Annotated in this window: 33 protein-coding genes; 13 read left to right on the top strand and 20 right to left on the bottom strand. The window is 74.3% G+C overall.

What is annotated here, in order from left to right; all coding sequences use genetic code 11:
* A partial coding sequence (locus D450_RS30035) for a response regulator transcription factor (protein WP_039820403.1) occupies positions 1-646 on the bottom strand: 646 nt, incomplete at its 3' end.
* Positions 647-678: 32 nt separating this feature from the next.
* The gene (locus tag D450_RS0112005; RefSeq protein ID WP_017538911.1) at positions 679-1,941 is read right to left on the bottom strand and encodes a sensor histidine kinase; all 1,263 of its coding nucleotides are present in this window, start codon (positions 1,939-1,941) and stop codon (positions 679-681) included.
* A gap of 159 nt (positions 1,942-2,100) precedes the next feature.
* On the opposite strand from D450_RS0112005, the gene D450_RS0112000 reads away from it, so the two are divergent.
* Both D450_RS0112000 and D450_RS0111995 read left to right on the top strand, forming a co-directional pair.
* Complete coding sequence (locus tag D450_RS0112000; protein WP_017538910.1) at positions 2,101-3,204, top strand: hypothetical protein; 1,104 nt, start codon at positions 2,101-2,103, stop codon at positions 3,202-3,204.
* A 350-nt stretch (positions 3,205-3,554) separates the two neighbouring features.
* The gene (locus D450_RS0111995; protein WP_017538909.1) at positions 3,555-5,513 is read left to right on the top strand and encodes a hypothetical protein; all 1,959 of its coding nucleotides are present in this window, start codon (positions 3,555-3,557) and stop codon (positions 5,511-5,513) included.
* Between the two features lie 91 nt (positions 5,514-5,604).
* Here the strand turns inward: D450_RS0111995 and D450_RS0111990 are convergent, their stop codons facing one another.
* Entirely contained in the window at positions 5,605-7,728 is a 2,124-nt protein-coding gene (locus tag D450_RS0111990; protein WP_017538908.1) for an ATP-binding protein, read from the bottom strand.
* 289 nt (positions 7,729-8,017) lie between these two features.
* Here D450_RS0111990 and D450_RS0111985 point away from each other — a divergent pair, with 289 nt between their 5' ends.
* The gene (locus tag D450_RS0111985) at positions 8,018-9,169 is read left to right on the top strand and encodes a hypothetical protein (RefSeq protein ID WP_017538907.1); all 1,152 of its coding nucleotides are present in this window, start codon (positions 8,018-8,020) and stop codon (positions 9,167-9,169) included.
* On the opposite strand, the gene D450_RS0111980 is transcribed toward D450_RS0111985, so the two are convergent.
* A complete protein-coding gene (locus D450_RS0111980) occupies positions 9,125-9,667 on the bottom strand; it encodes a hypothetical protein (RefSeq protein ID WP_241483130.1) in 543 nt (180 codons plus the stop codon). The genes D450_RS0111985 and D450_RS0111980 overlap by 45 nt on opposite strands.
* A 596-nt stretch (positions 9,668-10,263) precedes the next feature.
* Here D450_RS0111980 and D450_RS0111970 point away from each other — a divergent pair.
* Positions 10,264-11,136 (top strand): carbon-nitrogen hydrolase family protein, encoded by an 873-nt coding sequence (locus D450_RS0111970; RefSeq protein ID WP_017538905.1) that lies wholly within the window; start codon positions 10,264-10,266, stop codon positions 11,134-11,136.
* Between the two features lie 384 nt (positions 11,137-11,520).
* Here D450_RS0111970 and D450_RS0111965 read toward each other — a convergent pair whose 3' ends face one another.
* Positions 11,521-13,143 (bottom strand): carbamoyltransferase family protein, encoded by a 1,623-nt coding sequence (locus D450_RS0111965; protein ID WP_017538904.1) that lies wholly within the window; start codon positions 13,141-13,143, stop codon positions 11,521-11,523.
* A gap of 47 nt (positions 13,144-13,190) precedes the next feature.
* Positions 13,191-13,661, bottom strand: coding sequence for a hypothetical protein (locus D450_RS0111960; RefSeq protein WP_017538903.1), 471 nt, complete (start codon positions 13,659-13,661; stop codon positions 13,191-13,193).
* Between the two features lie 302 nt (positions 13,662-13,963).
* On the opposite strand from D450_RS0111960, the gene D450_RS0111955 reads away from it, so the two are divergent.
* The gene (locus tag D450_RS0111955; RefSeq protein WP_017538902.1) at positions 13,964-16,153 is read left to right on the top strand and encodes an ADP-ribosylglycohydrolase family protein; all 2,190 of its coding nucleotides are present in this window, start codon (positions 13,964-13,966) and stop codon (positions 16,151-16,153) included.
* Positions 16,154-16,248: 95 nt separating this feature from the next.
* Entirely contained in the window at positions 16,249-16,920 is a 672-nt protein-coding gene (locus D450_RS0111950; protein ID WP_017538901.1) for a hypothetical protein, read from the top strand.
* On the opposite strand, the gene D450_RS0111945 is transcribed toward D450_RS0111950, so the two are convergent.
* From D450_RS0111945 to D450_RS0111940, 3 genes are all read right to left on the bottom strand, one after another.
* Entirely contained in the window at positions 16,886-17,191 is a 306-nt protein-coding gene (locus D450_RS0111945; protein WP_017538900.1) for a nucleotide pyrophosphohydrolase, read from the bottom strand. The genes D450_RS0111950 and D450_RS0111945 overlap by 35 nt on opposite strands.
* Positions 17,192-17,320: 129 nt before the next feature.
* Complete coding sequence (locus D450_RS32440; protein WP_394296822.1) at positions 17,321-17,509, bottom strand: DUF397 domain-containing protein; 189 nt, start codon at positions 17,507-17,509, stop codon at positions 17,321-17,323.
* Positions 17,506-18,360 carry a helix-turn-helix domain-containing protein gene (locus D450_RS0111940; protein ID WP_026128505.1) on the bottom strand — a complete coding sequence of 285 codons (855 nt, stop codon included), beginning with the start codon at positions 18,358-18,360 and terminating at the stop codon, positions 17,506-17,508. Before D450_RS0111940 ends, D450_RS32440 begins: the two co-directional genes overlap by 4 nt.
* A gap of 142 nt (positions 18,361-18,502) precedes the next feature.
* Between D450_RS0111940 and D450_RS0111935 the strand changes: the two genes are divergently transcribed.
* The 4 genes from D450_RS0111935 (at position 18,503) to D450_RS0111920 (ending at position 21,551) form a co-directional block, all read left to right on the top strand.
* Positions 18,503-18,817, top strand: coding sequence for a hypothetical protein (locus D450_RS0111935; protein ID WP_017538898.1), 315 nt, complete (start codon positions 18,503-18,505; stop codon positions 18,815-18,817).
* On the top strand, positions 18,814-19,281 hold the full coding sequence (locus tag D450_RS0111930) for an ATP-binding protein (protein WP_017538897.1): 468 nt from the start codon (positions 18,814-18,816) through the stop codon (positions 19,279-19,281). The genes D450_RS0111935 and D450_RS0111930 overlap by 4 nt, the downstream gene beginning before the upstream one ends.
* A 93-nt stretch (positions 19,282-19,374) precedes the next feature.
* Entirely contained in the window at positions 19,375-20,094 is a 720-nt protein-coding gene (locus tag D450_RS0111925) for an SWIM zinc finger family protein (RefSeq protein WP_017538896.1), read from the top strand.
* A gap of 245 nt (positions 20,095-20,339) precedes the next feature.
* Positions 20,340-21,551, top strand: a complete 1,212-nt coding sequence (locus D450_RS0111920; protein WP_017538895.1) for a damage-control phosphatase ARMT1 family protein — start codon at positions 20,340-20,342, stop codon at positions 21,549-21,551.
* Positions 21,552-21,960: 409 nt separating this feature from the next.
* On the opposite strand, the gene D450_RS0111915 is transcribed toward D450_RS0111920, so the two are convergent.
* A complete protein-coding gene (locus tag D450_RS0111915) occupies positions 21,961-22,911 on the bottom strand; it encodes a transcriptional regulator (RefSeq protein WP_026128504.1) in 951 nt (316 codons plus the stop codon).
* A gap of 648 nt (positions 22,912-23,559) precedes the next feature.
* Here D450_RS0111915 and D450_RS0111910 point away from each other — a divergent pair.
* Both D450_RS0111910 and D450_RS0111905 read left to right on the top strand, forming a co-directional pair.
* Entirely contained in the window at positions 23,560-24,309 is a 750-nt protein-coding gene (locus tag D450_RS0111910; protein WP_017538893.1) for a hypothetical protein, read from the top strand.
* Between the two features lie 240 nt (positions 24,310-24,549).
* The gene (locus D450_RS0111905; RefSeq protein ID WP_017538892.1) at positions 24,550-25,071 is read left to right on the top strand and encodes a hypothetical protein; all 522 of its coding nucleotides are present in this window, start codon (positions 24,550-24,552) and stop codon (positions 25,069-25,071) included.
* 244 nt (positions 25,072-25,315) lie between these two features.
* On the opposite strand, the gene D450_RS0111900 is transcribed toward D450_RS0111905, so the two are convergent.
* The 8 genes from D450_RS0111900 to D450_RS0111865 form a co-directional block, all read right to left on the bottom strand.
* Positions 25,316-25,642 (bottom strand): hypothetical protein, encoded by a 327-nt coding sequence (locus D450_RS0111900; RefSeq protein WP_017538891.1) that lies wholly within the window; start codon positions 25,640-25,642, stop codon positions 25,316-25,318.
* A gap of 580 nt (positions 25,643-26,222) precedes the next feature.
* Positions 26,223-27,227 (bottom strand): hypothetical protein, encoded by a 1,005-nt coding sequence (locus D450_RS0111895; RefSeq protein ID WP_241483129.1) that lies wholly within the window; start codon positions 27,225-27,227, stop codon positions 26,223-26,225.
* A 113-nt stretch (positions 27,228-27,340) separates the two neighbouring features.
* Positions 27,341-28,351, bottom strand: coding sequence for an ABC transporter ATP-binding protein (locus D450_RS0111890; RefSeq protein WP_017538889.1), 1,011 nt, complete (start codon positions 28,349-28,351; stop codon positions 27,341-27,343).
* Positions 28,348-29,418, bottom strand: coding sequence for an ABC transporter ATP-binding protein (locus D450_RS0111885; RefSeq protein ID WP_169541690.1), 1,071 nt, complete (start codon positions 29,416-29,418; stop codon positions 28,348-28,350). The genes D450_RS0111890 and D450_RS0111885 overlap by 4 nt, the downstream gene beginning before the upstream one ends.
* 1 nt (position 29,419) lies before the next feature.
* Positions 29,420-30,376, bottom strand: coding sequence for an ABC transporter permease (locus D450_RS0111880; RefSeq protein ID WP_017538887.1), 957 nt, complete (start codon positions 30,374-30,376; stop codon positions 29,420-29,422).
* Positions 30,376-31,380: an ABC transporter permease gene (locus tag D450_RS0111875; protein ID WP_017538886.1), complete on the bottom strand. Its 1,005-nt coding sequence runs from the start codon at positions 31,378-31,380 to the stop codon at positions 30,376-30,378. The genes D450_RS0111880 and D450_RS0111875 overlap by 1 nt, the downstream gene beginning before the upstream one ends.
* A gap of 119 nt (positions 31,381-31,499) precedes the next feature.
* Positions 31,500-33,170: an ABC transporter substrate-binding protein gene (locus D450_RS0111870; RefSeq protein ID WP_017538885.1), complete on the bottom strand. Its 1,671-nt coding sequence runs from the start codon at positions 33,168-33,170 to the stop codon at positions 31,500-31,502.
* Between the two features lie 287 nt (positions 33,171-33,457).
* Positions 33,458-34,477: a hydroxyacid dehydrogenase gene (locus D450_RS0111865; protein WP_017538884.1), complete on the bottom strand. Its 1,020-nt coding sequence runs from the start codon at positions 34,475-34,477 to the stop codon at positions 33,458-33,460.
* A 264-nt stretch (positions 34,478-34,741) separates the two neighbouring features.
* Here D450_RS0111865 and D450_RS0111860 point away from each other — a divergent pair, with 264 nt between their 5' ends.
* Positions 34,742-35,371, top strand: a complete 630-nt coding sequence (locus D450_RS0111860) for a phospholipase (RefSeq protein WP_017538883.1) — start codon at positions 34,742-34,744, stop codon at positions 35,369-35,371.
* Positions 35,372-35,374: 3 nt separating this feature from the next.
* Here D450_RS0111860 and D450_RS0111855 read toward each other — a convergent pair whose 3' ends face one another.
* Complete coding sequence (locus tag D450_RS0111855) at positions 35,375-36,256, bottom strand: Fpg/Nei family DNA glycosylase (protein ID WP_017538882.1); 882 nt, start codon at positions 36,254-36,256, stop codon at positions 35,375-35,377.
* A 684-nt stretch (positions 36,257-36,940) separates the two neighbouring features.
* Positions 36,941-40,207, bottom strand: coding sequence for a DEAD/DEAH box helicase (locus tag D450_RS0111850; RefSeq protein ID WP_017538881.1), 3,267 nt, complete (start codon positions 40,205-40,207; stop codon positions 36,941-36,943).
* Between the last annotated feature and the right edge of the window lie 521 nt (positions 40,208-40,728).

Genomic DNA, 40,728 nt, shown 5'->3' with positions numbered 1-40,728 from the left:
GTCGGCCTGCGCGGACCAGTCCGGAGTCGTAGGCGGCGATCACCGCCTGCGTCCTGTCTCGCACACCCAGCTTGGCCAGGATGTTGGACACGTGCGTCTTGACCGTCTCCACCCCCACGAACGCCTCGGCGGCGATCTCGGCGTTCGACAGGCCCCGGGCCATCCGCTTCAGGGTGTCGGCCTCGCGGGTGGTCAGGCCCGCCACCGCTCGGGCGGCCGGCCCCTCTTCGCCGGCGTGCGCGGCCGCCAGTGACCGGATCGCCTCGGGGAACAGCAGCGAGTCGCCGGAGTGCACCACCCGCACGGCCGCCAGGATGTCCTCCGGCCGGCTGCGCTTGAGCAGGAACCCCGCCGCTCCCGCGCGCAGGGCGCCGTAGACGTAGTCGTCGTTCTCGAAGGTGGTCACCACCAGGACCTTGGGCGGCCGGTCGAGGCGCACCAGCGCCGCGGTGGCCTGGATCCCGTCCAGGCGGGGCATGCGCACGTCCATCAGCACCACGTCGGGCGCGGTCCGCCGGACCAGGTCCAGGGCCGCGTCTCCGTCGTCGGCCTCGCCCGCCACCTCCATGCCGGGCTCGGCGCCGATGAGCGCGCCCAGCCCCGCCCGTACCAGCGCCTCGTCGTCGACCAGCGCCACCGAGACCACCGCCGCCTCCTCCGCCGACCCTCCGCCGTTCCTCACCGGCCCCCCTTCCACGGGATCTCCGCCGCCAGGCGCCATACCCCGTCCTCAGCCCCTGCGCGCAGTTCGCCGCCCAGGAGGCGGACCCGCTCGCGGGCGCCCGCCAGCCCCCGGCCCCCGCGCGCCTCACCGCGCCGGGCGCTGCGCCCGGTGCACGGGTTGGAGACTTCGGCCCGCACCGCGGTCTCGGAGGCGTCGACCCGCACCCGGACGGGCCCGCCCGACCCGTGCCGCAGCGCGTTGGTCACCCCCTCCTGGCAGATCCGGTACAGCTCCCGCGCGAGCACCGCGGGCAGCTCCCCCACCGGCCCGCGGGCCTCGTAGTCGGCCTCGGTGCCCGCGGCCCGGGCCGCTTCGACCAGGTGCGGGACGTCGGCCAGCGTGCGCTGCGGGGCCCGCTCGCCGGGGCGTTCGCGCAGCAGGCCGAGCACGTGGTCCAGTTCGGCGGTGGCGGTGCGCGCCTGTTCGGCGATGGCCTCCAGGGCGCCGCGGGCGAACGCGGGGTCGCGGTCGATCACCCGGGAGGCCGCCCCCGCCTGCAGCGCCACGACCGAGAGCGCGTGGCCGATGGAGTCGTGCAGCTCGGCGGCGAGCCGGTTGCGCTCGCCGAGGTCGTCGGCGCGCGCCCGCACCGCGGCGAGGCGGTCGGCGGCCGAGGCGCCGAGGAAGGGGCGGGCCAGCCGGGCGGCGCCCGCGCCCAGCAGCGCCATCGTGGAGATCAGGGCCGCCAGCATCATGGCGCCGACCAGGGGGGACAGCCAGCGGCGGCTCCCCTGGGGCGCCCAGTCCACCAGGATGACGCGCTGGCCCATGTCCGGTGCCTGCCCCAGGAGGGCCACCAGGGCCAGCGAGGCCGCGTCGGTGAGCACCACCATCGTGAGCACGCACACCGCCAGGCCCACCGCGAACAGCAGCGCCAGCCAGCAGCAGCCCCGCGCCCGGGTGCGCCAGTCGGCCCCGGCGAGCGGCGGCTCATCGGCCAGGGGGCCGCCCAGCAGGCTGCGGGCGATCTGCGCCTGGAGCGCGTGCACGCCGGGCAGGAACCCCGTCAGCCCGCCCAGGGCCGCCGCCACGAGCGTCCCGGCCAGGCCCGGAACGCCGAACCCCTCCTCCGGGGTCCACGGCGACAGCAGGCTGATCAGGACCAGGACGCCGATGAAGAAGGGCATGAACAGCGCCCCGCCGAGGACGAGGTACACCCATCGGGTGTAGGTCCGGGCGGAGACGAGCGGCGCGACGGCGGCGCGGAGGATCCCCACGCCATGATCGTGGCACGCGGGGCCGCGCATGCGCCTCCCCCTCCCGGGGGACGCGGTTCACCGCCGGGCGGGAGGCACCCGGGCCGTGTTCCCGGAAGTGTCGGGGGTGTCCGGCGGAAGGCCCGCCGGACGGTGACCCGAGGATTCGGGGAGGCGGCCATGGCGGTAGCGGCGAAGGCGCGCACGGACATGGGGAGGTGGGCGTTCCCAGGGGCGCTGGCCTGGTCGGCGGGGGCGGCGCTGCTGTCCCTGGCCTGGTCGGCGGGGGTACTGCCGCACCCGTTCTCGCGGGAGGACGGGGTGGGCATCGGCGCGGTGCTCAACGCGTTCGACCCGGCGGTGGGCTCGGCGTTCATGCTGGCCCTCGGGGCGCTCGGGGCCGTGTGCGCGACGGTGCTGGTGCGGGCCCCCTCGGGGGTGGCGGCCCGGGCCGCGTCGGTGACCGCGCTGCTGCTGGCGGGGGTGATCGTGCTGGTTCCGCTGCACGGAGCGCTGCTGACGCTGCTGGGGTACACCCCGGTCGTCATCGCCGCGGGCTGGGCGGTCCCGGGACTGCCGGCGAGCTACCTGGAGTACGTGACCTCGGCGGAGAGCCTCTTCCTGCTCTACTCGGCGCTGGGGGCGGTGCTGTGGGGCGTGGGCGGCCTGGCCGGCCTGCGCGCCCAGCGCGGCGCCTGCGGCGTGTGCGGCAGGACCGGGGACTGGAGCGCCGAGCGTGAGGAGCCCGTGCGGGCGGCGGCGCTGCGCACGGGCAGGATCGCGGTGGCCGTGGCGGTCGCGGCCTCGCTGGTCTACCCGGCGATCCGGGTCCCGTGGATCTTCGGCGTCTACCCCGGGCTCGACGGGGGCCAGGGGTTCACCCCCGATCCAGGGACGCTGACCATCGGGCTGGGGCTGGCCTCGGGGGCGGTCGGCGGTGCCGTGCTCATGCTGGGCCTGGTGCAGCGCTGGGGCGTGCGGTTCCCCGGCTGGATGGTCGGCCTGGCGGGCCGCAGGGTGCCCGTCCCGGTGGCGGTGGTGCCCGCGTCGCTGGTGGCGCTGGCGCTGGTCTCCCTGGGCAAGGTGGTTCCGGCGGCCTGGCTCACCGGTTCGTTCCTCACCGCCCAGGCCCCGGGCGGGGCGAACCTGGTGCACGAGGCGGCGTTCGCGGCGATGCTGCTGTGGGGCGCGGCCCTGGCGGTGGCGACCGCGGCCTACGCGATCCGCCGCCGCGCGGAGTGCTCCACCTGCGGAGAGGGCGACCCCGAGGCCGTCGGCTCCTGAGTTCCTCTGAGGCCGGGAAGTCTGAGTCCGGGAAGGAAGCGCGAGGGGCCGCGGCCCGGCGGAGGCGCGGGGGCGCACGAAGGACGGCGGCCGCTGGCTGATCGCGGTCCCGGCCGGCCGAAGGGCGTGCGCCGAGCACCACGGCTCCGCACGGACCAGGACGGGCCCGACCTTCGGGGGCCGGGCCCGTCCGCATGCGTGCAGGCCGCCCCGTCAGCGGTGAGGGGCGGGCACAGACCCGTCGGGGCGCCTCCGACGGGGTCCGGTCGCTACACTCGCCCCGATGTGCAACCCTTCCGCGGATTCGCCCTTTTCCGGGACAGGGGCGCGCGGCCCGACTAGCATCAGAGATGAGCCCAGGCCCCAGGCCCCAGGCCCCAGGCCCCAGGCCCTCGGCCCCCGCGTCTCCGCCCTCCGACCGGACGACCGGGCCGCCAGGCGGCCTCTCGCTCTGGGCCCGTGCCCCTGAGGAGATCCGGCGCTGGACCACGTGGCGCGGCGCGATCGTCCTCGCGGTCGCCCGCACCCTGACCTCGACGATCCGGCTGATCGACGCGCTGGCCCTGTTCCGCGGCGACCCGCGGGTGCAGACCGTTTTCACCTGCGACGACGGTTCGGCCTTCAGCGGCCGCACCGGCCGCCTGCTGGCCGAGTCGGGGGCCGTCCTCGTCGACGGGGACGAGGCCCGGCGGGTCCCGGCCTCGCTCGTCCTGACGGCCAGTGAGAACGTCGACCTGACCGGCCTGGACGCGCCCGTGGTCGTCCTCCCGCACGGCATCGGCTTCCAGAAGTACGTTCCGGACTCCGAAAGCGGCCGGCGCCGCCTCTCGGGCGTCGTCCGCGACGAGTTCGCCGACCGCCCGAACGTCATCACGGTGCTGACCCATCCGGCACAGCGCGACCAGCTGCGCAAGGCGTGCGGGCAGGACTCCGTCCTGGCCGACCGCGCCGAGGTTGTGGGCGACCACGTGCACGACCGCGTGGTGGCCGGACTGCGGCGGCGCCCGCTGCACCGGGAGCGCCTGCACGCCGGCCCCGGCGACCGCCTCATCGTGCTGAGTTCGACCTGGGGCGGGCAGGGGCTCCTCGGCTCCTCGCCGCTGCTCCCCCATCGCCTGCTCACCGAGCTGCCCCTGGACCGGTACCGGGTCGCCGCCGCCCTCCACCCCAACATCTGGACCGCGCACGGCCCCTGGGGCGTACGGCAGGTCCTCGAACCCGCCATTGACGCCGGCCTCCGGCTCCTTCCTCCGGAACGGGGGTGGGAGGCCGCGATCACGGCGGCCGACTGCGTGATCGGGGACCACGGGTCGGTGACCCTGTACGCGGCGGGGGCGGGGACCCCCGTGCTCCTCGGGGCGTTCGGCGAGGAGTCCGTTCCCGGAACCGCCATCGGCGCGCTCGCCGAGAGCGCGCCACGGCTCGACCATGCACTCCCGTTGCGGGGCCAGATCGACGCCGCGATCGACGGGCACGCACCGGACAGGCATGACGGAGCGACGGAACAGGCCTTCGCGTACCAGGGCGCCGCGACGCACCGGCTGCGCGCGCTCCTGTACCGGGAACTGGGCCTGACGCCGCCCGAGCCCCCGGCCGCAGGGAGGACGCCCCGCACCCGACCGCCCTTCGGAGCCCCCGACGGCTCGGACTCGGGAAACCCGGGAGCGGGCGGCGAGCCGCCCCCAGAGAGGGAACGGCGCACGCCCATGCAGGGGCCCGCCGAACCGGAGCCGGAGTGGCGGGAGGTCACCGCCTTCGAGGTGCTGACGCGCGTGCAGGACGTGGAGCACGTGGAGGGCACGGCGGCCGGGGACACACGGTTCATCACGGTGGAACGCTTCCCTGCCGCGGTCGCCGGACCGGCCGATCCGGGTGACGGTCGGCTGCGTCATCTCGCCGTCTCTGAGGCCGAACCCGATGAGGCGCTGGCACGCTCAGCGTCCGTCATCCTCCGCTCATCGCGCTCCGAACACGGAGAGCGCCCCGAGTTCTTCGAGGACGCCTGGCTGGCCGGGGCCGGGACCGGTGAGGAATGGGCGGCCGACACCCTTATGCGCCATCCGGGGGCGCTCATGGCCGTTTCGGCCGCCCCTCCCCTCACCGGGGCGGAGGCCGGGGTGCCGACAGATCGCCACAGGTACACGGCCCACCTGCGGGACGGGTCCTCCGTGTCGGTCCGCACGTCGGCCGCCGTCCCCCTGGGGATCGCGGCGGCCGTCGCCTATACGGTCGTCAGGGGCGCAGGCGTCGGCGAAGCGCGTGTCAGCGACGGGCGGAGGACGTGGCGGGCCCACACGTCGCGGGGGTGAACGGGCCGGCCCAACCCCGCGTTGATCTCGGGGAAGTCGGCCTTAAGAGGACGTTTTTAAGGCCGACTTCCCCGAGATCAACGACAGGGGCTCAGTCCTCGTCGGACAGCCGGCGCTCCACCTCCCGGGCCCGCGGCGAGCCGCCTTCGCGGTAGATCTCCAGCGCCCGCCGCAGCTGGCCTTCGGCCTCGGACCGCAGGTTCATCCGCTCCATCGCCCGGGCCAGGTCCTCGCGGGCCTCGGCCTCGTAGTAGGTGGCGTCCAGCTTCTTCAGGGACTCGGCGGCTTCCGTGAGGACGCCGACCGCCTCGGGAACCCTCCCCGCCCCCAAGTGCAGGCGCCCCAGGCTCGCCTGCGCGCGCCCCGCCATGCGGACATCGGGCTGGGGCAGGCCCAGGAAGCGCGCGAGGGCGTCCTCCATGTCCGCACGGGCACGCTCCTCGCTGCCCGCCGCCGCATGGGCACAGCCGCGGAAGTACACGGCGAGCGCGCCGCCCCGGCGCCCGTTGTGGTCGTCGCCGAGGGTGGTGCACAGCGCCTCCGCCCGGTCGTAGGCGGACACGGCGGCACCGGGGTCGCTCCCTTCGAGGAGGCGACCGTGGAATTCGTTCGCCGAGGACTCCAGCATCACGTCGCCGACGTCGGGGGCGAGCGCGAGCGCGCGCTCCAGTTGCCGCCGCGCCTCCTCCCTGTCGCCCAGGTCGGTGAGCGGGCGCGACACGACGGTCCGCAGCCGCATCTCCGCCGCGGGGACGCCCGCCCTCGCGGCGGCGTCGGCTCCGGCCCGGCCGGTCTCCGCCCAGTCCTGCACGAAGCGGACGTTCATGTACAGCGCGGTCGCCATCTCCGCCGTCCGCCACACGATTCCGTCGAACCCGTCGGGCCCCTTGAGCCCGTCGCGTCCCGCCTCGGCTCCGCGCCGGACGAGCCCGGTCAGTGTGCGCCGCTCGTGTTTGAGCCACGCGAGCGCGCGCGCCTTGGCCTTGCCGTCGTCTCCGAAGGGGTCGTCCCTCCCTGCGGTGAGGGCGTCGACGTCGGTCGCCCGGGTGCGCGTGCCCATGACGGCCAGGTCGGCGAAGGCCAGGCGCGCCAGGAACCGCTCCGCCATCGCCTCCAGCGCCGCATGCCGGCTCCGCGTGCCGTCCGACTCCGCTCCCCGGTCCCGCGCGTCGGCGGCGATGAGCGGGTGCCGGAAGCGGTACCTCCCGACGTGCTCGGAGACCAGCAGGTTGGCGTCCGCCAGTTCCGCGAGCAGGGGCCGGGCATCGCCGCCCTGGGCGACCGCTTCGGCGGTCGGCACCTCGAAGTCCTCCCCCGGCCATTCGCCCAGGGCCCGGTACAGCGCGGCGGCCCGATCCGACAGGCGCTCGTAGGAGATCCCGAAAGCCGCGGACAATGTGTGCGCCCCCAGACCGATCGCGGCCAGCCTGCGCTTCTCGTCGCCGAGCTCCGCCAGGAGCCCGGCGGTGTCGCCCGACCTCCGGAGCCGCGCGCCGACCATGACCAGGGCGAGCGGGAGGCCGTCGCAGGCCTCGGCGAGCCGGTCGACGTCGGGGTCGGCGGGGATGAGGGGCCGGACCTGTGCCGGCTCCTGCGCCCCTTCGACGACGACGAGGACCGGGGCCTCGGCGGTGAGGGCGCGGAACTCGGCCACCCGCGCCTCGAAGGTGTCCGGGAGGAACCGGTCCCGGACGCCGAGGTCGCGCAGGCACTCCGTCACAGCCTGGTCGGGGTCGGACCGGGCACCGGTCCCCGCGGGCGGGTACTCGTAGTACACCCGTCCTCCCGGGAACATGTGCTCAAGGCGGTGCGCCGCCTGCCTGAGGAGCGAGGACTTGCCCACCCCGGGCGGCCCCTCGTAGACGAGCACCCCCGATCCCGCCGAGCCCCCGAACATGCGGGTCATGCCGTCCAGCTCGCTCGTCCTGTCGACGAACACACCGGGAGCGGGCGGAACATTGGCGGGACGGCGCTTGCGGCCTCCGGGCCCGCCACCGTCCCCGCCCTCGGACCTGCCTCCGAAAGCGCCCGCACCGACGTGGACGTCTCCGTACACCGCGCCGACCTGGACCACGTTCTCGGCGCGGCCCGACTGCTCGTTGCACACAGCGGGCGTACCCGTGCGCTCGTCCGAGCGCTCTCCCTGCGCCTCGCGCACCTCGTGCGCCGTGGGGTCGTCGAGGCCCTCCGGCCCGTCCTCGCCACCCTGCCGCATAGCGCTCCTTCGGGGGGTCCTCCGCTGGGGCATGGCGCCGATTCCGCCTCAATGGCCGAATCGGCCGGGAATCCAGGGCGACCTTACCTCGGAGGCACACCTTGGTCGCGGGTCGTGACCGCATCGCGCCAGCGGCCGGGCTTCCGCGCGCGCTCGGGCATCACCTCATCGACCGACTTTCCTGTGCCGTCCCTTCACGCGACCTCCGAACCTCCTCCACGTGCCGTCTCCGTGTGCCGTCCCCCGCTCCGTGTGCCCTCCCTCCGCCCGCACCCGCGAGGAGGCCTTGATGCCCCTTCTCCCGCACGGCGCCCACGCCCCCGGCTCCGTCCCGCGCGCGCTGGACGGGCACCTCATGCTCCAGGTCAAGAGAGTCGACCCCGCCCCGTTCGACGACGTCTCCCCCGTCGACGGGGGCCTGGTCTTCTGCGGGCTCAAGGCCGCCGAGAACAAGGCCGCGGTCCTGCGCGACCGGCCCTTCACCGGCCCCGTCCTGATCGATCCGTCCGCGTACGAGAAGCACGTCGCCACCCCCGACCGCCCCTTCGACACCGGAGAGGCCTCCCTGATGGCCGCGGACGGCCTGGAGGAGCAGCTGGAACGCCAGCGCATGCAGGGGGCGACCATGGCCGTCACCCCCACGGCCCTCCTCTCGACGGGCGACCTCGCATCGCTCGAAGCCGTGGCCGAACGGGCACTGGAGATCAGCGGCGACGACGTGCTGCTCTCCTTGCCCGTCGACGCGCGCTGGCTGCGTGCCCCGCACCACCACGACCTGATCTCGATGCTCCGCCAGGTCCCCCTCCCCAAGGCGCTCGTCCTGTGCGCGACCCACGACCCGCTCTCGACCGCCGAGGCCGCGGCCAACCTCAGGGAGGTCGTCTCGTCCGTCCCAGGGATCGGCCTGCTCCGCTCGGACCTGGCCGCCCTGGACGCCATGGTCCACGGCGCCGGTTTCGCCTCCATCGGCGACTCCGCCTCCGCCCGGCACGGCCCCACCCCCGGCCGCCGGGGCCCCGGCCCCCGCAGGCGCGACCCGGCCGTCCTGCTCCCCCGCGCGCTGAGCTACCACTACGGCGAGACCATCGCCACCGCGTTCGACGGCGCCGAGGCCCCCCTGTGCCCCTGTGGGGCGTGCCTGGAGTGGGGCGCCGCCAACGGGTCGGCCGACGGCCGGCGCCCGCTCACCACGTTCACCGACGCGGTCGACACCCACGGCGCCCACCGGCACAACCACGCGGTCTGGTCGGCGCTGTGGGAGTGGATCATGCGCGCCGCCGACGAGGCCGATGCCAAGGAGCGGTGGCAGAAGTACTGCCGGCGGGCCCTGACCGAGATCGCAGGGCTCAATGAGGCCGCGGGACGCCCCGGGCGCACGTTCGGGCCCTCGGCCGCGCTACGCGTCTGGGCGGGACGCGAGCCGCGCCGCGGACGCCTCTGAGGCCAGGAGGCCCCGGCGCTCCGACGCCCCCAGCACCGTTTCGGCGAGCTTCCAGGCCACCGGGGTCCAGCGGCGCCGCGCGGGGGCCGGCGGGACGAGGAGGTGCACCCCCGTGCATCCGGTGCGGCCGCAGGCGTGCGCACCGCCCCCGTCCGTGCCGCTGCCCTCCGCACCGCACCCGCGTGTCCCGAGGCCGATTCCGTAGTAGTCGGCCTCGGCGGCCGCGACGGCCTCGTCCTTAGGGCGGCGACCGGCGATCGCGGCGCGCGCGCAGGTCGGGGGGAAGCGTCCCGCACGGCGGAGCGCGGTGTGCCAGTGGGGCGACTCGACCACGGCGAGCTCTACGCGCAGGGGCGTCGCGGCGCGGCGGACGACGTACCCGCCCTGCCTGCTCACCGCCGTCGCCGGGGCGGCCCGCAAGAGACAGCGCTCCCGCTCGCTCAGGGCGCTCTCCGGAACCGGCTCCCCCAGGGGAAGGCCCATCAGCGCTTCGAGCACGCCCAGTCTCAGGATCGGCGGCTGCCCTGTTCTCGCCCGCCTGTCGAGCTCACCGGCATCCGCCCGGAAGAAGACCGTCGCGGGCACTCCGAGGACACGGAGCCGGGCATGACGCAACGCGACCGCGCCCGTTCCCGGCTGCTCTGCTGAGGCGCCCAGCAGGGCGCGACCGAAGGCGAGGGCGGATTCGGCCTCGGTATCGGCTTCACCATCTGTCCGCACCGGCCCAAGTGTGCCGGATTGCTCCCGCACCCGCGGGGGATTCCGGCAAGCCTGCACCGGGGCCCACGCCACGCCCGGTCGGGCGCCCCCGGCGGTGCGCAGGTGGCCCACGGTGCGGGACGGCTCTAGCATTACCGAACGTACGGCCGGTTCCGGCCGCGGACCGACCGCTCGGCGGCCCGGAACGGCCTGGTGCGGCTCGGCACGGCCCTGCTCGGTGTCCGTTTCGCACATGCCGTCCCGACCGCATCCCCGCATCGTCCCGCACCCGTCCCACCGCGCCGTCGGCCCTTCCGCGCCCCCATGGGCGCGGGCACCGGCGACCGCGGTCCCGTGCCGCGCACCGGCACCGCGACCCCGAGGCCCCGACAACCGTGACGCCCGACCCCGAGCCCCCTCCCGCAGCCGGCCGTTCCGCCGGGCCTGCCGATGTTCCGGGCAGCGATCCCGCAGGCGGTCCCGCCGCCGCGATCAGGATCGGCTTCTTCCAGTTCGCCCCCGGGGCGCGCAGCGCGCGGGAGAACATCGCCGCCGTCCGCACGGCCCTCGACACCTACGGCGATGGCGGGGCGGAGGCGGCCGACGGGCTCGACGGCGCCGTCGTCGTCCTCCCCGAGTTCTTCCTCGGCCCCTACCGGAGTCCGGACGAGCGCTTCCCCGCCGACGGGCTGGCCGACCTGCTCCGCCCGCTCACCGAGGCCGCCGCCGACCGGCGCCTGCGCCTGGTCGGCAGCCTGCCCGTGCGGTGCTCCCGGGGGTGGGTCAACCGGGCGGTCGCCATCGGTCCGCACGGGCCGTCCGCCGTCCACGACAAGGTGCGGCTGTTCGGCCCCGAGCGGGCCGCCTTCACCGCCGGCGGCACCCGGCACCGGGTCGTCGACGTCGCCGGGCTGCCCTGCACGGTGCAGATCTGCATGGACATCGCCGACCCGGGCCCGGCCCGGGCCGCGGCGGCCGAGGGCGCCGCGGCGGTCCTGAGCCCGTCGGCGGTGTCCGTGGACCTGCTGCGCATCCTCCACCGGGCGCGCGCCGTGGAGAACCAGGTGGTCAGCGTCTTCTGCAACCGGCACGGCACGGACCCCGACGGCACCGTCTACCTGGGCCGCAGCGCGATCTTCCTGCCCGACGGCACCGACGTGTCGGCCCCGGCCGACGCCGACGCCCTGGTCCTGCGGACCCTGCCGCCCGAACGGCTGCGCTCCTGGTCCGACGCGCGCCGCTCACTGATCGGCGCCCCAGCGGGATAGGACACGCCGGTGGGGCCGGCCGCCCTCCTCACAGTGGTGCCGACCCCGGGGGCCCGCACGGGTGCGGGCCGAAGGCCCGCTTCCCGGCTCCGCGGCCGACAGCGACGTCCTGATCCTGCGCCCCCTGCGACCACTGCTCCCCGAGCGGTTGCCCTCCTGGCCCGACGCGCGCTGATCGCCGTCCGGCCCCCGGGACCACCCGGGGCCGCCCTCCAACCGCTTCACACTGCCGCCCCCGGGAGCACCGGCCCGGGCACGGGCCGAGGCCGGCCTCCCGGACACTGCGGCGCGGTCGCGTCCGCGGTCGTCCCGGACCGCTCAGGGGAGCCCTGCCGGGGGAGCACCGCGAACGGTCGGTGCCCGCCCTGCCCCCGCCGCCCCGGCTCAGCCGCGTTTGACCACCAGGCGGTCGCCGAGCACCAGGGCGTCCAGGTCCATCGCGAGAAAGGCGCGGCAGGCGTCGTCCGGCGTCTCGACGAGCGGCTCGTGCCTGCGGTTGAAGGAGGTGTTGAGCAGAACCGGCACCCCGGTGCGCGCGGCGAAGCACCGGAGCAGCAGGTCGCAGCGCTCGTCCTGGTCGCGGCGGACGGTCTGCACCCGGGCGCTGCCGTCGACGTGGGTCACCGCCGGGATCCGGGCGCGCCGCTCCGGCAGGACCGGGACGGCGAGCTCCATGAAGGGGGCGGGCCGGTCCAGGTCGAAGAAGTCGGCGGCCCGCTCCTGGAGCACCATCGGGGCCGGCGGGCGGAACCACTCGCGCCGCTTCACCGACCCGTTGATCCGGGCGCTCATGCCCGGGCGCCGGGGGTCGGCCAGGATGCTGCGGTGCCCCAGCGCCCGGGGGCCCAGCTCGGACCGCCCCTGCCACCAGCCGAGCACCTGGCCCGCGGCCAGCCGCTCCGCCGCCTCCTCGACCAGCTCGGCCTCGGGCGGCCGGACGTGCCGCACGCGGTCGCCGAACCGGCGCAGCGCCGCTTCGACCGCCTCCGGCGCATAGCGCGGCCCCAGGTAGGCGGTGCGCAGGGCGGTGTCGACCGGCAGGCCGCGCCGGTGCACCTCGTGCATCAGCTTGCCCAGGGCCTGGCCGTCGTCGCCCGGCGCAGGCACCACGAACACCTCGCCGAACGGCCCCTCGCGGACGATCCGGCCGTTGGCCACGCAGTTGAGCGCGACCCCGCCGGCCAGGCAGAGCCGGTCACCGCCGACCAGCCGGTGCGCCCGGCGGACCAGGCCCAGCAGGATCTCCTCCAGCACGGCCTGGCCGGCGTGCGCGATGTCCATGTCGTCCCTGCCGAACCGCCCGGCCTGCACGGGCCGCCCGCGCGCGGCGGCGAAGGCGTCCCACACGGCCTGCTCGCGCGGGGCGGGGGCGGGCCACCCGAAGTACCACCGCCCCATCGTGTTGGCCAGCACCGCGCGGGTGAAGCGCGGGTCCACCCGGTAGGTGCCGTCGGCGGCGGTCCCGGCCCACTCCCGCACCAGCTCCGTGAAGCGCGAGGGCCGCCCGTGGGCGGCCAGCGCCATGGTGGTGCCCTCCTCGTGCATCCGGCCCGCACCGGCCAGCGCGCCGACCGCCGTGTAGAAGTGGCCGAGCGAGTCGGCGACGAAGCCCCCGTCGGCGGTCGAGAGCCGCTCCACCGGCTCCAGGCCGTCCGGTCCCGCCCGCCACAGGGAGGTCCCGGTGAGCAGGCCCCCGCAGTCGCCCTGGCCGTCCACCACGAGCACCGCCGCGTCGGGCAGGCCGGAGGTGTAGAAGGTGCTCGCGGCGTGGAAGAGGTGGTGCCCCTCGCGGACCAGACCGCCGGAGTTGTCCACCGCGCGGTCGCCGGGGCCGCCGAAGAACGCCCGGTAGCCCGGCAGGGAGCGCAGGTGCCGGTAGGCCAGGCGGGAGTCCCAGCTGTGCTTGCGCCGGTCGCCGACGCGCTCGGAGGCCAGCGCGGTGACCTCCCCTGCGGGGTCCAGCAGGGCCGCGCCCCCGTCGTGCCAGGAGCTGGCGTGGGTGTGCACCAGGGCGTGCGGGACCGGGCCCGCGGCCGGCTCCCCTCCGCCGCCGCTCAGGCGGTGAATCCCAAGGAAGCGACGAATGTGAACTGCGGCGACCTGTTCTCCAGGCGGACGACCACGAAATCGTCGTACAGGCCCGGGGGAACCTCGGTGTCGACGCGCACCCGAACACTCACCCGCGCCGGAAACGCGACACCGGAAAGATCGACGGGAACATTGATCTTATTATTGTCGGCACTCGTCAGAAGAGCGCTCGAAAGAAGGGTCTCGGTGAAGTGGTTCGGCTGGTCCTCTTCGTAGAGGACCACGGTGACGGCGTGCCCCGGATATCCGGCGAACGTCGCCACGCCCTCGGTCCTCAGGCGCAGTGCGGTGGTGTCGGGGCCGCTCGGGTCGGTCTTGGCCAGCGTGAGCGGGAGCTCCATGGCGAGGCCGGAGTACGCCGCGTCCCCGTAAACACCCGGCTCGTCCCCGAGATGAATGCGGCCCTGCCACACGAGTTCCGCTTGAGCGCTGTGCATGCACCCTCCTCGCCGATTCGCGGAGACGCATCGTAGCACCGGGGGAACGATTCATTCATAGAGGCTTTCCTCCCTCCCCGAATTTCCTTCTCCGGACGGAAGTGCGCTCCGGCACCTCCTTTCGCCTTCCTCTCCCCTGGCGCGCGCCGCGGACGGCCGCGGCGGTGAGGAGCGCCCGCCGGGCGGCCCGGAGGGCCCAGCTGGCCGGTTCGTGCCACCGCGGCGGGCGCGAGGGGGCCGCGAGCCGGGGCACGATGGTCGGTGACGTCCCCTTTGGCAGCGCCCCACCGGAAGGACGAGCCGTGCACGTCTCCGCCCTCCTCGAATTCGACGCCGTCCCCCTGGACACCGGCGACGAGGTCACGGTCCTGCTCGACATCACCGCCCCCGAGCGCCCCGGGGACGGGCGCCGCCCGCCCTCGACACTGCAGGTGGTGCTGGACCGCAGCGGGTCGATGCACTCCGGGCGCAAGCTCGAAGGGGCGGTGCGGGCGCTGATGGCGCTGGTGGACCGCCTGGACCCGGCCGACCGCTTCGGCGTGGTGGTCTTCTCCGACCAGGCCCAAGCGCTGGTCCCGGCGGCGCCGCTGACCGACAAGGCCGCGGTCAAGGAGCGGATCCGCGGTCTTCGGGCCGGCGGCTCCACCGACCTGTCCAGCGGGCTGCTGAGGGGCGTGCAGGAGGCGCGGCGGGCCTCGGCGGACCGGGGCGCCACGCTGCTGCTCATCTCCGACGGGCACGCCAACCAGGGGGTGACCGAGCACGACCGGCTGGCGGGGATCGCCCGGACCGCCTACGCCTCCGGGGTCGCCACCACCACCGTGGGCTACGGGCTGGGCTACGACGAGGAGCTGCTGGGGGCGGTGGCCGACGGCGGGGCGGGCGACGCCCTGTTCGCCGAGGACCCCGACACCGCGCTGGGTCTGCTGCAGGGGGAGGTCGACCACCTGCTGGCCAAGACGGCGCAGGCCGCGTCGCTGCGGGTGCGGGTCGGCCCCCGGGTGGGGGCGGTCGAGCCGCTGGGCGGCCTGCCCTCCGACCGGCTCCCCGGAGGGGACGTCGTGGTGGAGCTCGGGGACTTCTACTCGGGGGAGCACCGGCGGCTGCTGCTGCGGATGGACGTGGGCGGCATCACCGACCCGGGGCCGACGACCGTGGCGGCCCTGGAGGTCACCTATGTCGACCCGGCGGAGCTGGAGACCTACACGGTGACGCTCCCGGTGCCGGTGAACGTCGTGCCCGGCGACGAGGCGGCGTCCCGCATCGCCGACCCCGCCGTGAGCACCGAGAAGGCCTACCAGAAGGCGCAGGAGGCGAAGCGGCGGGCGAGCGACGCGCTGCGGCGGGGCGACCGCGGCGGGGCGGCGGCCGAGCTGGAGGGCGCGCGGCAGGAGCTGAGCTCGCACATGGGCGCCGCGCCCGAGGCCCTCGCCCGCCAGGTGGCCGACCAGATCGCCGAACTGGACCTGCTGGCCCGGAGCGCGCGCACGGACGACACGGCGCGCGCGGCCAAGGCGACGTACATGAGCGGGCACAGCCAGAGCAGGAAGAGGGGCACCCGGCAGCAGGCCTACGGCGAGGCCGTGCCGTTCCCTCCGGACGACGCCGCGCCCGGCGGGAGGACGGCGTGCGGGCGCCTGCGCTCGTCCCTGGTGGGCCTGGCGATCGGCGACGGCTTCGGGGAGTGGCACTTCTCCCCGGCGGTGGCGCGGAACGCCGCGGGGGAGCTGCCCCCCGCGCCCTGGCGCTGGACGGACGACACCCTCATGGCGTGCTCCATCGCCGACGTGCTGCTGCGGGCGGGGCGGGTGGACAGCGATGTGCTCGCCCGGTCGTTCGCCGAGCACTACGACCCGGAGCGCAAGTACGGCGCGGCGACGCGGGAACTGCTGGAGCGGGTCCGCGAGGGGGCCGATTGGAAGGAGCTGGCCGACGCCCAGTTCGGCGGCGGCGGTTCCTGGGGGAACGGGGCCGCGATGCGGGTGGCGCCCCTGGGGGCGTACTTCGCCGGCGACCTCGCGCGCGCGAGAGACGAGGCGGCGCGGTCGGCCAGAGTGACGCACACCCACGACGAGGGGGTCGCCGGGGCGGTGGCCGTGGCGGTCGCCGCGTCGGCGGCCGCGGGGATCCGGGGCCTGGACGGGGAACAGCTCCTGGAGGCCGCGATCGAGCAGACGCCCGGTGGCCAGGTGCGCGAGGGGCTGATCCACGCCCGGAACCTGATGCAGGCGCCGTCCGACACCGCCGCCAGGGCGCTGGGCACGGGGTCGAGGGTGAGCGCACCGGACACGGTCCCGTTCGCGCTGTGGACGGCGGCGACCCGGCTGGACGACTACGAGGCGACGGTGCGCACCTGTGCGGAGGCCGGGGGCGACCGCGACACGACGTCGGCCATCGCGGGCGGCGTCGCCGCCGCGCGCACCGGGATCGAGGGGATCCCCGACCGGTGGCGCGACCGCGCCGAGCCCCTTCCGGACTGGGTCGGCCGCTGAACGCCGAGCCGCTTCCTATAGGGTCTCTCGCCGCACATGCGAGGCGCCGTGGAAGCGCCCTCGCCCCGCACCGAATCAGGGAGCCGTCGCAGGCCGTGTCCGAACCGTACGTGGGAATCATCGTCGCCGTCCTGGGAATCGCCGGCACCCTCGGGTCGGCCGTGTTCACGCAGATCCTGGCTGCCCGGGCCCGCCTGGCGGAGATCGACCGGGAGCAGCAGGCCCGCGCCGCCGACCACGAGCGCCAACAGGCCGACGCGGCGATGGCCACCCGCCGCGCGTCCTACATCGCCTTCAACGCCGAGGCGCGGCACTTCCACGCCCAGATCCGCCACTGCACGCACGCCCTGCACGGCCAGGAGCGCCCGGACGACCCGTGGGCGGCCCTGGACGAGGCGCGGAAGGCCTTCGTGGAGGACTACTCCGAGATCCAGCTCACGGCGCCCGAGCGCGTCCTGGTCGCCGCGGGCAACGTCAATTCCGAGTTGAACTGGCTCTACGGGATGGTCCGCCGACTGAACGACGGCCTCGAACACGAGGAGGAGTCCGTCGAGCGCGCCCAGCGGGAGCTGCAGAACCTGTGGGGCGATCTGGACGTCCTGCGCACCCTCATGCGCCAGGACCTCGGCGTCACGGCGGACGACGCCGCCGATGACACCGCCCACGGCCTCGACGGCCCGCCCGACCGCACCCCGCTGCCCGCCCCGCCGACACGGCCGCCCGGCAGGGGCCTCAGGCCGGCTTCTCGGGGAACCTCTCCTCGTTGATGGCGACCTTCTCCTTGAGGGCCTCCTCCAGGTCCACGCCGAGGACCGTGGACATGCGCAGCAGGTAGCTGAGGACGTCGGCCATCTCCATGCGGACCGCATGGGCCTTGTCGGGGTCCTCCATCACGCGCCGGGCCTCGTCCTGCTCCAGCCACTGGAACTCGGCGGCCAACTCGCCCGCCTCCCCGGCCAGGGCCATGGCCAGGTTCTTGGGCGTATGGAAGCGCCCCCAGTCCCGGCGCTCGGCGAAGTCGGCGAGAAGGTCCTGCATGGATGAGATGCTCACGGCCCCTTCTCTATCACCGATGGGGCCCACCGGAGGACAGCGACCGTCGGGGGGCCACCGCCCCTGGGACCACCGGCGCAGGCGGGGCCTTCAGCGCGCATGGGGCCGGGGGCGTCAGCCTTCACGGACTCCAGCCAGGAAGGCGCTCCACTCGGCGGGCGGGAAGGCTAGGACAGCGGCCTCAGGGAACTTGGAGTCGCGGACCCCCGTGGCCCCGGGGAGGTCGGCCACCTCGACGCAGTTCTCACGCCCACCGCTGTAGCTGCTCTTGCGCCACCCGCGCCGTTCAATCACTCGGCTCACTCTTCTAGGGACTCGATCACCTTGTCGATCAGGCTAAGTGAACCAGCTGGGCTCAATGCCGCCGACTGAGCCCTGCCCATCATGGAGTTGAACTCGCGCAGCTCGCCTTCATCTTCTATGTACAGGCTCGATGTCGGCGTCTCCACGTAGCCGAGACTGGCGTCCATCGGATCAGGGAAATCCAAGATCATGAAGCTCCCGGTGGTCGCGGCGTGGGCTCCAGCGGCGAAGGGGAGCACGTAGATGTCGATGTTATGACGCGACGCCGTGTGCTTGAGATGGCGGAGTTGAGTGGCCATCACGTCCGGGCCGCCGACCCTCCGACGGAGCGCCGCCTCATCGATCACAGCCGTGAGGTACGGCGGATCGACCTTGTTCAGGATCGCTTGACGCTGCATGCGCGCCTCGACCAGGCGCTCGATCTCCTCGTCCTGGCGGATCCTGTAGGCACGGAAGACCTCGGCCGCGTACTCAGGGGTCTGGAGTAGCCCCGGGACCACCTGCCCCTCAAAGGTCTTGATAACCGAGGCCTCTGCCTCGAAGTCAGGGAGACCGCCAGGGAAGGCATTCCGGTACTTGGACCACCACCCCCGCTCCTTGGCCAGGCGAGCACACTCCTGGAGGGCCTCCCGCTCGCCGGCGTCGACGACCTCGTACAAGTCGAGAAGAAGATCGAGCTCGTCCGGCGGCAGTCTCTTCTGTTCCCCACTCTCGATCTTCGAGATCTTCTGCTGCGGCCACCCAAGCGCGGCCCCGGCTTTGGCCGCCGTGAGCCCCTGTTGCTCTCGGTACCTCCGAAGCTGCACCGAGAGGCGGCGTCGGCGAACGCTCGGACTGTGGCTCCTCTGCATACGCGGCAGTGTAGACCCCTCCAAACAATCCGGGTAACACTGAAAAATCTGTTGTTGTCGAGTGTCACCCGGAGTATGCTCGCAGTGATCTCAGACACCCTGAGTGTCGCACTCGCGGCACGGGTCACTCCGGAGGTTTCTCATGTCCACAGAGCCCCGCTGCCACCTGCTCACCCGCCTGCTCACCGCCGTCCGCGCACGCGGCGGCCGGGCCCTGCTCGCTCTCGGCTCCACCGACCACCCGGTCCTCTACGTCCGGCACCGGGGGCGCACCGTCCCCGTGGTCGTCGTGGACGCCCCCTCCGGTGGGAGGTGGTTCATCTGGGGCCGCTCCTCGTTCATCGACGCCGGTCAGATCGCCACCGCCGCCGAGCACCTCGCGGAGGTCCCCGACGCCCCCGTCCGCCCCGCACTGGCCGCCGCGCCCCGCGGGCCCGCTCTGAAGGCGGTGGCATGAGCATGTCCACCGCACCCGGGGAGCGACTCGCCACCGTCTCCGCCTTCTGGACGCTGCCCGGCCGGATCTCCTACTGTCCGTGCGCCCGCGCCATGACCCGCGCCGCCCTCGCCGGCAACCCGCGCGTCGCCGACGACGCCGAACTCGTCGTCTCCGAGCTCNCCCGCCACCCCCGCAGCGGCTCGGTGAACGGCACCCTCGACATCGGCGTCAGCACCCTGGCCACCGGACTCACCCTCGTGTCCGTGGCGGACGAGGGGGCCGCGCCCCGCCCCGGACCCATCGACGCCCCTCGGGTCCCCCGTCGGGACGGCCGCGACCCGCTGGAGCACACCACGGGCCGCGGTCTCCACCTCGTCGCCTCGGTCACCGACGACTGGGGGTACGACCCGAACGACCGCGGCGGCACCACCGTCTGGGCCGTCTTCGAATCCCCGCTCTTCCCCAGGCCCACCACCGCCTGAGCGGGCCCCGCCTTCACCGTCCCCCTTTCCTTCTTCTCCTTCTTCTCCACTGCCTCCGGGCGAGAGCGCCGCCCCGCGCGTTAGCCTCGCGTCGTGACGCGATCCCGCTTCTCCCCCGAGGACCTCCGCTCCGCCACCGACCCCGCCTGGTTCACGCGCGGGCTGCGCTACTTCGAGTCCGGACGCGTCCAACGCCTCCGCACCGCCCCCGGCCAGGTCACCGCGATCGTCTCGGGCACCCGGCCGTACCGCGTGACCCTCCGCCCCACCGGGGCAGGGCTCCCTCACGAGGACTGCACCTGCCCCTTGGGCCGGGATGGCGCCCCCTGGTGCAAGCACGCCATCGCCACGGCCCTGGCATGGATCGATGCCGGACAGCCCGACCTCCCCGAGCCCTCAACAGGAGGTACCGAGGGGACCGGTCCGGCTCTGAAGGACTTCCTCTCGGCTCAGGAACCCGAATGGCTCGTCGATCAACTCCTCGACTTCGCCGATGACGACCCGGTCGTGCTGGCCCGCCTCCAAGCGGCCGGAGGCATGGCCGAGGCCCCGGAGACCGCGTACGCGGAGCTCGAAGAGGCCATCGTGGAATTCACCCCGGACGAGGGCTGGGACACCGAGGAGAGCGGAACGCACCGTCTCCGGCGGGCGATCGACACGTTGGACGTCCTCGCCGACTACGGCTACGGGGAGGAGGCCGCCCGGCTCGCCACCGATGCCCTCGTCCTCTACGACGACGTGCTCCACGGCTACGAGGACGCGTTGAGCGATCGCCTGCGGGAACTGGCCGAGCCGCACCACGTCGACGACTGAGCTTTTCAGAGGGGGCAGGCCCTACCCCCGACTTTCGCGGCGGACGAGGCTGCTGCCCCGATCGATAGTGGTGGAATCGCCACGCGATGTGCCATCGCGTGGCGATTCCACCACGATCGATGGCCGGGGCCGTTCTCCGGACGGACGGCCGCAGGGGGTGCGCGGGCCCCGGGCCGCCGTCTGCGACCGGATTCACGTCGCGCGGCGGGTGGCAGGCGAGTGGCCGCGAGCGGTAGACCGGGGGCATGGCCGACACTTCTCTCAACGGGCCCGACCGCGCACCCGTGGTGATGGGCGGGGAGCCGGGGTCCTACGCCCGGAGTGTGCTCACCGAGCGCCACCCCGCGCTGATCGCCAAGGTCCGCGACGCCCACCCCTATACGCCGGCGCAGCGGGGCCGCCTCGATCTGCTGCTCGAAGAGATCACCTCCGGAAACGTCCAGCCCCTGCGGCCCGAGGCCCACGACCGCGCGGCATGGGTCTCCTGGGGGATGGACGAGCACACCGGCGTCCCCTGGACCGACCTCCCCTTCCTCTGGGCGGAGAGCTACTTCTACCGGCGCCTCCTCGGGGCGGTCGGCTACTTCGCGCCCGGGCCCTGGCAGGGGGTGGACCCCTTCGAACCCTCCAAGAGCGCCGAGCTGCGCTCCGAAGAGGCCGACGACGAACTGCGCGCCCTCGACACCGTCGCCGGCCTGCCCGAGGAGGAGCGGGACCGGGCCCTGCTGCTCTCCTCGCTCTGGGGCAACCGCGCGGACCTCGGATTCGCCCTGTCCCAGCAGGGCGGGACCGAGACGGAGGCCGCGGGAGCGGCGGACGCGGGCGGACCCGGAGCGGGGCTGATCGCCGACGAGAGCGGGCGCCTGTGGGACCTGCTCGGCGACGCCGAGCGGGTCTGCTTCGTCGCCGACAACGCCGCCCGTGAGCTGCTGCCCGACCTGGCCCTGATCGACCTCCTGCTCTCCACCCGGCGCGCCGGTTCGGTCGTCCTGCACCTCAAACCGCACCCCTACTTCGTCTCCGACGCGACCATGGCCGACGTCCTGGCCGCGCTCGGGCGCCTGCGCCGCGCCGGGGGCGAGGCGGCGGCGTGCGGCGAGCGGCTCCGCGAGGCCCTGCGCACCGGCGCGCTCATCGTGCGCGCCCACCCCTTCTCCTGCGCGCCCCTGCCGTACTCGGCCATGCCCGAGGACCTGGAGGCCGACTTCGGCGCCGCCTCCCTCACCGTGCTCAAGGGCGACCTGAACTACCGGCGCCTGGTCGGCGACCGCTGGTGGGACCCGGCCACCCCCTTCGCCGAGGCCGTGGGCGGCTTCCCCTCCCCTGTGGTCGCCCTGCGCACGGTCAAGTCCGACACCGTCGCCGGGCTGGACCCGGTGGTCGCCGCCGAGCTGGACGCCGAGGGCATCGGCTGGCGCACCAGCGGCCGCTACGCGGTGGTGCAGTCCGGCGGCTGAGAGGGCGTCGGCGGAGCAGGGGCCGCGTTCACTGGAGCGGCGTCACCTCCCGCGAGCACCGCCGCCCTCGCCGGGAGGCCTTCGGCGGCCCGGCGGAGGCGCGATCCCTGGTCGACCCGGCCTGTGGCCGACGATGCCCGACCTCAGGCGCGGCACCCGTCCCGGCCCGGACGGGGAGGTTCGGCCACCCCGGCGGACACCGTCGGGCAGGGGGGCGTCGAAGCCCCCGGCGCGATGATCCAGGCGAACGTGCCGCCGTTCGCTGCCGTTCGCCGCCGTTCCTGCGAGGACGACCGCACTCCCGCCTCGGTCATCGACGAGGCGGCGGCGGGCGGTCGAGTCGGGGCGAAGCACCCCGCCGACCGGCCCGGGGCGTCGCCCCCCCCGCACGGCCCGAGGCGGGTGCGGGTCACGGCCCGGGCCCGGCGCCCAGGGCACCGGCCACCGCGCCGACCAGGACCTCGGGCCGCGCCAGGTCGTCCCACGTGGGCCGGAGCACGGTCGCCGTCGGACGGGCCGCCTCCAGCTCCTCGGCCAGGCGGGGCGGCACGGCCCCGACCGGATCGACGATGAGCGGCCCCCTCCTCCACCACAGCGGGGCCCGTACCGCCCTGCCCGGCAGGGGGTCGCCGCCCTCGGCCGGCCCCTGCGGGTACAGGTCGTCGGGAGGGACCCCGGCGTCGGTGCACAGCAGCCGGATCCGGGTCTCCAGCGGGGTGGTCGCCCGCGGATCGGCCAGCCTCCACCACGGCTCGGACGCCTCGGCGCCGGGCCGGCAGGCGTTGAGCGTCGGCTGGGCGAGCAGCTCCCGCCAGGGCAGCAGCCCCCGGTTGAGCGCCGAGTCCATGAGGGCGACGGCGGTGGCCCGGTCGGTGCACAGCACGGTGTCGCGCAGGGTCCGGCCCGGGGCGGTGACCCGCAGCCGGTCCTTGCGTGCGGCCTCGTGCCGGCCGACGAGCCGGGTGCCGATCCGCACCCCGGGCAGGTCCGGCGCCCCGCACGGGGCGGGCAGGGTGATGTGCACCTCCCGCCCGTTCCAGCGGGGAAGCCCCTTGATCCCCCATAGCCGCGCCGCGGTGGGCCCCGAGGCCACCGCCGCGGGCCCCAGGGCGAGCTGCGCGGCCTTGACCGCCCGCCGCAGCCGGACGCCGTCCGCGCCGCGCGCCCCCTCGGCCCCGGCCGACAGCGAGCGAACCGCGTAGACGTCGGGCAGGGCGATCACCCATTCCCGCCGGCGGAGGAGCCGGTGGATGCGGGTGTCGTCGAGCCCGCAGCTCAGCGCCTGGCGGTGGCTGATCAGCCCGTACTGGGCGGCGGCCGTGGTCATGACGTTGCTGATCTCGGTCTCTCGTATGCGCATGCCACGACTGTGCGCCCGCCGTCGCCGCAGCGGCGGACCGTTCTCCCCGCCTGTGGACAACCCTCCCCCTCGCGAGCGGTCCGGCGCCCCGCCCCACCCCTCTCTCTCGCGTTGATCTCGGGGAAACCGGCCTTATCAGGGCACTCGTAAAGCCGACTTCCCCGAGATCAACGCGGGCTCGGTGCGACGCATGCGCCGTTGCGGAAGGACCGGGCGCGGCCGACGCGCCGAATGGCCGGGGCGCCCCCTTCTGAGCTGCGGAGAGGCTGCCCCGCATGGTGCGCACGGGAGCATTGCGATCGACGGTCCCCTCGAAAGGGGAACCGCACGGCGTTCTCGGAACGCCGCTCGCCTTCTCTTCCGGTCGTTCGATTCCCATATTTCCCGAACGGCGAATTCCGGGACGACGCCCTCCGGCCGGGTCCGGCCGTCCCCGCGACGCGGTCATCGGGGCACGCGGTGAGAACGGCGGAGCCGACGGGCGATAGCATCGCCGGGTCGCCCTTTCCCCTCCGATCGCGCCGCCGGGCGCCTGGTCCGCCGTGCCCGGGACTCCGAGGGAGGGGACGGGGCCGGTGGAACCACGAGAACCTCGGGATCACGGGAACGGACGCAACGACGCAGATGGAATCCGAAACGACCCAAGTCATGAGCAGGACCGGCGAATTCTCGACCGTCCTGAACTGGGAGGCCTCCACCCGGAACCGGCTCGCGGCGGCCATCGACCGCTTCTCCGGTCCCCTCGCCGACCTGGTGGAGCGCGACGCCAACGAGGGCGACACCCGGATGCTGGTCACCGACTTCCTCAGTTACGGGCTCAACTTCAGCAAGTACGAGGAGATGACCACCGAGTACCGCAACAGCGGCGACTCGATCGACTACGCCCTCAAGCTCGACGACGAGCTCTTCGCGCCCATCGAGGTCAAGCGCTGCGGCCAGGACCTGGACGCGCGCAACATCCAGCAGGCGCGCCGACTCGCGATCGAGGAGGGGGCCGAGTGGATCATCCTCACCAACGGCCGCACCTGGCAGGTGTACCACCTGCGCTCGGAGGGGGACGACGCGCCGCGCACGGTCCGCATCATCGACGTCGACCTGATGGACGAGGCGGAGGAGGCGCACACCCGCGCCGTCGACGCCCTGTTCCACATCACCCATGAGGCGATCGAGCACGGCCGCCTGGAGGAGCTGCGCAAGTGGCGTGAGGCCGTGGAGCCTGCGCCGCTGGCGGAGGTCCTGGTGTGCGCCCCCGTCGTCGAGGCGATCCGCTCGGAACTGCGGGCACGGACCGGCCACGCGGGCCACATCGGGGACGCCGACGAGGTGCGCCGCTCGCTCGCCGAGGACGTCATCGCCCGCGGGCTGGCGCCCGACCTGGAGGAGGACGCCGAGGCGTAGGCCGACCGGCACCGCCCGGCGCCGCTCCCGGCCCCCGGAGCCGGACCCCGGTCCGGTCCCCGGGCCGCCGGCGCCCCGTTCCTCGGGTGAGGGGCCGGGCGCCGGGCCGGGCGACCGGCGTCGCCCCTCCCTAAGTCCCTGCGCCCGCGGACCGGTATCGGCCACGGCCGCGGTCCTGCGCCGGGCGGGGGCCCCGGGGGTACGTTGGAGCCCGGACCGCACCCCGCCGAGAGGACGATCATGCCCGACTCCGTTTCGCGCCGCGGTACCACCGCCGACGCCCTGATCCGCTCCGCCCCGACCCTCCAGGTCCTCGGGCGGCTCATCGATCAGGCCGGACGCCAGAGCGGGTCCGAGGCGGTCTTCGGCCCCGCCATCGAGCACGACGGCGCCGTGGTCGTCCCGGTCGCCCGCACCCGCTTCTTCTCCGCCTTCGGCGCCGGGACCAGCCGCGCGTTCCGCATCGTCGGCGACGGCGGGGGCGGCCAGGGCTTCTCCAAGACCGAACCGGCCGGGTACCTCCTCATCCGCGGCGGCGACGCCGAGTTCCGACCGGTGCGCCAGCCCGCGAAGGCGCTCGTCCTACCGCTGGCGGCCATCGCCGCCATGGCCTCGGTGAGCATCGTGCGCTCGGCCATGCGCCGCAAGCGCCGCGCCGAGACCGCCAAGGCCCTGGCCGAAGCGGCCCAGGTCCGCCGCCACGGCCGCCAAGACGGCGATTCCCCGGCGCGCACGCAGGAGGAGACCCGGGCACGCGCCTGAACCGAGGCGGGCCGTCGCGGGCGCGGCCGGTGTACACGGCCCCGGCCCTGCCTCCGGGCAGGCCGGCTTACGGGCCCGCGCGTTCGGGCACGTGCGACCGATGGGCGACCGGGCACCGGCCGAGCGCGGCGCGGCGTACCGTCGGCGCGTTGGGAGGACCGCCTGCGAAGGGGCGGACCACCAGCCCCATCCGTGAGCGGTGACGGGGCGCGCTCCTGGGGAAGAGACTGGGGAAGAGAGCGGGTCACACCCACTTGGCCGCCCGGCGCTGGGCACTCAGGACCTTGGGGTACACCTCCACCAGCTGATCCGAGTGGGTCGCGCTCCGCGCCACCCAGGACCACTCCCGGTAGTCCTCCATCAGGTCCGCGTGGGCGTGCAGGTCCTCCGGTGCCCACGGGCGCCCGCGTTCGAGGAGCGAGCGCAGGCGACGCAGGGCGGCGTCCAGCCTGCCGCGCATCACCTCGTACCTGAGGCGCTCTTCGTTCTCGGCGTTGCGGAGCGCCCAGGCGGCGCTCCGCTCTCCCGCCGCCCGGAGCGTGTCCTGCAGCCGAAGTGCGAGCCGTCCCATACGGCGATTCTGCCCGGCGTGCCGCGCCCCTACATGGTCCATGGGAGAACGCCGAACCGGCTGCGGACACGGCGTAGGGCGGCCATGGCGGGTGTGCGGCGGTGCACCCGAACGGCCTCGGCCCGGGGCGGTGGTGCGGGCGCCGAGCGTGAACGGGAGCGCCGCGCCGCCCGCGCCCCCCGGGCCGGACTCCCGTTGATCTCGGGGAAGTCGGCCTTATGAAGGCCCACTTGAGGCCGAGTTCCCCGAGATCAACGACGCAGGGGCAGACAGGGGAGCCTCGGACAGGGCCTAGTACTGCACCGTCAGGTCGGCCGAGGACTCGGCGAACCTGCAGCTCCCAGCGGGGCCACCCATCGACGCCGTCGAGGGGCGCGCTCACCACGGACCAGGTCCCGGGGTCCGCCTCGGGGAAGTGTCGTCGCAGTACGAGGTCCTGTCCGGAGTTCAGCGACGTAACGCCGAGTGGGCGCCCCCTCGTCGATGATCTCGACGAAAGTGCTGTCATTCCGGCGGATTCGGCACCACTTTCGTCGAGATCAACGCCTGAGACGCCGGGCGGGGGAACTCCATACAGGACCTAGCCGACATCGCCGAGCCAGGGACCGCCGCCGTCGCCCAGCGCCGTCTCCATGAGCTCCCCTGCCCACGAAGGCGGCTCCACCGCCCCCAGCGCAGCGGTGAGGAGCTCCGGCGCCGTCCTCCCCGGCAGGTGCGTGTGCTGCGCCACCGCCTCCACGAGCCCGTCCAGCGCCACCAGGCGCACCGCCCGCGCGTAGGGGTCCGCGGCCCCGCCCGCGTCCGCCTCCTCGGCATCGAGCGCGTCGTTCGCCTCCGCCAGGGCCCTCTTCCCCGCCGGGGTCACCGGCGCCAGGCGCTCCGGCCCGGCGAGGCGGTCGATGAGCAGGACGGCCCCGATGATGAAGAACAGGACGGCCATGCCCCCCGCCGGTCCCGCCCACCACCGCTCCCCCTCCGGGGACACGGCCCCGGTCAGTGCGCCGGCGAAGAGCAGCGCCACCGCCAGCAGCCCGGCCGCCGCCATGCCAAGCCATCCGACCCGCAGGACCGAGCGCCGGCGGGTCAGGGCCTGGAGGACCTCCGCGTTCCCCAGGAAGTACCCGTGCCCGGTCACCGCCGCGCGCGCACGGGCCGGGACGTCCTCCTGCTCCAGACGGCGCAGAAGCCGCTCCAGCCCCATCGGCCCTTCCGCCCTCAGGCAGGCGAGGGCCGCCCGCGCCTCCGGGGACGGCTCGGGCGTCGAGGCGCCCGTCCCGGGCTCCGGCTCCATGCCCGGCTCCGCCGCCGTCCCGGCCGCCGACTCCGCCAGACGCCCACTGCCGTCGACGGCCGCCCCACCGCCGAACACGGCCTCGGCGACCGCCGTCTCGGCCGTCCGCCACGCGCCTCCGGCCAGGAAGGCGGCCTCATGGACGCCGAGCGCCGCCGACCGCCCCTGCGGACCGCCGGGCTCCCCGTCACCGGGTTCACCGCCCCGGCCTCCCGACCGCTCCCCTGCCAGGACGTGGGCCCGCCGGACCCGGTACAGCGCGAAGGCCGCGAACACCGAGCCGGCCACGAGCATCAGCACGGGATAGAGAGCCGCACCAGGGGCCTCACCGAGCACTCGTCCCTCCCCTCCCGCCGGTCACCGGCTTGACCGCGATGACCCGGCGGAGATCGTGTACGGGGGGAACGCTACCCTCGCGGCCGGATCTCGCCTGCCGCGATCTGCTCCGCGTAGTGGCACGCGACCCGGTGGCCCTCGCCGACCGTCCTCAGCTCCGGGCGCTCGGTGGCGCAGCGCTCCTCCTGCCGCCAGGGGCACCGCGTGTGGAACCGGCACCCCGGCGGAGGGGCGGCCGGGGACGGCAGGTCCCCCTGGAGCAGGATCCGCTCCCGCGTGTCCTCCACCTCCGGGTCGGGCACCGGGATCGCCGACACCAGCGCGCGCGTGTAGGGGTGCAGGGGGGCGGCGTGCAGGGAGTCGCTGTCCGCCTCCTCGACCAGTGCCCCGAGGTACATCACCCCCACCGTGTCGCTCACGTGCCGCACCACGGCCAGGTCGTGGGCGATCACCAGGTAGGTGAGCCCGCGGTCCCGCTGCAGCTCCTCCAGCAGGTTCAGCACCTGCGCCTGGATCGAGACGTCCAGCGCCGACACCGGCTCGTCGCAGATGATCAGGTCGGGCTCCAGGACCAGCGCCCGGGCGATCCCGATGCGCTGGCGCTGGCCGCCCGAGAACTCGTGCGGGTACCGGTTCAGCGCGCGCTGGGAGAGCCCGACCGCCTCCAGTGCGTCGAGCACCATCCCCCGCCGCTCGGCCCTCCCGGACCCGACGTTGTGCACCTCCAGCCCTTCGGTGAGCAGCGACTCGATGTTCTGCCGGGGATCGAGGCTGCCCAGCGGGTCCTGGAAGACCATCTGCGCCTGCCTGCGGCGCCGCCGCATCTCCTCCTCCGGCAGGTGCGCCAGGTCCACGCCGTTGATCCACACCTCCCCGTCGGTCACCGGGACCAGCCGCAGCACCGCGCGCCCCAGCGTGGTCTTCCCGCACCCGGACTCGCCCACCAGCCCGTACGTGGTCCCCGCATCGACCTGGAGCGAGACCCCGTCCACCGCGTACACGTGCCCGACCGTCCGGTCCACCAGCACCCCGCTCTTGATCGGGAAGTGGACCTTGAGGTCCTTGATCTCCAGAAGGCTCATCGGTCCTCCCCCTTGGGCGCGGACGGTTCAGGGGCCGCAGGGGACTGCTCCGCGGACACCGCCGCCGCGTCCGTGCGCACCGGGTGCACGCAGCGGAACCGGTGGCCCGCGCGCTCTTCGCGCATGTGCGGCGGCCCTCCCAGGCAGTCCTCGGCGTAGTTGTCGCACCGGGGCGCGAACGCGCACCCGTCGGTCCAGTCGATGGCGTCGTTGACGGTCCCCCTGATCGGCGTGAGGGGCAGGTCCCGCGAGGCGTGCAGGCGCGGGATCGATGCGAGGAGTCCGGCGGTGTAGGGGTGGGTGGGGGCCCGGAAGAGCTCGTGGCGCTGCGCGCTCTCGACCACCCGGCCCGCATAGAGCACGTTGATCTCATCGCACAGTCCGGCGACGATCCCCAGGTCGTGGGTGATCATCAGCAGGGCGGTGCCCTCCTCGGTGACCAGCTCCTTGAGCAGTTCGAGGATCTGCGCCTGGATGGTCACGTCGAGCGCGGTGGTCGGCTCGTCGGCGATCATCAGGCGGGGCCGGCAGGCGACCGCCATGGCGATGAGCGCGCGCTGGCGCATCCCCCCGGACAGCTCGTGGGGGTACTCGCGCAGCCGGCGCCCCGGGTCGGGGATGCCGACGCGGGCCAGCAGGTCGGCGGCGGCCGACCGGGCGGCCCGGCCCTTGAGGCCGCGGTGGCGGACCAGGATCTCGGTGACCTGCCGCCCGATCGGCACGACGGGGTTGAGCGAGGACAGCGGGTCCTGGAAGACCATCGCCAGCTCCCGCCCGCGCAGGTCCCGCATACGCCGGGACGGCAGCGACAGCAGGTCCGCCTCCGTGTCCCCGCCGCCCGGCCGGAAGCCGGCCCGGCCCGCGACCCGGACCCCGCGCGAGGGCAGCAGGCCCATCAGGGCCAGCGAGGTCACGCTCTTGCCGCACCCGGACTCGCCGACCAGGCCCACCACGCTCCCCTCGTCGAGGGAGAAGGAGATGCCGTCCACCGCCTTGACGTCCCGCCGCCGGCGCTGCGTGAAGGTGACCGAGAGATCGTCCACGGCCAGAAGGGGTCCTGCGGGCATCTCACTTCCTCAGTCTCGGGTCGAGTGATTCTCGGAGCGCCTCGCCCATGAGGGTGAATCCCAGAGCGGTGACGATGATGGCCAGCGCCGGGTAGACGGCCAGCTGCGGAGCACTGCTCAGGAAGCGCTGGGCGTCGGCGAGCATGGTCCCCCATTCGGGGACCGACGGGTCCGGGTTGCCCAGGCCCAGGTACGACAGGGCCGCCGCGTCGATGATGGCGGTGGCCAGGCTCAGGGTGAGCTGCACCAGGATCGGCCCCATGGAGTTGGGGAGGATGTGCGTCAGGGCGATGCGGCGCCGGCGCGCCCCGATGGCGCGCGCCGCCAGGACGTAGTCGCGGCTCCCCTGGGCGATCATCGCCCCGCGCAGCAGCCGGGCGAAGATGGGCACCTGCGCGGTGCCCACGGCGATCATGACGGTGACCAGCCCCTGTCCCAGCAGGGCCGCGATGCTGACGGCCAGCAGCAGCGAGGGCAGCGCGAGCATCATGTCGACGAAGCGCATGAGCACGGCGTCGACCCGGCGGCCGACCGCCCCGCCGAGCGCGTAGGAGGCGCCGGACAGGCCGCCCAGCAGCGCCCCGGCGGTGAACCCGAGCCCGGCGGCCACCACGCCCACCAGCAGCGTCTGGCGGGCCCCGATCACCATCCGGGAGAACTGGTCGCGGCCCAGGTTGTCCAGGCCCAGCCAGTTCTCGGCCCGCGGTCCGACGAACACGTTCTGGTTGGGGAAGACCTCGTCGCCCCAGTTCTGCTCGGTCGGGCCGTAGGGCGCGATCAGGTCCCCGAGGACGGCCACCACGATGAAGACCGCCACCACGGCGGCGCCGGTGATCGCCATGGGGTTGCGGCTCATCCGGGCGAAGGCCTCGCGCCAGACGCCGCGCCCCTCGGCCTCCTCGCGGCGGGCCGCGGTCAGCTCGGAGAGGCGGTCGATGCGTTCGGTCCTGGCCGACATCAGCTCACCCGCACTCTCGGGTCGAGGAGGCTGTAGGAGATGTCCACGATCAGGTTGATCAGCACGTACAGGGCGGCGATGATCAGGATGAACCCGAGGAGGACCGGGTAGTCGCGGGTCTGGGTGGCCGAGTAGATGAACTGGCCGATGCCCCCGAAGGCGAACACGCTCTCGGTGAGCACCGCCCCCGCCAGCAGGGCGCCGCTGAGCAGCCCGATCGCGGTGACCACCGGCAGCATGGCGTTGCGCAGCACGTGCCGGCCGCGCACGGTGCGCCGGTGCAGGCCTTTGGCCTCGGCGGTGCGCACGTAGTCCTCGCCCAGCACCTCGATCACCCCGGCCCGGGTCATCCGCACGATGACCGCCAGCGGGATGCTGGCCAGCGCCAGCCCGGGCAGCACCAGGTGCATGAAGGCGTCCCAGGCCGCGTCCCACTCCCGGGTGGCGATGCCGTCCACCACGAACAGTCCGGTGATGCGGGTGGCGTCGATGCCCGGCGTCTGGCGGAACGCCGAGGGGAACACGCCCAGCTGCTCGGCGAAGACCAGCTTGAGCACGAAGGCCAGGAAGAAGACCGGCGTGCAGATGCCCACGAGCGAGCCGCCGACGACCAGCGAGTCCAGCGCCCCGCCGCTGCGGCGCGCGGCCAGGTAGCCCAGCGGGACACCCGCCGACACGGCGATGATCATCGCCATGACGGCCAGCTCGACGGTGGCGGGGAACTTCATGGCGAACTCGGTCAGGACCGGGCGCCCGGTCTGCAGCGACTGGCCGAGGTCGCCCTGGAGCAGCCGCCCCAGGAACGCCCCGTACTGGACGATGACCGGGTCGTCCAGGCCCATGGCGCGGCGCAGCGCCGCCCGCTGCTCGGCGGTGGCGTTCTCCGGGAGCAGGGCGTACTCGGGGCCCCCGGGGAGCGCGCGCACCCAGATGAACAGAAGGATCGAGAGGCCGAAGAGGGTGGGAACGGCCTGCAGGACACGTCTGACGATGAAGCGGAGCACCTCGGTAACCGCCTGCCTGTCCGGGGCCCGCCCGGCCGGGGTCCCCGTCCGGGCGGGCGCTCTCGCCTGGTGGTCGCTTGGTGTCCGGCGCGGCGGCCCTCAGGCCGCCGCGCACGCCCTCACTTGAAGGACGCCTGGTCGAACTGCTCCTGGGTCAGGGGGCTGACCGGCGGCGGCTCGACGTCGGGCGAGAACACGATCGACGGAGGTGAGTGCGAGATCGGCAGACCCGGCAGGTAGTCCATGATCACCTCGTTGGCCTCCTGGTAGAGCTCGGTGCGCTTGTCGGGGTCGGGCTCGGAGGCGACCTCCTCCATCACGCTGAAGACCTCGTCGTCGCGGAAGCCCCAGGCGCTGTCGTAGCCGCCGAACCAGGTGCCGAGGAAGTTGTAGGCCTCGTTGAAGTCGCCGGTCCACCCGAGCAGGTACAGGCTGCAGTTGCCCGAGTCGGTGTGGGGGATGTACTCGTCCCAGGGCTTGGAGTCGGCCTCGATGGTCAGCCCGACGTCCTTCAGGTCGGACTGGATGATGTCGAAGATGTCCTTGGGGGCGGGCATGTAGGGGCGGGTGACCTCTGTGGGGTAGCAGAAGTCGATGGTCATGTCCTCCTGCCCGGCCTCCTCCAGCAGCTCCCGGGCGCGGTCGGGATCGTGGTCGTAGGTCTGCACGTCGGGCGACCAGCCGTCGACCGTCTCGGGGATGAACTGGCTGGCCACCTCCCCGCCTTCGGGCAGGATCGTGTCGACGATGCGCTGGCGGTCCACGGCGTGCGCGAGGGCCTGGCGCACCTGGGGGTCCTCCAGCTCCTCGGACGCCTCCTGGTTGTAGGCCATGTAGAGGACGTTGAACACGTCCCGCACCGGGACCTGGAAGCCCGCCTCCTCAAGGGGCTGCACGTCGGCCGGCGCGACCAGGTCGTAGCCGTGCACGTCCCCGGCCTCCAGGGCCTGCCTTCGGGCGTTCTCCTCGGAGATGGTCTTGATGATCAGCGTCTTGATGTTCGCCGGCTCGCCCCAGTAGTCGTCGTAGCGCTCCAGCGTCACCTCGCGCCCGTCGTGGTCCCACTCAGAGTAGGTGTAGGGCCCGGTCCCGGCGATGACCCCCGCCTCCTGGCTGTAGTCGGGCAGCACCGGTGCGCCCTCCTCGCCGCCGACCTCCTGGCCGGCGGCCTCCTCGATGGAGGCGGGGCTCATGATGGCGAAGGAGGACAGGGAGAAGGCGCCGGGGAAGACGGCCGAGGGCTCGGTGACGCGGATGACCGCCGTCAGCTCGTCCTCGGCGGTGCAGGAGTCGTAGATGGACTCGGGCAGCTCCTCGTCCTCGTTCTCGGCGAAGCCGCCGAAGACGTTCTGCCAGTAGTAGGTCTGGTTGCTCGACTGGTAGTCCCCGGTGAACCCGTTCCAGCGGTCGAAGTTGGCGCAGACCGCCTCGGCGTCCAGGGACTCGCCGTCGTGGAAGGTCACCCCTTCGCGCAGGTGGAAGGTCCACTCGGTGCCGTCCTCGGACTGCTCCCAGCTCTCGGCCAGCCCGCCCTGGATCTCGGTGCCGCCGGGCTCGTGCTCCAGCAGGGTCTCCATGACCTGGCGGGTGACGCGGAAGGTCTCGCCGTCGTTGGCCAGGACGGGGTCCAGGGAGCGGGGGTCGCCCGTCCCTGCGAAGATCAGCGGCCGGGTCTCGTTGGGGTCGCCACCGGCGTCCCTCTCGCTCTGGGCGCACCCCGCGGCCACCAGGGCCAGGGCCGCCGCGGCCGCCGCCGGAGCGAGGAGCCGCCCTTTTCTCCTTGTGATCACTGTCCACCTCGTCAGGGGGGTCGGTGGCACTGCGACTGCTGGCACGAACTTTATTGCTTTCGCCCCTTATTTCAGATCCCGTAATGGATCGTCAACGGAACCGTGTCCGTTCCGCGCCATGGCGGCGCACCCGATAGGAGAACTTTTCAGCATTTTGGCGCACCGATCGGAGTTTGTGTCGCGAGTGACGGCGGTGACCATTGTTTAATGAGTGACGGATTTCCATTCGCCTCTCACTCGGGCCAGAGTGTCACCTCGACCGCACATCCGCGCATGTCTCTCCCTGTTCACCCGGCGACAGATGCTTCGACCGTGTTCTGCCGTTTTCCAGCGGCATATGCCTCGATGTTCTCCCGTGTCGTCGTCAGGATCCTCCGCACCGCCTGCCGGGTGTCGAACCCGCTGTGCGGTGTGACCAGCACGTTCCTCATGCGCAGCAGGATGTGGTCGGCCAAGAGCGTGCGCATGTCCCGGTCCCGGCGCGCAGCCAGGGTGCGCAACAGCTCGGCCTCCTCGCGCAGCCCGGGTTCGGCTTCGAGCACGTCCAGGCCCGCCGCGGCCACCCGCCCCTCCCCCAGCGCGCGCACGAGGGCCGCGGTGTCCACCACCTCGCCCCGCGAGGTGTTGATCAGGACCGCCCCGGGCTTCATCTGTGCGAAGCGTGCGCCGTCCATCAGGTGACGCGTCCCCTCTCCGCCGGGCACGTGCAGGCTCACGACGTCGGAGGAGGCGAGCAGCTCCGCCAGCGGCGCGTAGCGCACACCCGGCGTTTCCGCCAGACCGGGGTCCGGACGCAGATCGTGGGCGAGCACCCGCATGCCGAACCCCAGCGCGAGCAGGACGGTGCAGCGGCCGATCCGCCCGGTGCCCACGACGCCCATCGTGGCGCCGTACAGGTCGAAGCCCTGGAGGCCGCCGAAGGAGAAGTCCCCCCGGCGGGTCCGGTCCACCGCCTCGACGATCCGGTGGGAGATCGCCAGCAGGAGCGCGAACACGTGCTCGGCGATCGTGCGGTCCCCGTACCGGGGGACGTTCGCCACGGCCACCCCGTTGCGGCGGCACCACTCCAGGTCGATGTGGTCGTGGCCGGTGGAGCGGGTGGCGATCAGCCCCAGCCGGCCGAACCGCTCCAGGACCGGCGCGTCCAGGTTCGAATGGATGAAGGTCGACAGCACGTCGGCGTCGGCGTGTGCGGCCGCGGTGCGCCCGTCCAGCGGTCCGCTCTCGAACCGCAGGTCGTGGACGCCTCCGAGACGCTCCAGTTCGGTGCGCTCCCAGTCCTCCATCTCGAAAAAGGAGATCTTCACCCCTGCCACCCCTTTCCTGCGGTTCGCGCCCGCTCCGGGCACCGTCGAAACGGCTCGTTCCCTCCCCACGGCGGCACCCCCTTCCCCGAACGTCCCGAGAGTGAAGTTTCGGCAGTCCGCACGGGGAGTTGATTTCCGCTGACAACACGTAACGGGATGGCAAAGTTCGGGAGGCCCTGAAGCGCGATCCGGCGGCGGGAAAGCACAATCGTCCTGTCAGACGGTCGCCTCGGACCGTCATCCCCGCCGACCGAGAGGACACCGATGGCAGTCCCCCGCGCATTCACCCTGCGCGCCGTCGCCGCGGCATTCGCCGCGGCGGTCGCCGTCCCCATGGCCGCCGTCCCGGCTCAGGCCGACACCCTGCCCCCCGAGGAGCTCCGGAGCATCACCGACCGGCTGGTCTTCGAGCACACCCTGGACGAGTTCATCGCCGTCAGCGACCGACGCCCGCACGAGCCCCAGCTGGACTGGTCCAACGACGGGTGCAGCATGTCGCCGGACGAGCCGCTGGGCTACGACTTCAACCCCGGCTGCGTCCGCCACGACTTCGGCTACCGCAACTTCAAGCTCCAGCAGCGCTTCGACGAGGCCAACCGGCTGCGCATCGACAACGTGTTCCGCGACGACCTGTACGGGATCTGCGACGGCGACTGGCTGTGCCGGGGCGTGGCCGACATCTACTACTCGGCGGTCCGCGGGTTCGGCGGCGTCGCCTCCGACCTGGACGACGCCCTGCAGCGGGGCGATGTCGAGGAGAAGACCGAGCGGTTCCTCGCCACCGCCGAGCGGGCGGAGGAGGCCGGCTCCACCGGCGAGGCCCGGCGGCTCATCGCCGAGTTCGAGGAGGAGACTGGCGTGGACATCGAGAGCGGGGCCGTCCCGACGGGCTGAGCCTCACTTGGCCTGGCAGCCCGGACACCAGTACAGGGTCCGGGCCGCCAGGTCCGCCGAACGCACGGGCGTGCCGCAGACCCGGCAGGGCTCGCCCGTGCGGTAGCAGACGTAGAGGGTGTCCGGGCGGGGCACCGGCCGGGCGTCCGGGTCGGGCCGGTGCTCGGGCCGTGTGGTGATGATCAGGCCGTCGCGCACGCCGTCCCGGAGCAGGCCGCACAGGTCCGCCCAGAGGGCCTCCCACTCCCCGGGGGTGAGGTCGCGGCCGGGCCGGTAGGGGTCGATCCCGGCGCGGAACAGCGACTCGGCGCGGTAGATGTTGCCGATGCCGGCCACCACGTCCTGGCGCATCAGCAGGGTGGCGATGGGCGACCGGGAGCGCGCCACGGTCCGCCAGGCCCGGTCGGGGTCGGCGTCGGCGCGCAGCGGGTCGGGGCCCAGCCTCTCCTGGACCCCGTGCTTGTCCTCCTCGGTGATCACCTCGCAGGCCGAGGCGCCGCGCAGGTCGGCCCAGCCGTCGGCGGTGACCAGGCGGACCCGGACCGCGCCCACCGGCGGCGGCGGAACGGCGTAGCCCTCGGCGTCCCGCTCCAGCGGGCGCCCGTCGGCCCCGGCCGCGCGCGGCGCCCCCAGGTGGCGCTCGCCGTCGGCGTCGCCGAAGGTCCAGGCCCCGTACAGGCCGAGGTGGACACGGAGCCACGCACCGGTGTCGAACCCGAGGAAGAGCTGTTTGCCGTGGGCCTCGGCGCCCTCCAGCACGCGGCCGTCGATACGGCGGGCCCCGTCGGTGAAGCGCCCCTGCGGGCTGGTGACCCGCACCCGCGCGCCGCCGTAGTGCTCGGTGAAGTGCGCCGCCAGGCGGTGCAGCGTGTGGCCCTCGGGCACCCCGCGCCCCCTCGTGTCGTGATCCGTGGGTCCCGTGGCACCCGGCACCGGTCGGCCGGCCACGGGAGGGGCCGCGCAGGCGCGGCGGCCACCGGAATCGCACTCTATACGCCGGACATGCCCGCTTCAGGCGCCCGCCGACCGCGCCGGAAGAGCGATGGCCCCCCAAAGAACCCCAGGCGACGTCAGTCCTGGGGGCCTGTGGGGCCGGGGCGGAGGGGCGGCGCCGGTGTCCGTGCGAGTGGGAAGGCGACCGGCGCCCCGCGGCCGGGCGGCACGACGGAGGCCGGTCCCGGAGGCGCCCCCGTGGTGTCCCGACGGCGCCTCCTCCCAGCCGGATGCCGAACCTGTCGGAAGTCGCGTNCCCCTCGGCCCGCCGGTCCCGAGACAGGCGGGCAGCCCTGGGCGGGGTCCGTGCCAGGACGTCTACCGGGGTCACAGGCCACTGATCGGCGCGATGCGCCGATCAGCCCGGCCTCCGCGCGGAACGGGCGCGAACCATGGCGTCCGTCCTCCCACCCACCGGACTTCCGAACGGCCCGGCAAGCCCAGTGCTGAAGTGGTCGGGGGCGTGGCGGAAGGCACGCCCGCGGCCGAACGGCGCCTCTCCACCGGCTCGTGAGCGGGCGAACCGCCACCGCCGATGCTTCAGACGGGGCCGATGCTTCAGACGAGGGCGGCGCTTCAGACGGGGTGGAGCGGCCGTTGCCTCCCGCCCTCTCCCTGGGCCATGGCCGTGATCTCCTCGGCCACCGCGGCGGGGTCCTGCAGGCACCTCCAGGCCGGTACGCACACCACCGGTCCTTCGTACAGCCCCTCCAGCATCCGCCCCCGGCGCAGGAGGCGGCGCAGCTCGGCCCCGTTCCTCGCCTGGTCGACCAGGACCAGCGCCGAGCCGCTGCGGGTCCGCACGCACAGGTCGCCGCGGTGCCCCCGCACCGAAGGCGCGGGCACGGCCTCGGCGGCGCGCTCCTGGAGTGCGCGCTGCAGCACGCGCACGGCCGGGGTGGACGCGTCCTGCACCGCCTGCACCTCCTCGTCCCGGCCTTCGGACTCCGCCCAGCGGCACAGGTCGCCGCCGATCCCGCTCTGGCGCGCCCAGTAGGCCCGGTCCCCCACGGCGATCAGCCGCATGCGGGTGCGTGTGAGGGCGGTGGTCCACAACCGCGCCGACGCCTTCGGTCCGCCGGCGACCCCGGTCGCCGACACCACCATGACGTCGACGGTGCCGGCGTGCTCGGAGCGGAAGTGCTCCGGTCCGCCCACCCGCACCTCGCGGGAGAGGTCCTGGCGCTCCACCAGGCGGCGCAGCAGCGACCACTGGGCCTGGTGCGGAGCGACCACCCCGAGCCGCAGCCCGCGCGGCAGGCCGCCGTCCAACTGGCGCAGGAGCACCGCCGCCCGGTAGGCCTCGTCGCGGTTGACCGCCGAGGCGCCCGGCACGGGCTCGCACCGGCCCGGCGCGTGCCGCCACTCCACCGCCGGGCCGGTGACCTCGGGCAGGGTGCGCGGGTCGGTCAGCACGTGCACGCGGCCGCCGTAGCAGTGCCGCGAGGCCAGGCGGGCGATCTCGGGGCGGGCGCGGTCGTGCTCGTCCAGGCGCAGCCGCGCCCCGTGACCGCCCTCGGCGGAGGCGGCGCAGGCGGTGTAGGCCGAGGCGCCGTGGCCCAGCCCCCACCGGCGCAGCCACTCCCGCCCCGTCCCCGAGGCCGAGCGGGCGGCCTCCTCGTCGTCGGGCTCCATCAGGCGGACGGGCTCCGGCTGGGCGGGGTCGCCCAGGACCAGCGCCCTGCGGGCCCGGTAGAGCAGCGGCAGCAGCCGGGCCACCGGGATGCGGTCCGCCTCGGCCACCACGACCAGGTCGAACAGTCCCGGGGTGCACGGCAGGGCGTGCGCCGCGTCGGCGCGCACCGACCAGGCCGGTACGGCGGTCAGCAGGTACCCGAGACCAGGGCGGCGGGAGGAGTCGTTCCAGTTCAGCGCCTCGATCCGGGTGGCGATTGCGGAGCGGGCGCGCGCGGCGCGGCGCACCGCGGCGCTCTCCAGGTAGGCGGCGCCGGAGAGCAGGTGGCAGGCGAGGGCGGCGTCCAGGTCGGCGGCCAGATCGCTCAGCGGGGCCAGGCGGCGGCGCCGGTCGAGGCAGGTGCGCCACTCGCTCTCCAGGGCCGCGGCCCGGGCCAGCCGGTCGAGGTTCTCCGGGGCGGGGTCGACGCCCAGCTCCCTGCGGATGGCGGAGCGGTGGGCGCGGGCGGCCATCCCGGCGCCCTGGGCGCGTTCGGCGCGCCGCTGCCACGACTCGGGCTCGCCGGTGTCGACGGTGAACAGCGCCCCGGGGTCCCACCCGGCCTCGGCCAGGCGGCGCCGCTCGGCGCCGAGAAGCGCCAGGGCGTGGCCGCCGGCGGCGACCGCGTCCATGGCGCGCCGGGCCTCCTCGGCGCGGGCCCAGTCGTCGCGCAGGCTCTGCCGGTCGCCGACCGCGTCGGGCGGGTCCGCGCACAGCGCCGTCTCGGTGACCTCCGCCAGCGTCCGGGACTCCTCGTCCGCGGGGCCGCCGACCGGCAGCACCCGGTGGGCCCGTCCGGGGGCGCCGGCGATCAGCGCCGGGAGGCGGCCGTCGGGGGCGGCCACCAGCACGCTCTGCCCGGCGGCACAGGCGGTGCGCACGGCGGTGTCGGCGACCTCGTCGGCGCCGGTGCCGGGCGGTGCCGCGGCCACGGTGAGGGGGCGGCGCATCGCGGAGGCGACGACCGCGTGGTGGGCCTCGGTCAGGCGGTGGGGCGCCACGGGCAGGACGGGCTCCTCGCGCGCGCCGCCGCCCTGCAGGAGCGCGGCCAGGGCGGTGGTCCCGGCCTTCTCAGGGCGGATCCCGGCCCCCTCGGGGTCCAGGTCGGCGATGAGCCCGGCGCCGGGAGCGGCCGGACCATCGGCGCGGGTGTCCGGATCCGCTCCCGCACGGAAGAGCAGGGCGATGTTGTGGGCGCCCGGTCGCAGGTCGGCCAATGGCATGACGCCGCGCAGGCGGGCGGGGACGACGTCGTCGACGCGGTCGATCTCCAGGCGGGACAGGATCATGCGCGCTTTGGCCTCCAGGTCGGTGATCCTGGGCGCACGCTCCTGGCCCCCGTCGTGGTCCCCCAGGCCGGGGTCCGATCGGCCGCCGGCGCCGCCGGCGGCCCCCTTGGAGGCGGTATCACCTTTCGCCGCGCGGACGATCCGGCGGAACTCGGCCAGCTCCTCTTGGGTGTCGATCCCGAGCCGATTCAGGAGTGCGGGGTTGACCTCGGGCTGTGAGGTGAGCCGGACCCGCGGGCGGGACGGGTCCTGGTCCGGCAGGGGGTCGGCGTCGGCCACGAACAGGGGGGCCGCGCGGCGGAGGCCGCGAGTGGACCCGCCGGCGCTCTCCGTGCTCTCCGTGCCTTCGGGATACTCCGCGTCCTCAGGGGCACCGGGAAGGATCACCAGCGGGTAGCCGTAGCGGAGCCGCCCGCCGCCCGTGGCGTCGAGCGGGGCCGCGGCGCCCACGGGGACGTCGAGGACGCTGCGCTCCCCGGTGAACAGGACCTCCTCGCCGCCCGGCAGCGCCGCCCAGGCCTCGGGGCTCAGGGCGTCCAGGTCGACGAGGTGTGCGAGCACGTCCTCTCGTTCGGCGCAGGCCCTGTGGTAGGCGGCCAGGGCGGCCAGACGTCCGGCCGTGGTCTCGGGCCCGCGCCCGGCCGCAGGGGTGACCCGCGCACCGGGACCGACCCTGTGCGCGGGCCACGTGGGCCGCGCTGGCCGTGCCGTCGCGGTGCGGCGCTCCTCCGGTTCCGGAGCGGCGGAGGTGTCGGGCTGCCGGGGCGCCTGCTCGCTCTCCCGGACGGGCGGTGCGACGTCCACGACCGGAGGGACGGACTCGGCGGGCCCCTCACCGGGATGCTCGCGCAGGGACGGGTCGGATCGGGGGACCGCCACGTCACACCTCACGTATTCGATGGCATTTCGGGCGCTGTCGGACAGCGACCACGAGGTCACTCAGGGCTATCGTCTTCATTCTGCGGCATCCCGTGCTCCTGCGCAGGAAGTCCGGAGAATTCCCTCCCCTCCCCGCCGACCACCAGGGGAAGGAGCAACGACGGCGTGGCAGGCNGGCGGGCCGCCGGGGTGCCAGGGGGAGGGCGGCCACGAGAAGGCGGGGCGGTTCCCCGGCCTGCCGGTCGGCCGCCGGACTCCTCGCGGTCCGGGAACAGCAGCGACGACGGGGCAGCTGGTACCCCACTCACGCCTGCCAGCCGGGCATCGGGCTACCGGAGTGCGGGGAAATGGGCGGCGACGGCGCAGGCTGGTACCCCGCTCGGGGCTGCCTGCCGGGCGGCAGGGCCCCGGCGGTACCGGCGGTGAACAGCGACGACGGTGTATCTGGTGCCCCGCTCCAGCCTGCCAGCCGGGTACCGGGTGGTCGGGGCGCCAGGGAGGTAGCGGCGACGACGGAGCGT

Source organism: Nocardiopsis halophila DSM 44494, from assembly GCF_000341245.1.
In the GTDB taxonomy this organism is placed as follows: domain Bacteria; phylum Actinomycetota; class Actinomycetes; order Streptosporangiales; family Streptosporangiaceae; genus Nocardiopsis_A; species Nocardiopsis_A halophila.
The sequence above is the reverse complement of the archived record's forward strand: the minus strand, read 5'-3'. Positions and strand labels throughout refer to the sequence as shown.

Excerpts from the sequence above, each read along its gene's own strand:
- D450_RS0111915 (WP_026128504.1), bottom strand. The coding sequence starts at position 22,911 with ATGCGCATACGAGAGACCGAGATCAGCAACGTCATGACCACGGCCGCC.
- D450_RS0111900 (WP_017538891.1), bottom strand. The coding sequence starts at position 25,642 with ATGGGACGGCTCGCACTTCGGCTGCAGGACACGCTCCGGGCGGCGGGA.
- D450_RS0111860 (WP_017538883.1), top strand. The coding sequence starts at position 34,742 with ATGGCAGTCCCCCGCGCATTCACCCTGCGCGCCGTCGCCGCGGCATTC.
- D450_RS0111890 (WP_017538889.1), bottom strand. The coding sequence starts at position 28,351 with ATGAGCCTTCTGGAGATCAAGGACCTCAAGGTCCACTTCCCGATCAAG.
- D450_RS0111910 (WP_017538893.1), top strand. The coding sequence starts at position 23,560 with ATGAGCAGGACCGGCGAATTCTCGACCGTCCTGAACTGGGAGGCCTCC.
- D450_RS0111880 (WP_017538887.1), bottom strand. The coding sequence starts at position 30,376 with ATGTCGGCCAGGACCGAACGCATCGACCGCCTCTCCGAGCTGACCGCG.
- D450_RS0111920 (WP_017538895.1), top strand. The coding sequence starts at position 20,340 with ATGGCCGACACTTCTCTCAACGGGCCCGACCGCGCACCCGTGGTGATG.
- D450_RS0111935 (WP_017538898.1), top strand. The coding sequence starts at position 18,503 with ATGTCCACAGAGCCCCGCTGCCACCTGCTCACCCGCCTGCTCACCGCC.
- D450_RS0111985 (WP_017538907.1), top strand. The coding sequence starts at position 8,018 with ATGCCCCTTCTCCCGCACGGCGCCCACGCCCCCGGCTCCGTCCCGCGC.
- D450_RS0111990 (WP_017538908.1), bottom strand. The coding sequence starts at position 7,728 with ATGCGGCAGGGTGGCGAGGACGGGCCGGAGGGCCTCGACGACCCCACG.
- D450_RS0111885 (WP_169541690.1), bottom strand. The coding sequence starts at position 29,418 with ATGCCCGCAGGACCCCTTCTGGCCGTGGACGATCTCTCGGTCACCTTC.
- D450_RS0111945 (WP_017538900.1), bottom strand. The coding sequence starts at position 17,191 with ATGCAGGACCTTCTCGCCGACTTCGCCGAGCGCCGGGACTGGGGGCGC.
- D450_RS0111940 (WP_026128505.1), bottom strand. The coding sequence starts at position 18,360 with ATGCAGAGGAGCCACAGTCCGAGCGTTCGCCGACGCCGCCTCTCGGTG.
- D450_RS0112000 (WP_017538910.1), top strand. The coding sequence starts at position 2,101 with ATGGCGGTAGCGGCGAAGGCGCGCACGGACATGGGGAGGTGGGCGTTC.
- D450_RS0111895 (WP_241483129.1), bottom strand. The coding sequence starts at position 27,227 with ATGCTCGTGGCCGGCTCGGTGTTCGCGGCCTTCGCGCTGTACCGGGTC.
- D450_RS0111960 (WP_017538903.1), bottom strand. The coding sequence starts at position 13,661 with ATGCACAGCGCTCAAGCGGAACTCGTGTGGCAGGGCCGCATTCATCTC.
- D450_RS0111995 (WP_017538909.1), top strand. The coding sequence starts at position 3,555 with ATGAGCCCAGGCCCCAGGCCCCAGGCCCCAGGCCCCAGGCCCTCGGCC.
- D450_RS0111905 (WP_017538892.1), top strand. The coding sequence starts at position 24,550 with ATGCCCGACTCCGTTTCGCGCCGCGGTACCACCGCCGACGCCCTGATC.